53 protein-coding genes and 1 pseudogene (2 of these 54 running past the window's edge) are annotated in these 56253 nt (G+C 72.5%); 23 read left to right on the plus strand and 31 right to left on the minus strand.

Annotated features, from left to right (window positions below):
- On the minus strand, window positions 1-1212 hold the 5' portion of the coding sequence (locus tag LG395_RS30105) for an MFS transporter (protein ID WP_225811854.1). The gene continues 78 nt to the left of window position 1, outside the view; the window shows 1212 of its 1290 coding nt (coding positions 1-1212); the start codon lies at window positions 1210-1212; its stop codon lies off the left edge, out of view.
- Between the two features lie 62 nt (window positions 1213-1274).
- Between LG395_RS30105 and LG395_RS30110 the strand changes: the two genes are divergently transcribed.
- Window positions 1275-2228 (plus strand): LysR family transcriptional regulator, encoded by a 954-nt coding sequence (locus tag LG395_RS30110; RefSeq protein ID WP_225811855.1) that lies wholly within the window; start codon window positions 1275-1277, stop codon window positions 2226-2228.
- Window positions 2229-2241: 13 nt separating this feature from the next.
- Here LG395_RS30110 and LG395_RS30115 read toward each other — a convergent pair whose 3' ends face one another.
- Complete coding sequence (locus LG395_RS30115) at window positions 2242-3000, minus strand: dienelactone hydrolase family protein (RefSeq protein WP_171153379.1); 759 nt, start codon at window positions 2998-3000, stop codon at window positions 2242-2244.
- A gap of 135 nt (window positions 3001-3135) precedes the next feature.
- Between LG395_RS30115 and LG395_RS30120 the strand changes: the two genes are divergently transcribed.
- Together LG395_RS30120 and LG395_RS30125 are read left to right on the plus strand one after the other, a co-directional pair.
- Entirely contained in the window at window positions 3136-4299 is a 1164-nt protein-coding gene (locus LG395_RS30120; RefSeq protein ID WP_225811856.1) for an adenosine deaminase, read from the plus strand.
- Window positions 4300-4450: 151 nt separating this feature from the next.
- Window positions 4451-4834, plus strand: a complete 384-nt coding sequence (locus LG395_RS30125) for an ATP-binding protein (RefSeq protein WP_171153375.1) — start codon at window positions 4451-4453, stop codon at window positions 4832-4834.
- 94 nt (window positions 4835-4928) lie between these two features.
- Here LG395_RS30125 and LG395_RS30130 read toward each other — a convergent pair whose 3' ends face one another.
- The 5 genes from LG395_RS30130 to afsQ1 all read right to left on the minus strand — a co-directional run bounded on the left by LG395_RS30130 (window position 4929) and on the right by afsQ1 (window position 9452).
- Window positions 4929-5129, minus strand: a complete 201-nt coding sequence (locus LG395_RS30130) for a PspC domain-containing protein (protein ID WP_014674578.1) — start codon at window positions 5127-5129, stop codon at window positions 4929-4931.
- 109 nt (window positions 5130-5238) lie between these two features.
- Window positions 5239-5802, minus strand: a complete 564-nt coding sequence (locus tag LG395_RS30135) for a VanZ family protein (RefSeq protein WP_225811857.1) — start codon at window positions 5800-5802, stop codon at window positions 5239-5241.
- Between the two features lie 787 nt (window positions 5803-6589).
- Window positions 6590-7192, minus strand: a complete 603-nt coding sequence (locus LG395_RS30140) for a hypothetical protein (protein WP_171153371.1) — start codon at window positions 7190-7192, stop codon at window positions 6590-6592.
- The gene (locus tag LG395_RS30145; protein ID WP_225811858.1) at window positions 7189-8778 is read right to left on the minus strand and encodes an ATP-binding protein; all 1590 of its coding nucleotides are present in this window, start codon (window positions 8776-8778) and stop codon (window positions 7189-7191) included. The genes LG395_RS30140 and LG395_RS30145 overlap by 4 nt, the downstream gene beginning before the upstream one ends.
- Window positions 8775-9452: a two-component system response regulator AfsQ1 gene (afsQ1, locus tag LG395_RS30150; protein ID WP_106980762.1), complete on the minus strand. Its 678-nt coding sequence runs from the start codon at window positions 9450-9452 to the stop codon at window positions 8775-8777. Before afsQ1 ends, LG395_RS30145 begins: the two co-directional genes overlap by 4 nt.
- A 241-nt stretch (window positions 9453-9693) precedes the next feature.
- On the opposite strand from afsQ1, the gene LG395_RS30155 reads away from it, so the two are divergent.
- Window positions 9694-10464 carry a SigE family RNA polymerase sigma factor gene (locus LG395_RS30155; protein WP_171153367.1) on the plus strand — a complete coding sequence of 257 codons (771 nt, stop codon included), beginning with the start codon at window positions 9694-9696 and terminating at the stop codon, window positions 10462-10464.
- 151 nt (window positions 10465-10615) lie between these two features.
- Here the strand turns inward: LG395_RS30155 and LG395_RS30160 are convergent, their stop codons facing one another.
- Window positions 10616-11251 carry a uridine kinase family protein gene (locus LG395_RS30160; RefSeq protein ID WP_225811859.1) on the minus strand — a complete coding sequence of 212 codons (636 nt, stop codon included), beginning with the start codon at window positions 11249-11251 and terminating at the stop codon, window positions 10616-10618.
- Between the two features lie 127 nt (window positions 11252-11378).
- On the opposite strand from LG395_RS30160, the gene LG395_RS30165 reads away from it, so the two are divergent.
- Window positions 11379-11780, plus strand: a complete 402-nt coding sequence (locus tag LG395_RS30165; RefSeq protein ID WP_171153366.1) for a hypothetical protein — start codon at window positions 11379-11381, stop codon at window positions 11778-11780.
- A gap of 112 nt (window positions 11781-11892) precedes the next feature.
- Here LG395_RS30165 and LG395_RS30170 read toward each other — a convergent pair whose 3' ends face one another.
- Genes LG395_RS30170 through deoC form a run of 3 tightly spaced genes read right to left on the minus strand, consistent with a single transcriptional unit; the run spans window position 11893 to window position 15166 of the window.
- Entirely contained in the window at window positions 11893-12777 is an 885-nt protein-coding gene (locus tag LG395_RS30170; protein ID WP_171153364.1) for an aldehyde dehydrogenase family protein, read from the minus strand.
- A complete protein-coding gene (locus LG395_RS30175) occupies window positions 12770-14200 on the minus strand; it encodes an aldehyde dehydrogenase family protein (RefSeq protein WP_225811860.1) in 1431 nt (476 codons plus the stop codon). The genes LG395_RS30170 and LG395_RS30175 overlap by 8 nt, the downstream gene beginning before the upstream one ends.
- Window positions 14201-14206: 6 nt before the next feature.
- Window positions 14207-15166 (minus strand): deoxyribose-phosphate aldolase, encoded by a 960-nt coding sequence (gene deoC / locus LG395_RS30180; RefSeq protein ID WP_225811910.1) that lies wholly within the window; start codon window positions 15164-15166, stop codon window positions 14207-14209.
- 136 nt (window positions 15167-15302) lie between these two features.
- Between deoC and LG395_RS30185 the strand changes: the two genes are divergently transcribed.
- A complete protein-coding gene (locus LG395_RS30185) occupies window positions 15303-16004 on the plus strand; it encodes a PH domain-containing protein (RefSeq protein WP_225811861.1) in 702 nt (233 codons plus the stop codon).
- A gap of 350 nt (window positions 16005-16354) precedes the next feature.
- Here LG395_RS30185 and LG395_RS30190 read toward each other — a convergent pair whose 3' ends face one another.
- The 3 genes from LG395_RS30190 to LG395_RS30200 form a co-directional block, all read right to left on the minus strand.
- Complete coding sequence (locus LG395_RS30190) at window positions 16355-17986, minus strand: phospho-sugar mutase (RefSeq protein ID WP_225811862.1); 1632 nt, start codon at window positions 17984-17986, stop codon at window positions 16355-16357.
- 641 nt (window positions 17987-18627) lie between these two features.
- On the minus strand, window positions 18628-19452 hold the full coding sequence (locus LG395_RS30195; RefSeq protein ID WP_171153358.1) for a purine-nucleoside phosphorylase: 825 nt from the start codon (window positions 19450-19452) through the stop codon (window positions 18628-18630).
- A 134-nt stretch (window positions 19453-19586) separates the two neighbouring features.
- Window positions 19587-20024, minus strand: coding sequence for a gamma-glutamylcyclotransferase family protein (locus tag LG395_RS30200; protein ID WP_014674593.1), 438 nt, complete (start codon window positions 20022-20024; stop codon window positions 19587-19589).
- A gap of 96 nt (window positions 20025-20120) precedes the next feature.
- Between LG395_RS30200 and LG395_RS30205 the strand changes: the two genes are divergently transcribed.
- Together LG395_RS30205 and LG395_RS30210 are read left to right on the plus strand one after the other, a co-directional pair.
- Window positions 20121-21569 (plus strand): NAD(P)H-quinone dehydrogenase, encoded by a 1449-nt coding sequence (locus LG395_RS30205; protein ID WP_171153357.1) that lies wholly within the window; start codon window positions 20121-20123, stop codon window positions 21567-21569.
- Window positions 21570-21735: 166 nt separating this feature from the next.
- Window positions 21736-22668 carry a DeoR/GlpR family DNA-binding transcription regulator gene (locus tag LG395_RS30210; RefSeq protein ID WP_225811863.1) on the plus strand — a complete coding sequence of 311 codons (933 nt, stop codon included), beginning with the start codon at window positions 21736-21738 and terminating at the stop codon, window positions 22666-22668.
- A gap of 553 nt (window positions 22669-23221) precedes the next feature.
- Here LG395_RS30210 and LG395_RS30215 read toward each other — a convergent pair.
- Window positions 23222-24994: an acetyl/propionyl/methylcrotonyl-CoA carboxylase subunit alpha gene (locus LG395_RS30215; protein ID WP_171153356.1), complete on the minus strand. Its 1773-nt coding sequence runs from the start codon at window positions 24992-24994 to the stop codon at window positions 23222-23224.
- A gap of 379 nt (window positions 24995-25373) precedes the next feature.
- Between LG395_RS30215 and LG395_RS30220 the strand changes: the two genes are divergently transcribed.
- Window positions 25374-25943 (plus strand): hypothetical protein, encoded by a 570-nt coding sequence (locus tag LG395_RS30220; protein ID WP_372463481.1) that lies wholly within the window; start codon window positions 25374-25376, stop codon window positions 25941-25943.
- Here LG395_RS30220 and LG395_RS30225 read toward each other — a convergent pair.
- The 4 genes from LG395_RS30225 to LG395_RS30235 form a co-directional block, all read right to left on the minus strand.
- On the minus strand, window positions 25915-26532 hold the full coding sequence (locus LG395_RS30225; protein ID WP_171153355.1) for a Maf family protein: 618 nt from the start codon (window positions 26530-26532) through the stop codon (window positions 25915-25917). The genes LG395_RS30220 and LG395_RS30225 overlap by 29 nt on opposite strands.
- A gap of 32 nt (window positions 26533-26564) precedes the next feature.
- Window positions 26565-26693, minus strand: a complete 129-nt coding sequence (gene mmpB / locus LG395_RS41280; RefSeq protein ID WP_263983217.1) for a morphogenic membrane protein MmpB — start codon at window positions 26691-26693, stop codon at window positions 26565-26567.
- An 83-nt stretch (window positions 26694-26776) separates the two neighbouring features.
- Entirely contained in the window at window positions 26777-26986 is a 210-nt protein-coding gene (locus tag LG395_RS30230; protein WP_171153354.1) for an acyl-CoA carboxylase epsilon subunit, read from the minus strand.
- Window positions 26987-27038: 52 nt separating this feature from the next.
- The gene (locus LG395_RS30235; protein WP_171153352.1) at window positions 27039-28652 is read right to left on the minus strand and encodes an acyl-CoA carboxylase subunit beta; all 1614 of its coding nucleotides are present in this window, start codon (window positions 28650-28652) and stop codon (window positions 27039-27041) included.
- A gap of 110 nt (window positions 28653-28762) precedes the next feature.
- Here LG395_RS30235 and LG395_RS30240 point away from each other — a divergent pair, with 110 nt between their 5' ends.
- On the plus strand, window positions 28763-29623 hold the full coding sequence (locus LG395_RS30240; protein WP_225811865.1) for a biotin--[acetyl-CoA-carboxylase] ligase: 861 nt from the start codon (window positions 28763-28765) through the stop codon (window positions 29621-29623).
- A gap of 214 nt (window positions 29624-29837) precedes the next feature.
- The gene (locus LG395_RS30245) at window positions 29838-30962 is read left to right on the plus strand and encodes an adenylate/guanylate cyclase domain-containing protein (RefSeq protein ID WP_171153349.1); all 1125 of its coding nucleotides are present in this window, start codon (window positions 29838-29840) and stop codon (window positions 30960-30962) included.
- A 25-nt stretch (window positions 30963-30987) separates the two neighbouring features.
- Here LG395_RS30245 and LG395_RS41285 read toward each other — a convergent pair whose 3' ends face one another.
- Window positions 30988-31614: a hypothetical protein gene (locus LG395_RS41285; protein ID WP_263983218.1), complete on the minus strand. Its 627-nt coding sequence runs from the start codon at window positions 31612-31614 to the stop codon at window positions 30988-30990.
- A 152-nt stretch (window positions 31615-31766) separates the two neighbouring features.
- Between LG395_RS41285 and LG395_RS30255 the strand changes: the two genes are divergently transcribed.
- The 3 genes from LG395_RS30255 to hutH all read left to right on the plus strand — a co-directional run bounded on the left by LG395_RS30255 (window position 31767) and on the right by hutH (window position 35847).
- The gene (locus LG395_RS30255) at window positions 31767-32561 is read left to right on the plus strand and encodes an enoyl-CoA hydratase/isomerase family protein (protein ID WP_171153347.1); all 795 of its coding nucleotides are present in this window, start codon (window positions 31767-31769) and stop codon (window positions 32559-32561) included.
- Window positions 32562-33077: 516 nt separating this feature from the next.
- Window positions 33078-34220: a GGDEF domain-containing protein gene (locus LG395_RS30265; protein ID WP_171153345.1), complete on the plus strand. Its 1143-nt coding sequence runs from the start codon at window positions 33078-33080 to the stop codon at window positions 34218-34220.
- 88 nt (window positions 34221-34308) lie between these two features.
- Window positions 34309-35847 carry a histidine ammonia-lyase gene (hutH, locus tag LG395_RS30270; protein WP_225811911.1) on the plus strand — a complete coding sequence of 513 codons (1539 nt, stop codon included), beginning with the start codon at window positions 34309-34311 and terminating at the stop codon, window positions 35845-35847.
- Window positions 35848-35902: 55 nt separating this feature from the next.
- On the opposite strand, the gene LG395_RS30275 is transcribed toward hutH, so the two are convergent.
- The gene (locus tag LG395_RS30275) at window positions 35903-36700 is read right to left on the minus strand and encodes a hypothetical protein (protein WP_225811866.1); all 798 of its coding nucleotides are present in this window, start codon (window positions 36698-36700) and stop codon (window positions 35903-35905) included.
- 42 nt (window positions 36701-36742) lie between these two features.
- Window positions 36743-37069, minus strand: a complete 327-nt coding sequence (locus tag LG395_RS30280) for an LAETG motif-containing sortase-dependent surface protein (RefSeq protein ID WP_171153343.1) — start codon at window positions 37067-37069, stop codon at window positions 36743-36745.
- A gap of 109 nt (window positions 37070-37178) precedes the next feature.
- On the opposite strand from LG395_RS30280, the gene LG395_RS30285 reads away from it, so the two are divergent.
- From LG395_RS30285 to LG395_RS30305, 5 genes are all read left to right on the plus strand, one after another.
- Window positions 37179-37523, plus strand: coding sequence for a hypothetical protein (locus LG395_RS30285; RefSeq protein ID WP_225811867.1), 345 nt, complete (start codon window positions 37179-37181; stop codon window positions 37521-37523).
- A 236-nt stretch (window positions 37524-37759) separates the two neighbouring features.
- A complete protein-coding gene (locus LG395_RS30290; protein ID WP_225811868.1) occupies window positions 37760-39007 on the plus strand; it encodes a L,D-transpeptidase in 1248 nt (415 codons plus the stop codon).
- Between the two features lie 159 nt (window positions 39008-39166).
- Window positions 39167-40600: an ABC transporter permease gene (locus LG395_RS30295; RefSeq protein WP_225811869.1), complete on the plus strand. Its 1434-nt coding sequence runs from the start codon at window positions 39167-39169 to the stop codon at window positions 40598-40600.
- A 131-nt stretch (window positions 40601-40731) separates the two neighbouring features.
- Window positions 40732-41415 (plus strand): ABC transporter ATP-binding protein, encoded by a 684-nt coding sequence (locus LG395_RS30300; RefSeq protein WP_171153336.1) that lies wholly within the window; start codon window positions 40732-40734, stop codon window positions 41413-41415.
- Between the two features lie 242 nt (window positions 41416-41657).
- The gene (locus LG395_RS30305) at window positions 41658-44963 is read left to right on the plus strand and encodes a S8 family peptidase (RefSeq protein WP_225811912.1); all 3306 of its coding nucleotides are present in this window, start codon (window positions 41658-41660) and stop codon (window positions 44961-44963) included.
- Between the two features lie 69 nt (window positions 44964-45032).
- Here LG395_RS30305 and LG395_RS30310 read toward each other — a convergent pair whose 3' ends face one another.
- Window positions 45033-45941: a helix-turn-helix domain-containing protein gene (locus LG395_RS30310; protein WP_225811870.1), complete on the minus strand. Its 909-nt coding sequence runs from the start codon at window positions 45939-45941 to the stop codon at window positions 45033-45035.
- A gap of 171 nt (window positions 45942-46112) precedes the next feature.
- Here LG395_RS30310 and LG395_RS30315 point away from each other — a divergent pair, with 171 nt between their 5' ends.
- Window positions 46113-47153 carry an NAD(P)-dependent alcohol dehydrogenase gene (locus LG395_RS30315; RefSeq protein ID WP_225811871.1) on the plus strand — a complete coding sequence of 347 codons (1041 nt, stop codon included), beginning with the start codon at window positions 46113-46115 and terminating at the stop codon, window positions 47151-47153.
- 151 nt (window positions 47154-47304) lie between these two features.
- Here LG395_RS30315 and LG395_RS30320 read toward each other — a convergent pair whose 3' ends face one another.
- A complete protein-coding gene (locus tag LG395_RS30320) occupies window positions 47305-48036 on the minus strand; it encodes a type 1 glutamine amidotransferase family protein (protein ID WP_225811872.1) in 732 nt (243 codons plus the stop codon).
- 309 nt (window positions 48037-48345) lie between these two features.
- Window positions 48346-48768 carry a GNAT family N-acetyltransferase gene (locus LG395_RS30325; protein WP_372463486.1) on the minus strand — a complete coding sequence of 141 codons (423 nt, stop codon included), beginning with the start codon at window positions 48766-48768 and terminating at the stop codon, window positions 48346-48348.
- A gap of 20 nt (window positions 48769-48788) precedes the next feature.
- Between LG395_RS30325 and LG395_RS30330 the strand changes: the two genes are divergently transcribed.
- Window positions 48789-49484 (plus strand): hypothetical protein, encoded by a 696-nt coding sequence (locus tag LG395_RS30330; RefSeq protein WP_225811874.1) that lies wholly within the window; start codon window positions 48789-48791, stop codon window positions 49482-49484.
- A gap of 113 nt (window positions 49485-49597) precedes the next feature.
- On the opposite strand, the gene msrA is transcribed toward LG395_RS30330, so the two are convergent.
- The 3 genes and pseudogenes from msrA to LG395_RS30345 all read right to left on the minus strand — a co-directional run bounded on the left by msrA (window position 49598) and on the right by LG395_RS30345 (window position 52440).
- Window positions 49598-50311 (minus strand): peptide-methionine (S)-S-oxide reductase MsrA, encoded by a 714-nt coding sequence (gene msrA / locus LG395_RS30335; protein WP_225811875.1) that lies wholly within the window; start codon window positions 50309-50311, stop codon window positions 49598-49600.
- Between the two features lie 88 nt (window positions 50312-50399).
- Window positions 50400-51230 (minus strand): annotated as a pseudogene (locus LG395_RS30340) (hypothetical protein); the annotation flags it as partial.
- Window positions 51231-51321: 91 nt separating this feature from the next.
- Window positions 51322-52440: a hypothetical protein gene (locus tag LG395_RS30345; RefSeq protein ID WP_225811876.1), complete on the minus strand. Its 1119-nt coding sequence runs from the start codon at window positions 52438-52440 to the stop codon at window positions 51322-51324.
- A gap of 396 nt (window positions 52441-52836) precedes the next feature.
- On the opposite strand from LG395_RS30345, the gene LG395_RS30350 reads away from it, so the two are divergent.
- Window positions 52837-53994: a cystathionine gamma-synthase gene (locus LG395_RS30350; RefSeq protein WP_171153319.1), complete on the plus strand. Its 1158-nt coding sequence runs from the start codon at window positions 52837-52839 to the stop codon at window positions 53992-53994.
- Window positions 53995-54000: 6 nt separating this feature from the next.
- Here the strand turns inward: LG395_RS30350 and LG395_RS30355 are convergent, their stop codons facing one another.
- The 3 genes from LG395_RS30355 to LG395_RS30365 all read right to left on the minus strand — a co-directional run bounded on the left by LG395_RS30355 (window position 54001) and on the right by LG395_RS30365 (window position 55487).
- Window positions 54001-54249 carry a hypothetical protein gene (locus LG395_RS30355; protein ID WP_171153317.1) on the minus strand — a complete coding sequence of 83 codons (249 nt, stop codon included), beginning with the start codon at window positions 54247-54249 and terminating at the stop codon, window positions 54001-54003.
- Between the two features lie 94 nt (window positions 54250-54343).
- Complete coding sequence (locus LG395_RS30360) at window positions 54344-54847, minus strand: sigma factor-like helix-turn-helix DNA-binding protein (protein WP_225811877.1); 504 nt, start codon at window positions 54845-54847, stop codon at window positions 54344-54346.
- Between the two features lie 133 nt (window positions 54848-54980).
- Window positions 54981-55487: a MarR family winged helix-turn-helix transcriptional regulator gene (locus LG395_RS30365; RefSeq protein ID WP_171159750.1), complete on the minus strand. Its 507-nt coding sequence runs from the start codon at window positions 55485-55487 to the stop codon at window positions 54981-54983.
- Between the two features lie 162 nt (window positions 55488-55649).
- Between LG395_RS30365 and ilvA the strand changes: the two genes are divergently transcribed.
- A protein-coding gene (gene ilvA / locus LG395_RS30370; RefSeq protein WP_225811878.1) for a threonine ammonia-lyase crosses the window boundary here: on the plus strand, window positions 55650-56253 show its 5' end (the start). The gene runs 626 nt beyond the window's last position; only the first 604 of its 1230 coding nucleotides appear in the window; it begins with the start codon at window positions 55650-55652; its stop codon lies off the right edge, out of view.

Genomic DNA, 56253 nt, shown 5'->3' on the forward strand with positions numbered 1-56253 from the left:
GAGGACCGCGAGGAGGCCGACGCCGACCGTGCCCGCCCACCCGTCGGCGTGGAACGCCAGCGCGCCGACCGTGCTGCCGACGCTGGAGCCGATGTAGTACGCGGACTGGTACAGCGCCGACGCCTGGGCCCGGCCGTGCGTGGCCGTCTTGCTGACCGCCGAGGAGGCCACCGCGTGCCCGGCGAAGAAGCCCGCCGTGATCAGCACCAGGCCCGCCAGCACCAGCACCAGGGAGGCGGTCAGGGACAGCAGCAGCCCCGCCGCCGTCGTGCCGCCCGCGAGGTACAGCGCGCCGCGGCGGCCGAGACGGCCCACCAGACGGCCCGCGGCCGAAGCGGAGACCGTACCCACCAGGTAGACCAGGAAGATCGAGCCCACGATGCCCTGCGGCAGACCGAACGGTGCCGCCGTCAGCCGGTAGCCGATCACCGTGTACACACCGCCGAACACGGTCATGAACAGCGCGCCGATCGCGTACAGGCGGCGCAGCAGCGGGTCGGAGAGATGGTCGCGGACGGTGCCGAGCAGCACCCGCGGACGCAGCGAACCCGCCGTGAAGTGCCTCGGGGCCGGCAACAGCAGCCGGAAGGCCACCGCGCACGCCACCGCGAGCGCGCCGATCACCCCGACCGACACCCGCCAGCCCCACTCCTGCGCGACCCAGCCGGTGATCACCCGGCCGCTCATGCCGCCCACGCTGTTGCCCGCCACGAACAGCCCGATCGCCGTGACCAGTGCCTTGGGCCGCACTTCCTCCGCCAGGTACGCCTGTGCCGAGGCCGGCAGTCCGGCCAGCGCCGCGCCCTGCACCGCCCGCAGCACCACCAGCGCGCCGAGCGACGGCGCGAAGGGCACCAGCATGCCGACCGTGACGGCCACGGCCAGCGAGGCGGTCATCACCGTACGGCGTCCGAACCGCTCCGACAGCGCGCTCATCGGCAGGACGAACAGCGCCAGGCCCCCGGTCGCGGCGGCCACGGTCCAGCTCGCCTCGCTCGCCGCGACCCCGAACTCCCCGGAGATCAGCGGCAGCAGGGCCTGGGTGGAGTAGAGGAGGGCGAAGGTGGCGACCCCGGCGAGGAACAGGGCGAGGCTCATCCGGCGGTAGCCGGGGCCGCCCGGCGTCAGCCGGGAGTCGGGCTCGGACTCGGGGGCGCGGGGGGAGGCAGCGGCGTCCACGCCGGTGGACGCCCCGGTACTGGCGGGAGACATGCTTCGAACGTAGACCGGCCCCACTCATGCGTCCAATGCATGGAATCGCCATAATCGTTCCCATGGCGCATCAGCAGAGCTCACCGGCGCGACTGTCACCGTCCAGTGACGCAGAAGACATGGCGTTGTTGCTGGCGCCCCGCCTCGCGTACTTCGCCGGCGTGGCCCGCACCGAGCACGTCACCCGGGCCGCGCGGGAGCTGGACGTACCCCAGTCCACCCTGTCCCGGGCGATGGTCCGCCTGGAGCGGGACCTCGGCGTCGACCTGTTCGCCCGGCACGGCCGTACCGTCTCCCTGACCACCGCGGGGCGCGCCTTCCTCGCCTCCGTCGAACGAGCCCTCGCCGAGATCGAGCGCGCCGCCGAGGAGGTCCGCGCGGACGCCGATCCCGCCACCGGCAAGGTCGCCTTCGGCTTCCTGCACACCATGGGCGCCGAGACCGTACCCGGCCTGCTGCACGCCTTCCGCGCCGACCACCCGCGCGTGCGCTTCAGCCTCGTGCAGAACTACGGCGAGGCCATGCTGGAGGGGCTGCGCGCCGGTGAACTCGACCTCTGCCTCACCTCACCCGTCCCCGACGCGCCCGATCTGGTCGCCCGGCGCCTGGACGAGCAGAAACTGCGTCTGGTCGTCCCCGCGGACCACCGCCTGGCGGCCCGGCGCCGCATCCGCCTGGCGGAAGCGGCCGAGGAGACCTTCGTGACCCTGGAACCGGGCTACGGCCTGCGCCGCATCACGGACGACCTGTGCCGCGAGGCCGGTTTCAAGCCCCGCATCGCCTTCGAGGGCGAGGAGGCGGAGACGCTGCGCGGCCTGGTCGCGGCGGGCCTCGGGGTCGCCCTCCTGCCGCCCCCGACCGTCCCGCGCCCGGGCGTGGCGGAACTGACGGTCACGGCCCCGAGGGCGGTCCGCGAAATCGGCGTCGCCTGGCCGGCCGGTCGCCCCGACACCCCACCGGTGGCGGCCTTCAAGAAGTTCCTGCTCTCCCGGAGGGGCAACCTGCTGCCCGGCTGAGGGCCGCCCCGTCCTACCGTTTCCACGACTTGCCGAACCCCGCGGCCAGGGGCATCCGCAGGCCGATCGGCGGGGGCGCGGCCAACGCGTCCTCCACGGGGCGGGACACGGCGTGCCCGAACAACGCGCCCATCACGAAATCCACGGTCAGACACAGCACTTCGTCCCGGTACCCATGCAGCCCGTGTCCGTCGGAGTGCACCTCGAACCGGCACACCTCACGGTTCGCCTTCTTCGCCCGCGCCGCGAACCGGAACGACAGCTCCGGGTCGGTCCGGTCGTCGTTCGTGCCGTGGGCGATCAGCACCCGCCGGCCGACCAGCTGCTTCACCGGCTCGGGCGGCGCGGCGACGTCCTCCTCCGGCATCCAGGGGGCCAGCGCCACCACGGAGTTGACCGCCTCGTGCCCGCCGGCCCGCAGCGCCGCGCGTCCGCCCATGTCCACGCCCACCAGACACACGGGAACATCCCCGTACCGCCGTACGACCTCGTCGGCGGCCCACCCGGCATCGGCCGCCAGATGGGCCTCGCTGCCGTTCCAGCCGCGGTAGCGGTACTGCACCGGATGCACGGCCAGCCCCTCGTCCCGGCCCGCGCGGGCGAGCGCGCGGCCCAGGGAGCGGACGAGGGTCAACGCCCGGAGGGGGGAGGGCCGGCGGACGGAGACCTCCTCCCCGCCGGGGAGCAGCAGCACCGCTCCGCTCACCGACGTCGGCTCCGCGCCGACTGCCTTGCCCAGCCCGGCCGTTCGGACCGGCGTCGCTTGTCCCATGGCAGAACAGTGTCAGAACGGCGCGGTGTACTGAACCCGTACGCCCGGTCACCGTTGGGTATCGACGGAAAAGCGCCGGGAAACCGTTGCCGCGCGCACCGGGCGCTCTACGCGCGTAGGAGTTAGAGTGCGGAAATGACGAGCCAGACCGCACCCACCGGGAACGCCCCCACCGCGGACCAGATCCGCCGGGCGCCCAAGGTACTGCTGCACGATCATCTCGACGGCGGGCTCCGCCCGGGCACCGTCGTGGACCTCGCCCGGGAGACCGGGTACGCCGACCTGCCCGAGACCGACCCGGACAAGCTCGGCATCTGGTTCCAGGAGGCCGCCGACTCCGGTTCGCTGGAACGGTATCTGGAGACCTTCCGGCACACCGTCGGCGTGCTCCAGACCAAGGAGGCCCTGATCCGGGTCGCCCGCGAGTGCGCCGAGGACCTCGCCGAGGACGGGGTCGTCTACGCCGAGGTGCGCTACGCGCCCGAGCAGCACCTGGACCGCGGGCTGTCCCTGGAGGAGGTCGTCGAAGCCGTCAACGAGGGGTTCCGGCAGGGGGAGCGGCTCGCCCGCGAGAACGGCCACCGCATCCGGGTCGGCGCCCTGCTGACGGCCATGCGGCACGCCGCCCGCTCCCTGGAGATCGCCGAACTCGCCAACCGCTACCGGGACTCGGGCGTGGTCGGCTTCGACATCGCCGGCGCCGAGGCCGGCTACCCGCCCACCCGGCACCTGGACGCCTTCGAGTACCTCAAGCGCGAGAACAATCATTTCACCATCCACGCCGGCGAGGCCTTCGGGCTGCCGTCCATCTGGCAGGCGCTCCAGTGGTGCGGAGCCGACCGGCTCGGCCACGGGGTGCGGATCATCGACGACATCGAGGTCCGCGAGGACGGCTCGGTGAGGCTGGGCCGGCTCGCCTCCTACGTGCGCGACAAGCGGATCCCGCTGGAACTGTGCCCCAGCTCCAACCTCCAGACCGGGGCCGCCCCCTCCTACGCCGAGCACCCCATCGGGCTGCTGCGCCGGCTCCACTTCCGGGCCACCGTGAACACCGACAACCGGCTGATGTCGCACACCACGATGAGCCGGGAGTTCGAGCACCTCGTCGAGGCGTTCGGTTACACGCTCGACGACATCCAGTGGTTCTCTGTCAATGCGATGAAATCAGCGTTCATTCCTTTCGATGAACGACTCGCGATGATCAATGACGTCATCAAGCCCGGATACGCCGAGCTGAAATCCGAATGGCTGTTCCGGCAGACTGCCTCCACCAGCGGTTCTGGCGGTTCCGGGGCCTAGCGGACGGGTGTTTGCCGGACCGGAATGCGGGCGCGCTTTCACAGGGCGTCCGCATTTCGGTGTTTGCGGCGGACGGCCGGGGATGTTTACGGTCGTGGACCGCTCAGATCGTTCCTGATCTCCCGTCTCCGCATGCAAGGACGCATTCACCATGAAGCAGTCTGCTGCCAAGACCCTCGGTGTCGCCGCCCTCGGTGCCGCTTTCGCCGCCGCCGGTGCGGGCGTGGCCGACGCGGCCCCGGTCAGCCCCGACGCCGGCCAGGCACTGAACACCGTCACCAAGACGCTGCCGCCCGAGCAGGTCGTCGAGGCGCTGCCGGACAGCGGTGCCGTGAAGACGGTGAAGCCCGTGGCCAAGAGGGGTGTCGCCGCTGCTCTGCCGGTCGTCGGCAAGGGCGCGGCCACCGCGCAGCCTGTCGTCGGTAACGTCCTCGCCGAGAGGCCGGCCAAGCCGGTCCCCGGTCTGCTCGGCGGGCTCCCGGTGCAGGGTCTGCCCACGCACGGCGTGCCGATCAACGGCATCCCGGTCGGCTGAGCCCGGCTTCCGTCCGACGCGCGCGGGGCGCTCCGGTAGGTCCGGACGCGCCCCTGTGGCATGCCCGCGCCCGTGTCCGCGCGGGCGTGCCGGCTCACCAGGCGGTGCGGGCCTTGTCCTCGGACGGGAGCAGCAGCCACAGCGCTATGTAGAGCAGGAACTGCGGGCCCGGCAGCAGGCAGGACACCAGGAAGATCACCCGCATCGTCGTGGCCGAGGTGCCGAAGCGCCGGGCCAGTCCGGCGCAGACTCCGCCGATCACGCGGCCGTGGGTGGGGCGGGAAAGGGCGGTCATGTCGGCTCCTCCGTGGTCGTCGGCTCTCACGAGCCGGTGGCGGGTCCCCGGGTCCGGGGCCCCTCAACTGCCTTCAACGGTACGGAGACGAAGGGGACGAAGCATCACTCTAAGGGGCGATACCGACCCTGGGAATCGTCGGGGTACGGCCCTGAGACAGCTCCTCCTGGACGGAGACCACGGGCTCCGGCGCGCCGTGTTCCGCTGTGTCCAGGCGTCGCAGCCGGGCGCGGGCCGCCGGTACGACGGCCAGGTGGGCCAGGACGACTCCCGTCGTGTTCAGCAGCACCGAGTCGACGTCCACGACCCTGCCCGGCACACCGGTCTGCAACAGGGCGATGCCGAGGGACAGGAGGGCGCCGGCCGCCGCCGTGCGGATCAGGGACGCGACCGGGGAGACGGTGAGCCTGCCGTGCGCCATCGGGAGCAGGACGCCCAGCGGGGCGAGCAGCGCCAGTCCCTCGCCGAGGGGTCTGACCGCCTGGGGCCAGCCCAGCGCCAGGTCGGCCCGGATACCGGCCAGCGGGCGCAGGTTCGGGGGCATCACCCAGGGGACGTCCAGGGGGCGCAGCATCAGCCAGGCGACGAGGGCGAGATGTGCGACGAGGAGGACACCTCCCGTCACACGGATGCGGATCGCGGCGCTGCCGCCGATGGAGCCTTGACGCTGCACGACCCCGTAGACGCGGCGGCGGGCCCGATCGGTTCCGCCGTGGAAACGTTCCGGCTCGTGCGGCGCGCGGTGGCCGGGCGGCGGGACCGGCTCACTCGCCCGGTACCGCTACGTGCGGGGCGCTCCGCGGGCCGGCGCCGGCGGGAGCGCCCCGAAGGGGCGCGGGGAACTGCGCGAGCGCCCGCCACGGACCCGCAGCGGGGCGACGGCCGGAGCCTTATGGCGGCCTTGGCCGGGGCGACCGCAGACGACCGAGCCGTCGTCCTCCGTCGCTGTCGGTCCGCTCGCCCGCGCCGGCGGTGCGTATGGCACCCCGCTGCCGGGAGCGCCCCGAAGGGGCGCGGGGAACTGCGCGAGCGCCCGCCACGGACCCGCAGCGGGGCGACGGCCGAAGCCCTATGGCGGCCTTGGCCGGGGCAACCGCAGACGACCGAGCCGTCGCCCTCCGTCGCCGTCGGTCCGCTCGCCCGCGCCGGCGGTGCGTATGGCACCCCGCTGCCGGAAGCGCCCCGAAAAGGGGCGCGGGGAACTGCGCGAGCGCCCCACCACGGACCCGCAGCCGGGCGACAGCCGAAGTCCCACGGCGGCCCCCGCGACGCCACCCGGTCGGGCACAGCCGTCCCGCCGGCCCTGCCAAGGCACCCGCGACGCCACCCCGGTCGGGCGCAGCCGTCCCGCCGGCCCCGCCAAGCCATCCGCGACGCCACCCCCCGTCGGGCGCAGCCATCACGCCGGCCCCCGCCGAAAGTGAACGGCAACCACGCCCCCGCACAAGCCAAGCGCAGCGCTACGCGTTCGGGACCCCGCTCGACGGCGGCTGCGTGGTGCCCGGGTGGTCGCGGACCTCGTCCGTGCAGGCGTAGCGGCGAGGCAGGTCGGGGGCGGGGCCGGCCAGGATGACCGAGCCGTCGTCCTCCGTCGCCGCCGAGTCGGACAGGGTGCACACCAGCTGCGCCAGGGCGTAGGAGGTGAGCCGCGACGGCGCCGTGCCGAGCCGGAGCGTGTCCTCGGGGTCCTTCGGGCCGGGTCCGGTCACCCGGAGACCACCCGGCACGTACGTCGTGTATCCCGCGGAGCGCTCCGCGGCGGACGGTGACGTGGCCAGCTGGTCCAGCAGCCCCTGAGCCACGATCACCCGGCGCCGGGCGTCCGGGGTGCCCTCCGGGACCCGTACGGTCCGGTCGACGGCCACGAGGGACGCCCCGCACAGCAGGAACACCTGTACCGGCACCCCGCGCGCGGACTGCGCGGACGCGTCGGGCCCGGCCAGCGAGCACGGCACCCGGGACGGCGCCGGCCCGAAGTCGGTCGGCACCTCCGTGGCCCGGATGCCGCAGCCGGTGAGCAGCACGCCCAGGAGGGGCAGCGCCAGCAGGCGTCGTACGGTCATGACCCCTCCTTCCCCGCGCTGTCGTGGCCGGTCTCGCCGGTCTTGGTGTCCCCGCCGTCCTCCTCGGTCAGCGCGGAGGCGTCCCGCGGCAGGCGGAGGGTGAACACCGCGCCGCCGTCGGGCGAGTTGGCCGCGGTGATCTCGCCGCCGTGGATGTGGGCGTTCTCCAGGGCGATGGACAGGCCGAGCCCGCTGCCCTCGGAGCGCGGCCGGGAGGCGCTCGCCTTGTAGAAGCGGTCGAAGACGTGCGGGAGGACGTCCTCCGGGATGCCGGGCCCGTGGTCGCGTACCCGGATCTCGACGGAGTCGTCCTCCGCCCGGACCGACACCCGCACCGGCGACCCGCCGTGCTTGAGCGCGTTGCCGATCAGGTTGGCGAGGATGACGTCCAGGCGGCGCGGGTCCAGCCGGGCGTGGATGCCGCGCTCGGCGTCCAGCTCGACGGCGTCCAGCCAGGCACGGGCGTCGATGCACGCGGTGATCTGGTCGGCGACGTCGACGTCGTCCAGGACCAGCCGGGCGGTGCCGGCGTCGAAGCGGGTGACCTCCATCAGGTTCTCGACGAGGTCGTTCAGCCGCCGGGTCTCGCTGACCACCAGCCGGACGGCGGGCTCGATCATCGGGTCCATGCTGCCGGTCTCCGCCTCCAGCTCCTCCTCCAGCACCTCCGTGACGGCGGTGATGGCGGTGAGCGGCGTCCGCAGCTCATGGCTCATGTCGGCCACGAAGCGGCGGGAGGCCTCGTCCCGCGCGGCCATCTCCGCGACCCGCTGCTCCAGCGCCTCGGCCGCGTTGTTGAACGTCCGGGACAGGTCGGCGAGTTCGTCGGTGCCGGAGACCCGCAGCCGGGTGTCCAGCCGGCCCTCGCCGAGCCGTCGCGCGGCCACGCCCAGCCGGTGCACGGGCTTCAGCACGGTCGTGGCGGCGGCCTGCGCGAGCAGGGCGGCACCGATCAGCGCGAGCCCGGTGGCGATGCCCAGCGACCAGGCCAGCGAGTTGAGGTCCTTCGCCTCCGGCTCCAGGGACTTCGCCATGTAGCCGGTCGGGCCGCCGCCGATGACGCGCGTACCGGCCACCAGGTAGGGCGTGCCGTGGTCCACGACCCGCTGCCAGTACAGGTGGTACGGCTGCTTGTTGGAGTCCGTCACGGTCTGCCGCTTGGTCACGGCGTCCCGCAGCGAGCGGGGCACGTCCTCCAGCGAGAAGCCGTTGATGCCGCCCGAGTTGCCGTACACGGTCTTGCCGTCGGCGTCCTGGGCGACCAGGAGCACGCTGAAGTGCTGGCTGCTGGCGGCCATCTGGCCGGCCGCGCGCTGCACCTGGTCCTGGGTCGGGTGTTCCGGCAGCGCGCCCGCGCGGTTCTGCATCTCCTGCCGGAAGTCGCGCAGCACGGCGTCCTGGGCGCGGGTGAGCACGGCCTCCCGGTTGAGCCAGTAGGCGATCCCGGACGCCGACACGGCGGCCGTGAGGGCCACCAGCCCGAAGACGAGGACCAGGCGCAGCCTGAGGCTGGTGAACCTGAGCCGCGACAGACTTCCCCTGCGCCCCGCGGCCCAGCCGCGCAGCCCCCCTCGCGTACCGGTCACTGAGGGGCGTCCAGGCGGTAGCCGACACCACGGACGGTACGGATGAGCGTCGGCGACGACGGCACGTCCTCCACCTTCGCGCGCAGCCGCTGCACGCACGCGTCGACCAGGCGCGAGTCACCGAGGTAGTCGTGCTCCCACACCAGCCGCAGCAGCTGCTGCCGGGACAGCGCCTGACCGGGCCGCCGGCTCAGCTCCAGCAGCAGCCGCAGCTCGGTCGGGGTGAGCTGGAGGTCCTCGCCGTTCTTGGTGACGGTCATGGCCGACCGGTCGATGACCAGGTTGCCGAAGGTCGCCGAGTCGCTGGACTCGCGCTCCCCGCGCCGCAGCACGGCCCGGATCCGGGCGTCCAGCACCCGGCCCTGCACCGGCTTGACGACATAGTCGTCGGCGCCGGACTCCAGACCGACCACGACGTCGATGTCGTCGCTGCGCGCGGTCAGCAGGATGATCGGCAGCTGGTCCGTGCGCCGGATGCGCCGGCACACCTCGAACCCGTCGATGCCGGGCAGCATCACGTCCAGCACGATGAGGTCCGGCCGCTGCTCGCGCAGCAGCTTCAGACCGTCCTCGCCGCTGGCAGCGGTGGCCACCCGGTGTCCCTGGCGCGTCAGGGAGAGCTCCAGGGCCGTACGGATGGCGTCGTCGTCCTCGATCAGCAACAGGGAAGGCACGGGCTCATTCTGGCCCATGGAGGGGTCGACGTACGACCGTCCGGGGCCAGGTCATCCGTAGCGCCACCGCCTGTGCGCGGTGTGTGACGCGCCTGGGCGCGACCCCTGTGACAGGTCTGTGACAGTCGGCAGACACGGCCATGAAGTCACCCCGGCAGTCTTTTGGGCACGGGCAAGGCCGCCGGCCGGAACCGGCCCGGGCAAGACGGAGTCACCGGAAGTCCACGACGGGGAGCGCGAGATGAACACGCTGCACAGCATCAGCACCAGCGCAGTGGTCACGCGTCTGCACGACGTGCACCGGGGACCGGAGAAGTCCGGTGCCGAGGGGGGCGCCTCCCGCGCGAGCGCCTTCGAGCGCGGGGGAGCACGGGGGTGCGCTCGTGGCACCGGGCGTCAGCACACCGCGTACATGGCGGTGGTTGACACACGGGGGGAAGCTCACGGGGGAGCCGCGTACAGGGAGGAACCGGGGGAGCGCCGTTCGCTGACGGAGGCGGAGTTCACCGCCTACGTCCAGGAGCGCCGCGCCTCCCTGTACGCCACCGCCTACCACCTGACCGGTGACCGCTTCGAGGCCGAGGACCTGCTGCAGAGCGCGCTGTTCTCGACGTACCGGGCCTGGGACCGGATCAGCGACAAGGCCGCGGTCGGCGGATACCTGCGCCGCACCATGACCAATCTGCACATCAGCGCCTGGCGGCGCCGCAAGCTCAACGAGTACCCGACCGAGGAACTGCCGGAGACGCCCTCCGACACGGACGCGATGCGCGGCACCGAACTGCGCGCGGTTCTGTGGCAGGCGCTGGCCCGGCTGCCCGAACTCCAGCGCACCATGCTGGTCCTGCGCTACTACGAGGGCCGCACGGACCCGGAGATCGCGGAGATCCTCGGCATCAGTGTCGGCACGGTGAAGTCCAGCATCTGGCGCTCGCTGCGCCGGCTGCGCGAGGACGAGGTCCTCAGCTTCGGCCGTGACGAGGAGGACGCCTTCGGCGAACTGGTCGCCTGAGGTCCGGGGGGACGACGGGGGAAACGGGGGGGAAGGGCCGGGGACCACTGGGGGGTGGGCCCACGGGGGAAACGGGGGAGCAAGGGAACGGGGCTGGTGGGCCGGTGGCCTGCCGGCCCCGCTCTTGCGTGCGCAGGGGGTGGTACGGGGCTCAGGCCGCCGTCCGCTGCCGTACCTGCCGACCGGCTGCGGCTGCCGCGAGCCGGCCCAGCGCCTCGTCCCGGTCGCAGGGGTGCGCGCCGAGCGAGACCTGGCGGGCGACGATCGACCGCTCCGTGCGCATCAGCCGCCACCCGCGGCGCAGCAGGAACGGCACCGACTTGCGGCCCTCGCGCAGATCGCGCAGGAAGCGCCGCCGGAAGGTGGTGACCGGACCACGGGACAGGCACAGCGCGTCCGCGAGCAGGCCCAGTTCCCGGCAGCGCTCGACGATCTCCGCGGCGAAGACGCCCTCCGCTATGAACAGCGGGGTACGGCCGATGTGCAGCGTCTCCTCGCCCGTGCGGGCGCTCAACGAGAGGTCGTACACCGGCACGGGCGTCGATCCCGTGGCGCACAGCCGGGCGATGGCCTCGACCGCGACGTCCGCGTCCCATGACTCCGGGTGGTCCCAGTCGATGTCCGAACTCCCCTCCACCAGAGGCAGAGTCGGATCGTCACCCTCCTTGTAGAAGTCGTCCAGGCGCAGCACGGGGAGCCCGGAGCGGGCGGCGACGAGTGACTTGCCCGAGCCCGAGGGGCCGCACAGCAGCACGACACGGGCGGGAGACGGGGGATGAATGCTCACGGAACACCAGTTTGACGCATGGGGAGCGCCCTGCCGACCCCGCGGGTCGGCTTTTGAGCGTGAGTCTCACCTCAACTACCCTACGTGTCGACACCCTTACCCTGCGCACCAGAAGGTGGCACCAGTGATGGCCCGACACACTTCCCCCCGGCACTCCACCGCGCAGCGCGCCCTGATCGTCCTCGCGACCGCCGGAGCGGTCTTGGGCGCGGGGGCGGCGACGGCGTCCGCCGGCACGGTCCCCGGCGTGGGCCTCGGCCACCGCCCCCTGGACCTCGGCAACGTCGACCCCCAGGCGGGCGCCCGCTCCCTGACCGGCACGGTGGGGTACGTGACCGGCCCGGTCGCGGGTCTCAAGCCCAACCCGCTCGCGGGCACGGGCGTGGACCCGCTCGACAACGGTGTGGGCACCCAGGTGGCCGACTTCAAGCCGGTCGGCTCCCAGACGGTGACGCGCCCGCTGGCCCAGGCGCGGTCACTCGGCAGCGTCCCGGGGGTGGGCCAGGCCCTCGGCGCCCTGGGTCGCTGAGGGCGCCGAGGAGGCGCGGGGCGGGGCCGGGGCGCGGCTTAGCCGTGCGGGCGCGGCCGGCCGCAACGAGCCCGCGGCCGGCGAACGACGGCGGTTCCCCGCCGGAGGTCCGTCAGTAGGAGGACCCCGACGCCCCCAGCGCCCCGGTCGGGTGCCACACCGTCTTGGTCTCCAGGAACGCCGTCAACCGCTCGGTCCCCGGCGTCTCGAAGTAATCCACAGCCTGTGGACGGAGCACCCGCTTCAGGTTGTCGGCCGCCGCGATCTCCAGCTCCTTCGCCAGGTCCTCGTCCGCGCCCGCCAGGTCGATCGCGTTGACGTCCTGGTGCGCGGCCAGCGGCGCGGCGATCTCCGCCGTACGGCCGGACAGGACGTTGACGACACCGCCCGGCACGTCGGAGGTGGCCAGCACCTCACCCAGGGACAGGGCCGGCAGCGGAGCCTTCTCGGAGGCGATCACGACCGCCGTGTTGCCGGTGGCGATCACCGGGGCCACGACCGACACCAGGCCGAGGAAGGACGACTCCTGCGGGGCCAGGACGGCGACCACGCCGGTCGGCTCCGGGGAGGAGAGGTTGAAGTACGGGCCCGCGACCGGGTTGGCGCCGCCGGTCACCTGGGCGATCTTGTCGGTCCAGCCCGCGTACCAGACCCAGCGGTCGATCGTCGCGTCCACGACGGACGCCGCCTTCGACTTCGACAGGCCCTCGGCGTCCGCGACCTCCCGGACGAACTGCTCCCTGCGGCCCTCCAGCATCTCCGCGACGCGGTAGAGGACCTGGCCGCGGTTGTAGGCGGTCGCGCCGGACCAGCCGCCGAACGCCTTGCGCGCGGCGACCACCGCGTCGCGGGCGTCCTTGCGCGAGGACAGCGGAGCGTTGGCCAGCCAGTTGCCCTTCGAGTCCTGCACCTCGTACACCCGGCCGCTCTCGGAACGCGGGAACTTCCCGCCGACGTACAGCTTGTAGGTCTTGAACACACTGAGTCGGTCAGACATCGAGGTACGCCTCCAGGCCGTGGCGGCCGCCCTCGCGGCCGAAGCCCGACTCCTTGTAACCGCCGAACGGCGAGGTCGGGTCGAACTTGTTGAACGTGTTGGACCAGACGACACCGGCGCGCAGCTTGTTCGCGACGGCCAGGATGCGCGAGCCCTTCTCGGTCCAGATGCCGGCCGAGAGGCCGTACTGGGTGTTGTTGGCCTTGGCGACGGCCTCGTCGGGCGTACGGAAGGTGAGGACCGACAGCACCGGGCCGAAGATCTCGTCACGGGCGATGGTGTGCGCCTGGGTGACGTTCGTGAACAGCGTCGGGGCGAACCAGTATCCGGACGAGGGCAGTTCACAGGCCGGCGACCAGCGTTCCGCGCCCTCCGCCTCGCCCTGCTCGGCCAGCGCGGTGATCCGGGCCAGCTGCTCGGCGGAGTTGATCGCGCCGATGTCGGTGTTCTTGTCCAGCGGGTCGCCGAGGCGGAGCGTGGACAGGCGGCGCTTGAGGGAGTCCAGCAGCTCGTCCTGGATCGACTCCTGGACCAGCAGGCGGGAGCCCGCGCAGCAGACCTGGCCCTGGTTGAAGAAGATGCCGCTCACGATGCCCTCGACGGCCTGGTCGATCGGCGCGTCGTCGAAGACGATGTTCGCGCCCTTGCCGCCCAGTTCGAGGGTGAGCTTCTTGCGGGTGCCGGCGACCGTGCGGGCGATCTCCTTGCCGACGGCCGTGGAGCCGGTGAAGGCGACCTTGTTCACGTCGGGGTGCGCGACCAGCGCGGCGCCCGCGTCGCCGTAGCCCGGAAGGATGTTGACGACACCCTTGGGCAGGCCGGCCTGGCGGCAGACGTCCGCGAAGAACAGGGCGGACAGCGGCGTCGTCTCGGCGGGCTTCAGCACGACCGTGTTTCCGGTCGCGAGGGCCGGGGCGATCTTCCACGCCAGCATCAGCAGCGGGAAGTTCCACGGGATGACCTGGCCGGCCACGCCCAGCGGCTTCGGGTCCGGGCCGAACCCGGCGTGGCCGAGCTTGTCGGCCCAGCCCGCGTAGTAGAAGAAGTGCGCGGCGACCAGCGGGAGGTCCGCGTCGCGGGTCTCCCTGATCGGCTTGCCGTTGTCCAGCGTCTCCAGGACGGCCAGCTCACGGCTGCGCTCCTGGACGATCCGGGCGATGCGGAACAGGTACTTGGCGCGCTCGGAGCCGGGCAGCGCGGACCACTTCTCGAACGCCTTGCGGGCGGCCCTGACGGCACGGTCGACGTCCTCGGCGCCGGCCCGGGCGACCTCGGCCAGGACCTCCTCCGTCGACGGCGACACCGTCTTGAAGACCTTGCCGTCGGCCGCCTCGGTGAACTCGCCGTCGATGAACAGGCCGTACGAGGGCGCGATGTCGACGATCGCGCGGGACTCGGGGGCGGGTGCGTACTCGAATGCCATGGGGGATCAGTCCACCGTCACGTAGTCGGGACCGGAGTAGCGGCCGGTGGCCAGCTTCTGGCGCTGCATCAGCAGGTCGTTCAGGAGCGAGGAGGCGCCGAAGCGGAACCAGTGGTTGTCCAGCCAGTCCTCGCCCGCGGTCTCGTTGACCAGGACCAGGAACTTGATCGCGTCCTTGCTGGTGCGGATGCCGCCGGCCGGCTTCACACCGACCTGGACGCCGGTCTGGGCCCGGAAGTCGCGGACCGCCTCCAGCATGAGGAGGGTGTTCGCGGGCGTGGCGTTGACGGCGACCTTGCCCGTCGACGTCTTGATGAAGTCGGCGCCGGCCAGCATGCCGAGCCAGGAGGCGCGGCGGATGTTGTCGTACGTCGACAGCTCGCCGGTCTCGAAGATGACCTTCAGCCGGGCGTTCGTCCCGCAGGCCTCCTTCACGGCGACGATCTCGTCGAACACCTTCAGGTACCGGCCGGCGAGGAACGCGCCCCGGTCGATGACCATGTCGATCTCGTCGGCGCCGGCGGCGACGGCCTCACGGACGTCGGCCAGCTTCACGTCGAGCGCTGCACGGCCGGCCGGGAAGGCGGTGGCCACCGAGGCGACCTTGACGCCGGAGCCGGCGACGGCCTCCTTGGCGACGGCCACCATGTCGGGGTAGACGCAGACCGCGGCCGTCGTCGGGGTGGTGCGGTCCGTGGGGTCCGGATGGACCGCCTTGGCGCCGAGCGCCCGGACCTTGCCCGGGGTGTCCGCGCCTTCCAGCGTCGTCAGGTCGACCATCGAGATGGCGAGGTCGATGGCGTACGCCTTCGCGGTGGTCTTGATGGAACGGGTGCCGAGGGACGCGGCGCGCGCCTCCAGGCCGACCGCGTCGACGCCGGGCAGCCCGTGGAGGAAGCGGCGCAGCGTGCTGTCGGACGCGGTGACGTCACCGAGAGCGCGAGCTGTGGGTGCGGTAGTGGGCATGGTCACCAGACGAGCATATCTACGCGCGTAGCGGCTGTACACCCCCCGTGCCCGTCCCCGAGGCCGACATCACGGATGAGCGCCGGTTCACGGCCGCGTGGCCGCGCCGCGGACGGCGTCGTGCAGAATCGGGGCCATGACCACCCCGGACCACCCGTCACCCGCGTCACAGCCGCCGGCGCCCGCCGCCAAGGACCGCGTCTACCGCTCGCCCCTCGCGCTGGCGGGCGGCACGCTGCTGCTCCTGGTCGTCCTCTGGCTGGGCTTCGACGCCCTGTTCAAGGGCCACGGCCGGACCCCGTGGCTGGCGCTGGCCGGGATGATCCTGATCGTGCCGCTGGTCCTCGCCTTCACGCTCCGCCCGGCGGTGTTCGCGGGCGAGGACCGGCTGCGCGTGCGCAACCCGTTCCGGGTGATCACCCTGCCCTGGGGCGAGGTCGCCGGCCTGCGCTCCGGGTACTCCAACGAGGTCCTCGCCAAGTCCGGCGCCAAGTACCAGCTGTGGGCGGTCCCCGTCTCGCTGCGGGCCCGCAAGAAGGCGGTCCGCCGGCAGCAGCGGGCGGCGGCGGACGCGGCCCGCGGCACGGCCCGGGGCGGCCGGGACGGGACGCTCGCACCGAGCGGCCTCGGCTTCGGCGGGTTCAGCGTGCGCGGCCCGGACACGGGGCCGGCCCGGGCGGAGACCGACCAGATCATGGCCGACCTGGGCGAGATGCTGGAACGGCGCGGACAGGCCGAGTCGGCACAGGGCGAGATCACCGTGCGCTGGGCCTACGAGGTGGCCGCGCCCGCGGTCGCCGGAGCGGTACTGCTGGCGATCCTGCTGGCGGTGGGCTGACCGACGCCTCGGGGGCTGCCCGCACCGCTTCGGGGGGGGCTGGGGCCACGGCACCGAGGGAGCCCTCGGGGTTGCCCGCACTGCTTCGGGGGCTGGGGCCACGGCGCGGGCGGGCTGAAGCGAGGCCGTCGGTGCGCTGCCGGGCCGGGTGCCCGCGCGGGTGGCGGGGCGGTTCGCCGTTGCGGCCCAGGGCGAGTGCCGGCGTGTGCCGGCTGCGGGTGCCGGGTTTCCCGTGGGACGTGCCGGCGGGGGCCGTCCGCCGCGGTGGCGCCGGGCGCTGGTGCTCGCGGCGGGCCGGCCGGCGGCCCCGCTGTTCCCGTCGTGCGGACGGACAGCAGGGCCCCGGATCCTCAGATGCCGGCAGCCGCCGACAGGTCGCGCTTGACGGCCGCCAGCAGCTCCGCCCCGCGGGCTCGGGCGGCCGGCAGGTCCGCGTGCGCCGCGACCGGTACGACGACCTCCAGGTAGCACTTCAGCTTCGGCTCGGTGCCGCTGGGACGGACGATGACCCGGGCGCCGTCGAGCGTGTAGCGAAGGCCGTCCGTGGGCGGCAGCTTCTCCGTGCCCCGGCTCAGGTCCTCGGCGCGGACCACGGGCAGCCCCGCGAGATCGGTCGGCGGCTGCCCGCGCAGACGGCGCATCGCGTCCGCGATCAGCGACAGGTCCTGGACGCGCACCGACAGCTGGTCGGTGGCGTGCAGGCCGTGCTCCACGGCCAGGTCGTCGAGCAGGTCGAGGAGGGTGCGGCCCTCCTCCTTCAGCACGGACGCCAGCTCGGTGACCAGCAGCGCGGCGGTGATGCCGTCCTTGTCGCGCACGCCCTCCGGGTCCACGCAGTAGCCGAGGGCCTCCTCGTAGCCATAGCGCAGGCCGTCGACACGGGCGATCCACTTGAAGCCGGTCAGCGTCTCCTCGTACGGCAGCCCCGCCTTCTGCGCGATCCGGCCGAGCAGGGAGGAGGAGACGATCGACTCGGCGAAGGTGCCCCGGGCGCCACGGCGGACCAGATGGGCGGCGAGCAGGGCGCCGACCTCGTCACCGCGCAGCATCCGCCAGTCGCCGCCGTCCTTCACGGCCACCGCGCAGCGGTCCGCGTCGGGGTCGTTGGCGATCACCAGGTCCGGGTCGGTGGCGCGGGCCCGCGCGAACGCCAGGTCCATCGCGCCCGGCTCCTCCGGGTTCGGGAAGGCGACCGTCGGGAAGTCCGGGTCCGGGTCGGCCTGCTCGGCGACCAGCACCGGCTCGGGGAAGCCGGCGCGGGCGAACGCGGCCAGCAGGACGTCCCGGCCGACGCCGTGCATCGCCGTGTAGACCGTGCGGGCGGTACGGGGGGACGCGGGGTCCAGTACGGCGTCCGTCCGGGCGAGGTAGGCATCCAGGACCGACTCGTCCAGGGTCTCCCAGCCGCTCTCCGGACGCGGTACGTCGTGCAGGGAGGCGATCGCGTCGATCTCGGCGGCGATCTCCGCGTCGGCGGGCGGGACGATCTGGGAGCCGTCGCCCAGGTAGACCTTGTAGCCGTTGTCGCGGGGCGGGTTGTGGCTGGCGGTGACCTCGACGCCCGCGACCGCGCCGAGGTGCCTTATCGCGAAGGCCAGCACGGGGGTGGGCAGCGGGCGGGGGAGTACGGCCGCGCGCAGGCCGGCGCCGGTCATCACGGCGGCGGTGTCCCGGGCGAAGTCGGCGGACTTGTGGCGGGCGTCGTAGCCGATGACGACGAGTCCACCGGGGTGGCCGTTCTTCTTCAGGTACGCGGCGAGACCCGCGGCGGCGCGGATGACGACGCTGCGGTTCATGCGCATCGGGCCGGCGCCCAGCTCGCCGCGCAGGCCGGCGGTGCCGAACTGGAGTGTGCCGGAGAAGCGGGCCGACAGCTCCTCGACGGCACCGGCGTCGAGCAGCGCGGCCAGTTCGTCGCGGGTCTCCTGGTCCGGGTCCTCGGCGAGCCAGGCCTTGGCCCGGGCGATGAGATCGTCGTGCACCTTGGGATCAACCTCTCCTGTGTTTGCCTCGTCCAACCGGGGGCTCCGCCCCCGGCCCCCACCCTGCCGCATCGCTCGCCGCTCGGGGCCACGCACCGCGCACGGCCGCGTGCGGTACCGCGTCCGTTGCGAGCCGCCGGCCGCACGGCGGTCCGCCTTCCGGCGGCTCGCGGTCCCGCGCCTGCCCCGGCCGCCGCACTCCCGAGAGCCGCCCGCAGCACCACGGCCACCAGGGCCGGGCCCAGCGGCTCTGCACGGGGCCGAGCCCAGCGGCTCCATCCGGAGCCGGGCCCGGCGCTCCGCCCAGCCGAGCGCGGTGCTTCGCACCGAGCGAGTCGGCACGCCGTCCCCGTCCAGGCCAGGGCCGAGCCCAGTGTCCCGCCCGAAGCCGGCCGGGGCTGCGCGGGAAACCGAAGCCCTACGCCCGCCCAGGGCCGAGCCCGGTGACCCGTGCAGGGCCAGGCCCGGCGCCGAGCCCCGAGCCGGCCGGCACGCCGCCCCCGCCGAGAGCCGGGCCGGCCCGGAGCCAAGCCCGCCCCCGGCCCGGAGCCGGGCCCGTCGCCCCGCTCGAAGCCAGGCGCGGTGCTCCGTCCCGTTCCGGTCGGCACGGCGGCCCGGTCGGAGCCGAGCGCGGCGTCTCGTCAGATCCTGCCCAGTACCCGTGCCAGCAGTTCGCCCATGCGGGCCGCCGAGTCGCGGCCGGCCTGGAGGACCTCCTCGTGGTTGAGGGGTTCGCCGGTCATGCCCGCGGCCAGGTTGGTGACCAGGGAGATGCCGAGCACCTCGGCGCCGGCCTCGCGGGCGGCGATCGCCTCCAGCACCGTGGACATGCCGACCAGGTCCGCGCCGATGACGCGGGCCATGCGGATCTCGGCCGGGGTCTCGTAGTGCGGGCCGGGGAACTGGGCGTAGACGCCCTCCTCCAGCGTGGGGTCGATCTCCTTGCACAGGGCGCGCAGGCGCGGCGAGTACAGGTCCGTCAGGTCGACGAAGTTCGCGCCGACGATCGGGGACGTCGCCGTCAGGTTGATGTGGTCGCTGATCAGCACCGGCTGACCGGGCCGCATGCCCTCGCGAAGACCGCCGCAGCCGTTGGTCAGCACGATGGTCTTGCAGCCGGCCGCGACGGCGGTACGGACGCCGTGCGCCACCGCGGCCACACCGCGGCCCTCGTAGTAGTGCGTGCGGCCCAGGAAGACCAGGGCGCGCTTGTCACCGGAGGAGTACGAGCGGATCTTGCCGCCGTGGCCCTCGACGGCCGGCGGCGGGAAGCCGGGCAGCTCGGTGACCTGGAACTCGGCGTCGGGCGCCCCGAGGGCGTCGACGGCCGGAGCCCAGCCGGAGCCCATCACGAGGGCGACGTCGTGGGTCTCGGCGCCCGTGAGGGCGCGCAGGCGCGCGGCGGCGGCGTCGGCGGCCGCGTAGGGGTCGCCCTGGATGTCGTCCGGAAGAAGAGATGCGTTCACGCCGAAGAGGGTAGCCGGTCTTCGCCTACGCGCGTAGATGACAGAGCCCACGGGTTTGCCTTCGTTGTCTTGTCGTTTTCAACAAGCAGCCGGAAAAAATCGAGCAAGACGCGGCAAAGGGGATGCCCGGAGGATCAGCAGGGGCGCTTGCGGAGCTCCATCACGTAGTCGTGCGGAGCCCCCGCCGACTCCGCCGCGTCGGCGATCTCGCCCAGGTAGCGCGCCGACGGCAGGCCGCCCTCGTACGCGTTCAGGACGTACGCCCAGGCCGGCTCCTCACCGTCCAGCGTGTGCACGCGCACGCGTACCCGGCGGTAGATGTCGAGGCCCACGCCCTCCCACCGGTCGAGCGACTCCTCGTCCATGGGTGCGATGTCGTACAGGCCGACGAAGACCTCGGCCAACGGGTCCTCGACGATCGTCGCCAGCGCCCCCTCCCAGCCCAGCTGCTCGCCGCCGAAGGTCAGCCGCCAGCCGTTCAGCCAGCCGGTGGCGCGCAGCGGGGAGTGCGGGGCGCGGCGGGACATCAGGCGCGCGTCGAGGTTGCCGGCGTACGCGGCATAGAGCGACATGGGGAGAGGGTACGGCAGGCACACCGCGTCCCCCGGGCGCCCCGGGAGCCACCGGGTGGCGCCCCCGGGCAGTGGCACCTTGAAGCGTGCGGGACAATGGAGTACGTGACTCGGATCGTGATCATCGGTGGCGGACCCGGCGGATACGAAGCGGCGCTGGTGGCCGCTCAGCTCGGCGCGGAGGTGACCGTCGTCGACTGCGACGGTCTGGGCGGAGCGTCGGTGCTGACCGACTGCGTGCCGTCGAAGACCCTTATCGCTACGGCCGAGGTCATGACGACCTTCGACTCGTCGTACGAAGAGCTCGGCATCATCGTCGCCGACGACACCCCGCCGCTGGAGCAGGCGGCCCGGGTGGTCGGCGTGGACCTCGGGAAGGTCAACCGCCGGGTGAAGCGGCTGGCGCTCGCCCAGTCCCACGACATCACCGCCTCCGTCACCCGGGCCGGCGCCCGCGTCATGCGCGGGCGGGGCCGGCTGGACGGCATGCAGGCCCTCGACGGGTCCCGCAAGGTCGTCGTCACCGCCGCCGACGGCACCGAGGAGACGCTCACCGCCGACGCCGTCCTCATCGCCACCGGCGGTCATCCGCGCGAGCTGCCCGACGCCCGGCCCGACGGCGAGCGCATCCTCAACTGGACCCAGGTCTACGACCTCACCGAGCTGCCCGAAGAGCTGATCGTGGTCGGGTCGGGCGTGACCGGTGCCGAGTTCGCCGGCGCCTACCAGGCCCTCGGGTCGAAGGTCACGCTCGTGTCGTCCCGCGACCGCGTGCTGCCGGGCGAGGACCCGGACGCCGCCGCCGTCCTGGAGGACGTCTTCCGGCGCCGTGGCATGAACGTCATGGCCCGCTCCCGCGCGCAGTCCGCCAAGCGGGTCGGCGACCGGGTCGAGGTGACGCTGGCCGACGGGCGGGTCATCACCGGATCGCACTGCCTGATGGCGGTCGGCGCCATCCCGAACAGCGCGGGCCTCGGCCTGGAGGAGGCCGGGGTCAAGCTGCGCGACTCGGGTCACATCTGGACGGACAAGGTGTCCCGGACGACCGCGCCCGGCGTCTACGCGGCCGGTGACGTGACCGGCGTGTTCGCGCTCGCGTCCGTCGCCGCCATGCAGGGACGCATCGCCATGTACCACTTCCTCGGCGACGCGGTGGCCCCGCTGAACCTGAAGACCGTCTCGTCCAACGTCTTCACCGACCCCGAGATCGCCACCGTCGGTTACACCCAGGCGGACGTGGACGCGGGGAAGATCGACGCGAAGGTCGTCAAGCTGCCGCTGCTGCGCAACCCGCGCGCCAAGATGCAGGGCATCCGGGACGGCTTCGTGAAGATCTTCTGCCGGCCGGGCACGGGCATCGTGGTCGGCGGGGTGGTCGTGGCACCGCGCGCCTCGGAACTGATCCACCCCATCTCGATCGCCGTCGACAACAATCTGACGGTCGAACAGATCGCGAACGCGTTCACGGTGTACCCCTCCCTTTCGGGGTCGATCGCGGAGGTCGCGCGGCAGCTGCACACCCGCAAGGCGAGCGCGGAGGCCTGACGGCCTTCGCCGGCTTCCCCCTGGTCAGGGGGTGTTGTGGCGTGTGCGGTCGGCATAGTCGGGGCGGGCGGGTTCTATACCACTTCCCGCCCTGCCATGCGAACAACTTCTGTTATTCGGCGCAAACTGCTGAAAGCAGACGGTCGCTGGGGTTACTGTCAGTTTCGTGTTCGCTGCTGAACGTCGCCAATTGATCCTTGAAATGGTGCGAGCGAACGGTGCCGTGTCGCTCCGTGAGCTCGCCCGCGTCGTCCAGACCTCCGAAGTGACCGTACGGCGGGACGTGCGGGCACTGGAGGCAGAAGGACTCCTCGACCGCCGGCACGGCGGTGCGGTACTGCCGGGCGGGTTCACGCGAGAGTCCGGCTTTCCGCAGAAATCCCATCTCGCGACCGCCGAGAAGACGGCCATCGCCGACCTCGCCGCGGGCCTCGTCGAAGAGGGCGAGGCGATCGTGGTCGGGGCCGGTACGACCACGCAGGAGCTGGCCCGCCGGCTCGCGCGCGTGCCGGGCCTGACGGTCGTCACCAACTCCCTCCTCGTGGCACAGGCGCTGGCCCATGCCAACCGGGTGGAGGTCGTGATGACCGGCGGCACCCTGCGCGGCTCCAACTACGCCCTCGTCGGCTCCGGCGCGGAGCAGTCCCTCCAGGGCCTGCGCGTGTCGAAGGCCTTCCTCTCCGGAAGCGGACTGACGGCCGAGCGCGGCCTGTCCACCTCCAACATGCTCTCGGCATCCGTCGACCGGGCCCTCGTCCAGGCCGCGGCGGAGGTCGTGGTCCTCGCCGACCACACCAAGCTCGGCACGGACACCATGTTCCAGACCGTGCCCACGGACCTCATCACCCGGCTGGTCACCGACGAGCCCCCGGCCCACGACGACCGCGCCGCCACGGAGTTGCAGGCGCTCGCGGACCAGGGCGTGCAGATCGCGGTCGCCGGGGCGAGTGGGAACCCGGGGGGTGAACAGGTCCCGGCGACCCGCCGCGCCCCACTGCCGGGGCCGCGCAGGGGGCACGTGGCGCTCCGCTCGGGGGCGGGGCTGGGGGAGTCGGCCGCGGCCGAACGCGGACGCGTCGCCGACCTGCGAAGGCGCTGAGAACCCCCGGACGCCCGTTCCGGGGAGGAGGCGTCGGGCGGCTGAGGGTCCGCGACGGCCGCTCGACGGGACCGGTTCCGCGCCCGCTCAGGCCCGCTGTTCTGGGCCCGCTCAGGCCCGCTGTTCTGGGCCCGCTCAGGCCCGCTGTTCTGGGCCCGCTCAAACCCGCTGTCCTCGGCCTGTCCGGGCCCGGCAGGGGAGGCACGCCCGTGACGGCCGACAGGCCGTTCGGCGGCGGGACATCCAGACCACCAGGCGCCCCCTGCCCGCTGTCCTCCGCCCGAGGCCGGCCGGGCCGCGCACCGCCGCCGCCCACCCGCCGGTGGCGGTCACGCGCGCGTGGCGACGGCCGGGACCGGGACGAGCGAGACGACCACCCGTGACCACCGGCGTCGGGGCCGCCGTGTGGCCGTACAACGGGGTCACCAAGAGGCCGACCCCCGGCGCGGGGCCCTCGTCGAGGCCGGCGACGACCGTGAAGGCTAGGGCCGCCCGGAAAGCGGCCGGCCCCCGGTGTCCGCCGGGGGCCGGTTCGGTGTTTCGCGGTCGGACCTCAGTCCTTGATCTCGCAGATCGCCGCGCCCGACGTGATGGACGCGCCGACCTCGGCGGTCAGGCCCATGACGGTGCCCGCCTTGTGGGCGTTCAGGGGCTGTTCCATCTTCATGGCCTCAAGGACGACGACCAGGTCGCCCTCCTTGACCTCCTGGCCCTCCTCGACGGCGATCTTCACGATCGTGCCCTGCATCGGCGAGGCGAGGGTGTCACCGGAGGCGACCGGGCCGGACTTCTTCGCCGCGCGGCGCTTCGGCTTGGCGCCGGCCGCGAGGCCCGTGCGGGCCAGGCTCATGCCCAGCGACGACGGCAGCGAGACCTCCAGGCGCTTGCCGCCGACCTCGACGACGACCGTCTCGCGGCCCAGCTCCTCCTCCGCCTCGGCGTCGGCGGGCGCGGCGAACGGCTTGATCTCGTTGACGAACTCGGTCTCGATCCAGCGGGTGTGGACCGTGAAGGGGTCCTGGGAGCCGGTCAGCTCGGGGGCGAACGCCGGGTCCCGCACCACCACGCGGTGGAAGGGGATCGCCGTGGCCATGCCCTCGACCTGGAACTCGTCCAGGGCGCGGGCGGCCCGCTCCAGGGCCTCCTTGCGGGTACGGCCGGTCACGACCAGCTTGGCGAGCAGCGAGTCCCACGCCGGGCCGATGACCGAGCCGGACTCCACGCCCGCGTCCAGGCGGACGCCGGGGCCGGACGGCGGGTCGAACCGGGTGACCGTGCCGGGGGCCGGGAGGAAGTTGCGGCCCGGGTCCTCGCCGTTGATACGGAACTCGAACGAGTGACCGCGCAGTACCGGATCGCCGTAACCGAGCTCCTCGCCGTCGGCGATGCGGAACATCTCGCGGACCAGGTCGATGCCGGCGACCTCCTCGGTCACCGGGTGCTCCACCTGGAGGCGGGTGTTCACCTCCAGGAAGGAGATCGTGCCGTCCTGGCCGACCAGGAACTCACAGGTGCCGGCGCCCTCGTAGCCGGCCTCCTTCAGGATCGCCTTGGACGCGCGGTACAGCTCGGCGACCTGCTCCTCGGACAGGAACGGCGCCGGGGCCTCCTCGACCAGCTTCTGGTGGCGGCGCTGGAGGGAGCAGTCACGGGTGGAGACCACGACCACGTTGCCGTGCTTGTCGGCCAGGCACTGGGTCTCCACGTGGCGCGGACGGTCCAGGTAGCGCTCGACGAAGCACTCGCCGCGGCCGAAGGCGGCGACCGCCTCGCGCACCGCGGAGTCGTACAGCTCCGGGACCTCTTCGAGGGTGCGGGCCACCTTCAGGCCGCGGCCACCGCCACCGAAGGCGGCCTTGATGGCGATCGGCAGGCCGTGCTCCCGGGCGAAGGCCACGACCTCCTCGGCGCCGCTCACCGGATCGGGCGTGCCGGCGACCAGCGGCGCGCCGGCGCGCTGGGCGATGTGCCGGGCGGCGACCTTGTCGCCCAGGTCGCGGATCGCCTGCGGCGGCGGGCCGATCCAGATCAGGCCGGCGTCCAGCACGGCCTGCGCGAACTCGGCGTTCTCCGACAGGAAGCCGTACCCCGGGTGGACGGCGTCCGCGCCGGACTCGCGCGCCGCGTTCAAGATCTTCTCGATGACCAGGTAACTGGTGGCCGGGGTGTCACCGCCCAGAGCGAACGCCTCATCCGCGGCGCGGACATGCAGAGCGTCCCGGTCCGGGTCGGCGTAGACGGCCACGCTCGCGATCCCGGCGTCCCGGCAGGCCCGGGCCACGCGGACAGCGATTTCGCCACGGTTGGCGATGAGCACCTTGCGCACGATTGAGGCTCCCTCCTTGAAACAAGCCGAGTTTAGGGACTGCCGACACGGCACTTCGACCCGTCCCCTGTGGTGAGCTTGCCCACACGGAGCGTGATGCGAGGCCCGCTCGACCCGCGAAAGCCCATGTCGCACCTCGGTACGCAGGACTCCTGCGGAAAACCCTAGCCCTGTCATGTGGCCAAGGTCTCTGTGAAGGCGTGCTGCGGCCCACTCGGATTCTTTGTCGAGTCCCTACGAATGGCCCAATGATTCTTTGCTGCTGCCCGAACCCTTGTCCCTGGGTTTACCCGTTAGTAGCGTTCGCGCTGTCCCGAACGTACCTGGGGTAACAGGCTGCTGGTGTGAGAGTGGGTGGGGACCGGTGGTGCGCAGACCGGTGGCAGGGGTCGTGGCGGTCGTCCTCCTGGCGGAGGCCGTTCTCATCGCCGCGCTCAACTGGTTCCTCGGAGTGGTCGTCGACCGCCAGGACATGTCCCTGGCCGGTCTGGACCCGGACGTGATGTCGATGTCGTCGAAGATCGGCGGAGTGGTCTTCGGCCTCTACTTCGCGCTGTGCGCGCTGGTGGCCGCGCTGGTCGCGGTACGGGACCGCGCCCCGGCGGGTCTCGGCCGCGTCCTGCTGATCAGCGCGGCCGTGGTGCACGGCCTGCTCGGCGCGTTCGCCTGGGGCCTGGTGGGCTGGACGGCGTTCCTGTTCATGGTGGTCGTCCTGGCGCTGATCGTGCTGCTCCTGATGACGTACGACCGTGCGGGCGGCCCGGAGGACGCGGCACCCGGCGGCACGCCCGGTGAGGGCGCCGGACCGGCCGCGCGGGCGGAACCGGGCGCGGCCCCCGCCGGCGCGGGCGCGCCGTTGAGCCGTACGGACGAGCCGCAGGACGGGGACGACGGGCCGCAGGACACGGTCCCCGCCCGGTTCACCGCTCCGGTGCCCACAACTCCGTGATGCCCACGCCCAGTTCGGCGAGGAGCTTGCGGAGCAGGGGCAGGCTGATGCCGATCACGTTGCCGTGGTCGCCGTCGATGCCCTCGATGAACGGCGCCGAACGGCCGTCCAGGGTGAACGCGCCGGCGACGTGCAGCGGCTCCCCGGAGGCCACGTAGGCGGTGATCTCCTCGTCGCTGGGCTCACCGAAGCGGACGACGGTGGACGCGGTCGCCGACACGTACCGCTTGGCCTCCGTGTCCCACACGCAGTGGCCCGTCTGGAGGACCCCGGCCCGCCCGCGCATGTTCTTCCAGCGGGCGGTGGCCTCCTCGGCGTCGGCCGGCTTGCCGAGCGCGTGCCCGTCCAGCTCCAGCACCGAGTCGCAGCCGATCACCAGGGCGCCGTGTACCTCCGGTTTCGCCGCCACCACGCTCGCCTTGGCCTCGGCGAGGGCGAGGGCCAGTTCCGCCGGGGTGGGCGCGGTGACGGCGTCCTCGTCGACACCGCTCACGATCACCTCGGGGGCGAGGCCGGCCTGCCGGAGCAGGGCCAGCCGGGCGGGGGACTGGGAGGCGAGCACGAGTCGCCTGCGGGGTTTGGCAGTCATGCGGTCAGGTTAGTCAGCGGGCGCGCCGCGGCTCACCTCAGTCCACTGACGATCATGAACAGCACCATGGCGAGGGCCACCAGGAGCCCGAGCCGCCGAAGCATGTTCTGCGCGTCGCGCAGTTCCTTCGGCGGCTCGTTCTCCGGGTCTGACCACAGCATCCCTCCAGCGTGCGGCTTCGGCCGGGCAGCGCGCCTGAGTACTGCTACTCAGGTTGGCGCCCCGGTGCGGTGCCCGGAACCGCTCAGGCCGGCCAGTAGGTGCGGGACCAGGAGACCGGGCCCGGGCGGGGGACGCTGCGGGCCGCGATCCGGGACGGGTCGGACCACGCGTCCCTCGGGGACTCCGCGCCGGACGGCGTCGTCGCCGCCGCCGCGGCGCGGGCGCGGACCACCGCCAGTGCGGCGGCCAGCTCCTCCGGGGTCGGATTGCCTCGTACGACCTTGATGTTCATGACCGCTCCCGGGGTCGGCAGGCTTGGCGGGTGACCTAGGGCATCTCGGACCCTAGAGGGGGATGTTGCCGTGCTTCTTCGGAGGGAGGGATTCCCGCTTGGTGCGCAGCTGACGCAGCCCGCGGACGATGTGCGCGCGGGTGTCGGACGGCATGATCACCGCGTCGACGTAGCCGCGCTCGGCCGCGACGTAGGGGTTGAGGAGGGTGTCCTCGTACTCCTGGATCAGCCGGGCGCGCACCGCCTCGGCGTCCTCGCCGCTCGCCTCCGCCTCCGCGATCGTGCGGCGGTGCAGGATGTTGACCGCGCCCTGGGCGCCCATGACGGCGATCTGGGCCGTGGGCCAGGCCAGGTTGAGGTCGGCGCCCAGGTGCTTGGAGCCCATGACGTCGTACGCGCCGCCGAAGGCCTTGCGGGTGATGACGGTGATCAGCGGCACGGTGGCCTCGGCGTAGGCGTAGATCAGCTTGGCGCCGCGCCGGATGATGCCGTCGTGCTCCTGGTCGACGCCCGGCAGGAAGCCGGGCACGTCCACGAAGGTCAGCACCGGGATGTTGAAGGCGTCGCAGGTCCGCACGAAACGGGCGGCCTTCTCGCTCGCCGTGATGTCGAGGCAGCCGGCGAACTGCATCGGCTGGTTGGCGACGACGCCGACCGGGTGGCCCTCGACCCGCCCGAACCCGGTGAGGATGTTCGGCGCGAACAGGGCCTGGGTCTCGAAGAACTCGGCGTCGTCCAGGACGTGCTCGATCACCGTGTGCATGTCGTACGGCTGGTTGGCGCTGTCCGGTACGACGGTGTCCAGCTCGCGGTCCTCGTCGCTGACGGAGAGGTCCGCCTCCTCCGGGAAGGCCGGGGGCTCGGAGAGGTTGTTGGACGGCAGGTACGACAGCAACTGCTTGACGTACTCGATGGCGTCCTTCTCGTCCCCGGCCATGTGGTGGGCCACGCCGGAGGCGGTGTTGTGGGTGCGGGCGCCGCCCAGCTCCTCGAAGCCGACGTCCTCGCCGGTGACGGTCTTGATGACGTCGGGGCCGGTGATGAACATGTGCGAGGTCTGGTCGACCATGACCGTGAAGTCCGTGATGGCCGGGGAGTAGACCGCGCCGCCCGCGCAGGGCCCGACGACGAGCGAGATCTGCGGGATGACACCGCTGGCGTGGGTGTTGCGCCGGAAGATCTCGCCGTACGCCCCCAGGGAGGCGACCCCCTCCTGGATGCGGGCGCCGCCGGAGTCGTTGATCCCGATGACCGGGCAGCCGGTCTTCAGGGCGAAGTCCATGACCTTGACGATCTTCTGGCCGTAGACCTCGCCGAGGGCGCCGCCGAAGACGGTGAAGTCCTGCGAGAAGACCGCGACCGGGCGGCCGTCGACCGTGCCGTAGCCGGTGACGACGCCGTCCCCGTACGGGCGGTTCCGCTCCAGCCCGAAGTGGGTGGACCGGTGCCGGGCGAACTCGTCCAGCTCGACGAACGACCCTTCGTCGAGCAGTAGTTCGATCCGCTCACGTGCCGTCAGCTTGCCCTTGGCGTGCTGCTTCTCGACGGCGCGCTCGGAGCCGGCGTGCGTCGCCTCGTGGATGCGGCGCTGGAGATCCGCGAGCTTCCCCGCGGTCGTGTGGATGTCGATCTCTTGGACCTCGTGACGCTCTTCCGGCTCGGACATCGGGATGCGGCTCCCTGCCTGCTCAAAAGGGGGGACGGTTACTCATCCGTAGAGTAGTGGCGGGCCTGCGGATCAGCAGTGCGTCGTTTACCACACCTAGGGTGGCTTGCATGACGCCGCAGAATCCATCAGACGACAACCGCTGGTCCGACCTGGACCGTCCGCCCCTGAACGGCGCCGCCCTGCGCCGCGGACTGGTCAGGCAGGACGGCCTGTACTGCGACATCGAGGTGGTGCAGCGGACCGGTTCCACCAACTCCGACCTGGTCGCCCTGGCCGCCGCAGGCGACGCCGACGAGGGCGCGGTCCTGGTGGCCGAGGAGCAGACGACGGGCCGGGGCCGGCTGGACCGCCGCTGGACGGCTCCGCCGCGCTCGGGCCTGTTCTTCTCCGTCCTGCTCAAGCCCACCGAGGTACCGGTGGCCCGCTGGGGATGGCTGCCGCTGCTGACGGGCGTGGCGGTGGCGACCGGGCTGTCCCGGGCGGCGGGCGTCGACACGGCGCTCAAGTGGCCGAACGACCTGCTCGTGACCGTGGGCGGGGAGGAACGCAAGGCCGGGGGCATCCTCGCCGAGCGGGCCGGCGACGACGGCGTCGTCATCGGCGTCGGCATCAACGTCACCCTCAGGGCGGACGAGCTGCCGGTCCCGCAGGCGGGCTCCCTGGCCCTGGCCGGGGCGCTGGGCACGGACCGGGATCCGCTGCTGCGGGCGGTGCTGCGGTCGCTGGAGGACTGGTACGGGCGCTGGCGGGCCGCGGGGGGCGATCCCTCGGCGAGCCGGCTCCAGGAGACGTACACCGCGGGCTGCGCGACCCTCGGACGGGTGGTGCGGGCGGAGCTGCCGGGCGACCGCTCGGTGGTCGGGGAGGCCGTGGCGCTGGACGGCGACGGGCGGCTGATCATCGCCACGGAGAACGGGCTGCAGGAGCCGGTGGGAGCGGGCGACATCGTCCACCTGCGGCCGGCGTAGAGGTCCTCGGCAACGCGCGGGGGCCCGCGCGACCAGCCACGATGGAGCCGCAGCCGGACGCGGCGGCCACGCGCCGCCGGACCACGCCGGTTCGCTCGACCGGTGCCGGGAACGCGTGCCGTCGGCCCAGCCCGACGGAGTGAGCTGGCGCACACCTGCCGTAGAGTTGAGGCCGGTCGATACCTGACCGCGGCAGATCGGAAGGGCAGCAGGCGTGACCGTCGACGACACGGGCTCCGGCGCTGGCGGGGACGGCCGGGTGGACCCCCACGCCCCCGAGACCGGCGATGACCCGCTGGCCCTGCGTCTCGAACAGCTCATCCTGGGCGCCGAGCGCCGCTACACCCCGTTCCAGGCCGCCCGCAGCGCCGGCGTCTCCATGGAGCTGGCGTCCCGGTTCTGGCGGGCGATGGGCTTCGCGGACATCGGCCAGGCCAAGGCCCTCACCGAGGCCGACGTGCTGGCCCTGCGCCGCCTCGCGGGTCTGGTGGAGGCGGGGCTGCTGAGCGAGGCAATGGCGGTGCAGGTGGCCCGGTCCACCGGGCAGACCACCGCCCGGTTGGCGGAATGGCAGATCGACTCCTTCCTGGAGGGCCTGACCGAGCCCCCGGAACCGGGGATGACCCGCACCGAGGTGACGTACCCGATCGTCGAACTGCTCCTGCCCGAGCTGGAGGAGTTCCTCGTCTACGTCTGGCGGCGCCAGCTCGCCGCGTCGGCCGGCCGGGTCGTCCAGACCGCCGACGACGAGGAGATGGTCGACCGGCGGCTCGCCGTCGGCTTCGCCGACCTCGTCGGCTTCACCCGGCTCACCCGCCGCATGGAGGAGGAGGAGCTGGGCGAGCTGGTCGAGGCGTTCGAGACGACCGCCGCCGACCTGGTGGCGGCGCGCGGCGGCCGGCTCATCAAGACCCTCGGCGACGAGGTGCTGTACGCGGCGGACGACGCCGGTGTGGCCGCGGACATCGCGCTGCGGCTGGTGGAGACGCTGGCGAACGACGAGACGATGCCCGAGCTGCGGGTCGGCATGGCGTTCGGCACGGTGACCACCCGCATGGGCGACGTGTTCGGTACGACGGTGAACCTGGCCTCCCGGCTGACCTCGATAGCCCCGCGCGACGCCGTCCTCGTGGACAGCGCGTTCGCCGAGGAACTGATCCGCAGCGGGGAGGCGCCCGCCTCGGAGGCGGAGGCGGCGGAGGCCGCCGCGGCGGCCGAGAAGGAGGGCGAGGACCCGCCGGTGTACCGCTTCGCGCTCCAGCCGATGTGGCAGCGCCCGGTGCGCGGGCTCGGCGTGGTCGAGCCGTGGCTGCTCACCCGCCGCGACGGCCGGCCGTAGCCGTCGGCCGCTGCCCGGGCAGCCGCTAGCCGTGCCGGTCGCCGATGTCCACGCACAGTCCGATCACCGGCACGCACACCCCGCCCGGGCGGGGCTCCGGGTCCGCCGGGCCGTGGCCGGGGGTGGGGGTGGGGGTGGCGGTCGGTGTGGGGGTCGCCGGGGCCGGGCGCGGGGCGGACGTCGTCGGCGCGGGCGGCCGGGACGTGCCGCTCGGCGGGCCCGGGGTCCGGCTCGGCAGAGCGGTGGGTACGGCGCTGCCGCCGGGCGTGGTCGCGGCCGGGTCCGGGGCCGGCGCCGTACGGGCCGGGGAGGCGGTGGGCACCGGCACGAGGCTCCTGCCGCCCATGGCCGAGGTCGCCGACGGCAGGGCGGTCGGGGCGGCGGCGATGGTGGCCGCGGTGCCGGCGGAGCGGTCCGTGGGACTCCCGCCCGGGCCGGTCCTGGGCTCGGCCTCCGCGGTGCCCGGCGCGCCGACTCCCGCGTCCGGAGCGGCCCGTACCAGGCTGAGCACGCCCGCGGCCAGGGCGAGGCCGCCGGCGGCCAGCAGCACCTTGCGCGGGCGGGGCTTGCGGTGCCGGCCGCGCCGTACTCCCGGCGTACCCTCCGGCGCGCGTTCCCGCTCGGCGCCGGAGTGTGCAGGTATCGGTGTCATGGGTCCCGCACGCTATGCGCTCGTGTGGGCGGTGTGCGGCGAGAAGGCCGGGATGTCACTCGAACGGGTGTAGCCCCCTGGACTTCACGGGAAGGGACCCGGCTGCGATGATCAGGGCGACGGCTGTTAACCCGCGTTAACCGGAGGGTGTCATGGGCGAGGAGCGGTTCGGGGAGTTCGTGCTGGTGCGGCGGCACGGGCACGTCGCGGAGCTGGTGCTGGACCGGCCCAAGGCGATGAACGCGGTCTCCACGGAGATGGCCCGCTCCCTCACGGGCGCCTGCGCCGCGCTCTCGGCCGACCGGGACGCCCGGGTGGTCGTCCTCACCTCGTCGCACGAACGGGCGTTCTGCGTGGGGGCGGACCTGAAGGAGCGGAACTCCTTCACGGACGCCGACCTGGTGCGGCAGCGGCCGGTGGCCCGCGGAGCGTACACCGGGGTGCTGGAGCTGCCGGTGCCGACGATCGCGGCGGTGCACGGCTTCGCGCTGGGCGGCGGGTTCGAGCTGGCGCTGTCCTGCGACCTGATCGTGGCGGACCGCACCGCCGTGGTGGGGCTGCCGGAGGTGTCCGTGGGCGTGATCCCGGGCGGCGGCGGCACCCAGCTGCTGCCCCGGCGGGTCGGCGCGGCCCGCGCGGCGGAGCTGATCTTCTCGGCGCGGCGGGTGGAGGCGGCGGAGGCGGCCGAGCTGGGCCTGGTGGACCGGCTGGTGGAGCCCGGCCGGGACCGCGAGGAGGCGCTGGCACTGGCCGAGCGGATCGCCGGCAACTCGCCGGTCGGGCTGCGCGCGGCCAAGCGGGCGCTGCGCCTGGGGCACGGGCTGGACCTGCGGGCCGGGCTGGAGGTGGAGGACGCGGCCTGGCGCTCGGTGGCCTTCTCGGGCGACCGGGCGGAGGGAGTGGCGGCCTTCAACGAAAAGCGCAAGCCGCAGTGGCCGGGAGAGTGACAGCGCCCCGAGGGCACGCGGAGACCTCCGGCACCCGGTAACGGTCCGGGGCCCGCGCCCGGAGGGGCGCGGGGAACGGCGCGAGCGGCCACGGCGCGCCGGTGCCTGGCGATGGTGTGGGGGCCGGTGCCCGGAGGGGCGCGGGGAACGGCGCGAGCGGCCACGGCGCGCCGGTGCCTGGCGATGGTGCGGGGGCCGGTGCCCGGAGGGGCGCGGGGACGGCGCGAGCGGCCACGGCGCGCCGGTGCCTGGCGATGGTGCGGGGGCCGGTGCCCGGAGGGGCGCGGGGAACGGCGCGAGCGGCCACGGCGCACCGGCACCCCGGCAACGGTCCGGGACCCCGCCCCAGTAGCCGCGCGCGGCCAGCGGCAACACACCGGCGCCCGGCAACTCTCCGCACCCCGAGCCGCCAGCCGCCCGCCCTCACCCGCACCGCGCGGAGCGCGAGCGCACGGCCCGCCACCTGATCGCCGCACCCACAGCCCCAAACCCCCCATTCCTCCCTAACCTGGAGTAATGGGTGAGGACAAGCGGCTGGCCGCAGTCGTGGCGCTGGCGCAGGGCATGGCGGCGGCGCACACCCCGCGGGAGTGCTGGCGGGCCGCCGCCCGCGGCGCCTGCCACGCGCTGGACGGCAGCTTCGCCGCGCTGTCGGTGTGGGAACGCGAACTGGGCCGGCTCCGGGTCCTGGTGAACGTGGGCGACCGGGCGCCGGACGAAGAGGAGTTCCCGGAGGCCGAGACCTACCCGGTGCACCAGTTCCCCGAGATCACCGAGTTCCTGCACGAGCGGTGGGCCGGCGGCGGGGGCCCCAACGCCTGGGTGGAGACGGCCGAGGGCACGGCGAAAGGCACCCCCGGCTACTTCCACCAGCGCGTCGCCGCCCTGCGCCGCCGGGGCCGCGGCTGCTGCGTGGTCGCCCCGGTCGTCCTGCACGGCCGGGCCTGGGGCGAGCTGTACGTGGCGCGGCCGGTCGGCGAGCCCCTCTTCGCGCGCGGCGACGCCGACTTCGCGACCGTCCTCGCCGCCGTCGTCGCCGCGGGCATCGCGCAGACCGAGCGGCTGGAGGAGGCCCGCCGGCTCGCTTTCACCGACGCGCTCACCGGCCTGGCCAACCGCCGTGCCGTCGACGTACGCCTGGAGGAGGCCGTGGAGCGGCACCGCGCGCAGGGCGTGGTCGTCAGCCTGGTGGTCTGCGACCTCAACGGGCTCAAGCGGGTCAACGACACCCTCGGGCACGCCGTCGGCGACCGCCTCCTCGAACGCTTCGGCTCGGTGCTGTCGCTGTGCGGCGCGATGGTGCCGGGCGCGCTGGCCGCGCGGCTCGGCGGGGACGAGTTCTGTCTGCTCGCGGTCGGGCCGCCCGCCGACGAGGTGGTGAAGGCGGCCGACGAGCTGTGCAGGCGGGCCGGCGAGCTTCAGCCGGGGGAGGGCGTCGCCTGCGGGGTCGCCTCGACCGAGGACGCGATCGGCGAGGTGCGGGACGCGCGCCGGCTGTTCCGGCTCGCGGACGCGGCCCAGTACCGGGCGAAGGCGCTGCGCCTGGACCGGCCGGTGGTGGCCGGCCGGGAGGGGCCGGACGATCCGGTGGTGCGACTGGCCGACGCGCCACCGCCCGCACGGGCCGAACGGCGCCGCTTCCGCGGACGCCGGCCGTGAGGCGAAGCCCACACCGCGCGGTAAGGGGTGCTCCCGGTCCCCACTAGTGACACCGGGGCATTCAATGCGTACGCTCCTGAATATGGATATGCACACTGTGGTGGTGGGGACGTCCGGCGTCACCGCGTCCGACGTTCTCGCCGTGGCGCGCGGCGGTGCCCGCATCGAGCTGTCGGCGGAGGCGGTGGCGGCCCTCGCGGCGGCCCGGGAGATCGTGGACGCGCTCGCGGCCAAGCCCGACCCGGTCTACGGCGTCTCCACCGGCTTCGGCGCCCTCGCGACCCGGCACATCAGCCAGGAACTGCGCGCCCAGCTACAGCGCAACATCGTCCGCTCGCACGCCGCCGGCATGGGCCCCCGGGTGGAGCGCGAGGTCGTACGGGCCCTGATGTTCCTGCGCCTGAAGACCGTCTGCTCCGGGCACACCGGTGTGCGGCCCGAGGTCGCGCAGACCATGGCCGACGTGCTGAACGCCGGGATCACCCCGGTCGTGCACGAGTACGGCTCCCTCGGCTGCTCCGGCGACCTGGCGCCGCTGTCCCACTGTGCCCTCACCCTCATGGGAGAGGGGGAGGCGGAGGGCCCCGACGGCACCGTCCGGCCCGCCGGCGAGCTGCTCGCCGAGCACGGGATCGCCCCCGTCGAGCTGCGCGAGAAGGAGGGCCTCGCCCTCCTCAACGGCACCGACGGCATGCTCGGCATGCTGATCATGGCCCTCGCCGACCTCGACACCCTCTACAAGTCCGCCGACGTCACCGCCGCCCTCACCCTGGAGGCGCTGCTCGGGACGGACAAGGTGCTCGCGCCCGAACTGCACGCCATCCGGCCCCATCCGGGCCAGGGCGCCTCCGCCGCCAACATGCTCGCGGTGCTCAAGGGCTCCCAGCTCACCGGGCACCACCAGGACGACGCGCCCCGCGTCCAGGACGCCTACTCGGTGCGCTGTGCCCCGCAGGTCGCGGGCGCCGGCCGCGACACCCTCGCGCACGCCCGCCTGGTCGCCGAGCGGGAACTGGCCTCCGCCGTCGACAACCCCGTCGTCCTGCCCGACGGCCGCGTGGAGTCCAACGGCAACTTCCACGGCGCTCCGGTCGCCTACGTCCTGGACTTCCTCGCCATCGCCGCCGCCGACCTCGGCTCCATCGCCGAGCGCCGCACCGACCGGCTGCTGGACAAGAACCGCAGCCACGGCCTGCCGCCGTTCCTCGCCGACGACGCCGGCGTGGACTCCGGTCTGATGATTGCTCAGTACACGCAGGCCGCGCTGGTCAGCGAGCTGAAGCGGCTCGCCGTCCCCGCCTCCGCGGACTCCATCCCGTCCTCCGCCATGCAGGAGGACCACGTCTCCATGGGCTGGTCGGCCGCGCGCAAGCTGCGCACCGCCGTGGACAACCTCACCCGGGTCATCGCCATCGAGCTGTACGCGGCCACCCGCGCCATCGAGCTGCGCGAGGGCCTCACCCCGGCGCCCGCCTCCCAGGAGGTCATCGAGGCCGCACGCGCCGCGGGTGTGCGGGGTCCGGGCCCGGACCGGTTCCTGGCGCCCGACCTGGCCGCCGCCGACGCGTTCGTGCGCGGCGGCGATCTGGTGACGGCCGTGGAGAAGGTCACCGGCCCGCTGCAGTGAACGCGAAGGGGCCCCGGCACACCGGCCGGGGCCCCTCCACACTACGGACGGAACGTCACTTCAGCTTGGCTGACTGCGCTTTCACCACCGGAGCGGAGACCGTGTAGGCCTTCTTGCTCATCATCGCCCCGATGTTGATCGTCGTGTAGGTGGCGAGGGTGTTCCCGTGCCGCACGACCTCGGCGTGCAGCGGCATGGCGCCGTCCTCGCCCGCGTCGTCGGTCGCGGTGAAGGCCACCGACGCGTCACCCGTGCCCGAGGACTTCTCCTCGGCGACCTTGGTGAACTTGCCCTTCTCACCGTCCTGCACGCCGGAGAAACCGGCCGCGCAGGACTTGACCGCGTCGGAGACCGACTTCAGGGCCCGCTCGGCGCCGTCGCCGTCGTACGAGGCCAGGGTGACCACGGTGACGTCGAGGTCCATGGACTTGTTGATCGCGTCCTCGAACTTGCCGTCGGCCAGGTCGTCCAGGGACGTCGCGTCGTCCGTGGGGTCCTTCTTCTTGTCCTCCGTGGCCATCCGGCTGGTGTCCGCCGCCGGCTCACCGGGCGCGATGCCGGTGAACACCTGGAGCACCGGCCGGCACTTGGCGTCGTCGGACGTGACCTTGGCGCGGTCGGGGACGCCGCCCTCGACGGGGCCCACCTGGAACCCGGGCACCTCGCCCTTGGCGATGATCAGCTTCTTCAGTTCGGCGGCGCTCAGCGCCTTCGCGGCCGGCTTCGCCGCGTCCGGGCCCTTGGCGTCCCCGGAGTCCTTCGCCCCTCCGTCGCCACAGCCCGTGACGAGGGCGAGCGACAGCGCGCTCACAGCCGCGGTGGCGCACAGCCGCACGCCCGATGATCTCTTCATGAGCGAACTATGAGCGGGCTGTCAAACTTTCGTCAAGGACGATTAAAAGCCCAGGCGTTCCCGGCGCACCGAGTACGCGACGAATCCGGCACCCACGGCCAGGAAGAGGCTGCCGCCGACGACGTACGGAGTGGTGTCGAAGCTTCCCGTGTCGGCCAGCCCGGCCGCCTCCTCCGCCTCCCGGCCGGTGTCCTCGGTGGTGGCCACCGTGACTGCTCTCGCCTGCGTGACCTGCGTCGGCGCGGACGTCCGCGCCGTCTGTCGGGCCGGGGCGTCCTGCGAGGCGTTCGCGGACGGGACGAACCACAGGGCGCACAGCAGGGTGCCCGCGGCGGTGGCGGTCAGCAGCGGACGGCGAGCGGATGACACGGAATATCGATCCCCTTGTGACGCTGGCGAATTGGCCGTGTGGGGCGATGTTAGTGAAAGGCGCGGGTCACAGGAAAGTCACGGGAGGTTTCGGCCGTACGCTCCCGCCATGAGCACAGAAGAGACATCACGTTTTGTGCGGCTTCGTGTGGAGCTGGTGCTGGAAGTCCAGGACGACGACGAGGTGGCCAAGGCCGCGCTGCGCCGGATCGCCGGGGACCCGGAGCTCCCGGAGGGGGAGCGGGCCCAGGCCGAGGCCGCTGTGACGGAAGACACCGCGGAGGCCCTGGCGTATCTCGTGGACCCGTTCGACCTGGTGAGCGAGGTGCCCGGAGTGGAACTGCAGCAGGCGTCCTGGTCCAGCGAGCGGGTCGACTACGACCCCGATTCGCCCGACTGGGACCTGGACGAGGATGATGGGGCGGACGACGGGGAAGAGGACGGCATCGGCTGAGCGTCGCGGGGCACCCATGACCCCGGACGGCAACCGCCGTCCGGGGTTTCGTCGTCCCAGGAGACGCACGGACCGAACCCCGCACCACCCGCCGTCGCGGACGAGCGCGTTCCGCGGACGTGGGATGCCCCACAGCCCGACGGGCTGGGGAACGGGAGGAACCGGCCGTAGCGTTGAAGGTTCCTGGCGGGGACTTACGGGGTTATCGCGACTCGGCAACGATGGAGAAGCTTGTGATGACGAACAGTACGCGGCGTAGGCGCCTGACGGCCGCGTCCGCTCTGCTCGGTGGTGTGCTGGTGCTGACGGGGTGTTCCGGCGGAGACGCCGACGCCACTTCCGGCGGCAACGACACCTCGCAGGCCAAGGCCGACGATGCGGCGGCCAAGAAGTCGTCGGAGGCGCAGATCACGATCACGCCCAAGGACGGCTCCGACAACGCCTCGATCAACAACTCCGCGGTCGTCTCCGTGCGCAAGGGCACGCTCACGTCCGTCACGATGACCAGCCAGGACGGCAAGACCGTCGCCGGGCAGCTGTCCGCCGACAAGAAGAGCTGGAAGCCCAGCGTCCGGCTGGAGCGCTCCACCACCTACAGGCTCGCCGCGGAGGCCGAGGACTCCGGCGGCCGCATAGCCCACGAGAACGCGTCCTTCACCACGGTCTCCCCGGCCAACAGCTTCATCGGCACCTTCACCCCGGACAACGGCGCGACGGTCGGCGTCGGCATGCCGGTGTCGATCAACTTCGACAAGGCGATCACGAACAAGGCGGCCGTGCAGAAGGGCATCACGGTCAGCTCCAGCAGCGGCCAGGAGGTCGCCTGCCACTGGTTCAACGCCAACCGGATGGACTGCCGCCCGGAGGAGTACTGGAAGGAAGGCTCCACCGTCACCCTGAAGCTGGCGCTCGACGGCGTCCAGGGCGCCAGCGGCGTCTACGGCGTCCAGCAGAAGACGGTCACCTTCCACATCGGCCGCAACCAGGTCTCCTACGTCGACGCGCAGACCAAGCAGATGAAGGTCACGCAGGACGGCAAGGTCGTCAAGACCATACCGATCTCCGCCGGCTCGCCGGAGAACAAGACGTACGAGGGCCGGATGGTGATCTCCGAGAAGTTCAAGGAGACCCGGATGAACGGCGCGACGGTCGGCTTCACGGACGACGACGGCAAGGGCGAGTACGACATCAAGGACGTGCCGCACGCCATGCGCCTGACCAACTCCGGCACCTTCATCCACGGCAACTACTGGGGCGCGCCCTCGGTGTTCGGCAACGTCAACACCAGCCACGGCTGTGTGGGCCTGCAGGACAAGAAGGGCGCCAACGACCCCAGCACGCCGGCGTCCTGGTTCTACGACCACTCGCTGATCGGTGACGTCGTGGTCGTGCAGCACACCGGCGACAAGACCGTCTCGCCGGACAACGGCCTCAACGGCTGGAACATGGACTGGGCGCAGTGGAAGGCCGGCTCGGCCGTCTGACGTCCCCTCACCCGCCGAAACCGGTGCCGCCCCCAGGGGCGGCACCGGTTTTTTCACGGGCCGTCACCCGGGAGTCCCCGGGGGGCCGGGGGAAGCCTTCTCATGCTCCTCTTATGGCGGCCTTATGGTGCCATCACGGTCCGTCCCTAGCTTGCGGCCATGTTCTTCACCTACCTGAGGCGCGAACTGCGCCGCCGCATAAAGGCGGCCCTCGTCGTCGCCTCCGGCCTCGCGCTGGGCATCGCGCTGGTCATCGTGGTCAACTCCGTGTCCAACGGCATGGGGAAGGCCCAGGACAAGGTGCTCCAGTCGCTGTACGGGCTGGGGACCGACATGACGGTGACCAAGGCGGCGTCGGCGTCCACCGGTGACGCCCAGCGCCCGCGCTTCCGGTTCGACGCGCAGAACGACGGGGACGACTCCACCCAGAGCAGCGACCGCGTCATGGTGCAGGGCTTCCAGACCCTGTCGGCCTCCACGGTGACCGAGGTGGGCTCGCAGTCCGGGGTCTCGGACGCGGTCGGCGGACTGAGCCTGCAGGTCCTCAAGGTCAGCGGGCAGTTCACGCGGGGTCAGTTCCAGCAGGGCGGCGGCGGCTTCCAGCGGGGCGGGAACGGTCGGCCCCAGGGCGAGGTGAGGGGCGGCGGCGCCGACTTCGACGTCAACAGCTACTCGGTGTACGGCACCGACGTCACCAAACCCGGCCTCGGCCCGCTGACCTCCTCGAAGATCACCAGCGGCCGTACCTTCAGGACGACCGAGACCGACGCCGAGGTCGTCGTGGCGGACTCCGCCTACGCCAAGGAGAAAAAGTACAAGGTCGGCTCCACCGTCACCATCAAGGGCGTCAGGTTCACGGTGATCGGCATCGCCACCGCCGACAGCGGTGACTCGGCCGCCAACCTCTACGTCCCGCTGAAGCAGGCCCAGACCCTCGGCGGCGCGAAGGACAAGGTGACCACGATCTACGTCAAGGCGGCCGACTCGAAGAGGATCGACAGCGTCAAGTCGACGATCCGCAAGAACGTCCCGGGTACGACGGTCACCACCTCCGCCGACCTCGCGGACACCGTCTCCGGCTCCCTGTCCACGGCCTCCTCCCTCGCCGCGAACGTCGGCAGGTGGCTGTCGCTGGCGGTGCTGGTGGCCGCGTTCCTGGTGGCCGGCCTGCTCACCTCCTCGGCGGTCTCCCGCCGGGTCCGCGAGTTCGGCACGCTGAAGGCGCTGGGCTGGCGGTCGGGCCGGGTGACCCGGCAGGTGGTCGGCGAGGCCATGGTCAACGGCCTGGTCGGCGGCGCCCTCGGCATCGCCCTCGGCCTGGCGGGCGCGTACGCCGTGACCGCCATCAGCCCCGGCCTCCAGGCCCAGGTCGGCGGCACGGGGGGCGGCCCCGGCGGTGGTGGCGGCTTCCCGGGCGGCCCCGGCCGGCGGACGGCGAAGACCCTGGAGGTGGCCCTCACGGCCCCGGTGAGCCTGACGACGATCGTCCTGGCGGTGGGCCTCGCGGTGGCGGGCGGCCTGATCGCGGGCGCGTTCGGCGGCTGGCGGGCCTCCCGGCTGCGCCCGGCGGACGCGCTGAGACGGGTGGAGTAGGCCGGCTTCCCGGCCGGGTCGGCCGGCCCGGCCCGTCCGGCCGGGGAGCGCGGGCGACCGCGCGCCCGCCCCCCGCGGACCGACGGCCAGAACCAGCGCGCATCCACCCCGAAACAGATCCCGGAGCCCTCATGTACGAACTGAGCAACGTCACCAAGCGCTACACCCGGGGCAAGGACACCGTCCACGCCCTCGACGGAATCGACCTCACCATCCCCGACGGGGACAGGCTCGTCATCCAGGGCCCCACCGGCGGCGGCAAGTCCACGCTCCTGCAGATGCTCGGCGGTCTCGACCGCCCCACCGCCGGCGAAGTCGTCCTGGACGGCACCGACCTGGCCCGGTTGAGCGAGGCCCGGCTGACCCGGGTCCGCAGCGAGAGCATCGGCTTCGTCTTCCAGTCCTTCAACCTCATCCCGACCCTCACCGCCCAGGAGAACGTGGAGACCGCCCTCGTCCCTCTCGGCATCAAGGTGAAGGAACGCCGCGAACTCGCCGCCGAGGCACTGGAGTCCGTCGGCCTGGGCGAGCGCCTCGGACATCTCCCCGGCGAGATGTCCGGAGGGCAGCAGCAGCGCGTCGCCATCGCCCGGGCCGTCGTGAAGAAACCCAAGGTGCTGCTCGCCGACGAACCGACCGGCAACCTGGACGAAGGCACCCGGGACGAGATCATGGACGTCCTCGAACGCCTGTGGAAGGAACACGGGTTGACCTTCGTCATGGTCACCCACGACTCCACGCTGGCGAAGAAGGCCCCGCGCCTGGCCACCCTGCGCCAGGGCAGGATCACCGTGAAGGAGAACGCGGCCACCTGACGGCGCATAACACAGCCGGAACGCGTCGCACTTCGCAGTTGTGTAACGGTGTCCCGGACGCCGCGTAACAGTTTCCTGGCGCGCTTTCTCACCGTCCTCTCATCTATTGAGCCCACTGATCACCCCCCGGCATACTGCGTGGTCCGGGGGGTTGACGTGCATGCGTACGAGTCCACCCCCGACCGGGTGAACGGGGAATCCGCCCGGTACTCCATCTCCAGGGGGAGAACTTGCGCAGACAAGTGAAAAGAGCGGCTGCGGCCACCGTGGCAACGGCCGCAGCGGTCGCCCTCGCAGCGGGTATGACCAGCCCGGCGTCGGCGAAGCCCGACCGCGCCTCGGTGGCCACCACCGCCGCCTCGAAGGCCGCCGTCAAACACCACGTCACCCTGATCACCGGTGACCGCGTCGCCCTCGACGCCAAGGGCCGTGTCGTCGGCCTGGAGCGGGCCAAGGGACGCGAGCACATACCCTTCCAGGTCCGCAAGGCCGCCGGACACACGCTGGTCGTCCCCGCCGACGCGGCCCACCTGGTCGCCTCCGGCACGCTGGACCAGCGCCTGTTCGACGTCACCGAGCTGAACAAGGCCGCCACCCGCAAGGCCCAGAAGAACGGCCTGAAGGTCATCGTCGGCTACCGCGGCACCGCGACCGCCGCCAAGGCCGACGTCCGCGACGCGGGCACCCTGCGCCGCAGCCTGAAGGCGCTCAACGCGGACGCCGTGCAGACCCCGGTCAAGGACACCGCCGACCTGTGGGCCGCCGTCACCAACGGCGACAAGTCCGCCTCCGGCATCGCCCACGTCTGGCTCGACGGCGTCCGCAAGGCCGCCCTCGACAAGTCCGTGCCGCAGATCGGCGCCCCCACCGCGTGGGCCGCCGGCTACACCGGCAAGGGCGTGAAGGTCGCCGTCCTGGACACCGGTGTGGACACCAGCCACCCGGACCTCAAGGACCAGGTGATCGAGTCCAAGAACTTCACCACCGCCGCCGACGCCAAGGACCACTTCGGCCACGGCACGCACGTCGCGTCCATCGTGGCCGGCACCGGCGCCAAGTCGGGCGGCAAGTACAAGGGTGTGGCCCCGGACGCCAAGCTCCTCAACGGCAAGGTCCTGGACGACAACGGCTTCGGTGACGACTCCGGCATCCTCGCCGGCATGGAGTGGGCGGCCTCCCAGGGCGCCGACGTCATCAACCTGAGCCTCGGCGGCTACGACACCCCCGAGATCGACCCGCTCGAGGCCGAGGTCAACAAGCTCTCCGCCGAGAAGGGCGTCCTGTTCGCGATCGCCGCGGGCAACGAGGGCCCCCAGTCGATCGGTTCGCCGGGCAGCGCGGACGCCGCGCTCACCGTCGGCGCCGTCGACGACAAGGACAAGCTCGCCGACTTCTCCTCCACCGGCCCGCGCGCCGGCGACGGCGCCATCAAGCCGGACGTCACCGCTCCGGGCGTGGACATCACCGCCGCCGCGGCCAAGGGCAGCGTCATCGACCAGGAGGTCGGCGAGAAGCCCGAGGGCTACCTGACCATCTCCGGCACCTCGATGGCCACCCCGCACGTCGCGGGTGCCGCCGCCATCCTGAAGCAGGAGCACCCGGACTGGGGCTACGCCGAGCTGAAGGGCGCCCTCACCGGCTCCACCAAGGGCGGCAAGTACACCCCGTTCCAGCAGGGCACGGGCCGCATCCAGGTCGACAAGGCCATCAAGCAGTCGATCGTCGCCGACCCGGTGTCGCTGAGCTTCGGTGTGCAGCAGTGGCCGCACACCGACGACAAGCCGGTCACCAAGAAGCTGACGTACCGCAACCTCGGTGACAAGGACGTCACGCTCACCCTGGCCAGCACCGCCACCAACCCCAAGGGCGCGGCGGCCCCGTCCGGCTTCTTCAAGCTCGGCGCGACGACCGTGACCGTCCCCGCGCACGGCACCGCCTCGGTCGACTTCACCGTCGACACCAGGCTGGGCGGCACCGTCGACGGCGCCTACTCGGCGTACGTCACGGCGACGGGCGACGGCCAGACCGTCCGCACGGCCGCCGCGGTGCAGCGCGAGGTCGAGTCCTACGACCTGACCCTGAAGTTCATCGGCCGCGACGGCAAGCCGGCCCCGTACTACAACGCCGACGTCACCGGCGTGGGCGGCCTGGCCAACGGCGTCTGGCTGAACCCGTACGACAAGTCCGGCACGGTGAAGGTGCGCGCGCCCAAGGGCACGTACATCCTCAACACCTCCGTCTACGCCGACCCCCAGGACGCCTCCAAGGGCGCCGACTGGATCGCGCAGCCGAAGCTGACCGTCGACAAGAAGCAGACGATCACCATCGACGCGCGCAAGGCGAAGCCGGTGGACATCACCGTCGCGGCCTCGGGCGTGAAGTCCCAGTTCGCCTCGCCGGAGTACGACGTCACCGTCGGCAACGGCCAGTACGGCTTCGGCTGGTTCCTCGACTCGTACAAGAACTTCCGCACCGCCCACCTGGGCCCGCAGCTGCCCGCCGGGACGCTGTGGCAGCAGTGGGACGGCCACTGGACCAAGGGCGCGACCGAGCAGTACGACGTCACCTCCGGCGGTGCCGTCAAGCAGCTCGCCACGGGCTACACCAAGCACTACAAGGCGGGCGACCTCGCCACGGTGAAGGTCCGGCTGGGCGCGGCGGCGAGCGGCAAGAAGGGCACGATCGACGCGGTGGGCTGGCTGCCCGGCAGCTCCGGCGCCTCCTCCATCGGCATCCCGCAGAAGCTGCCCGGCACCCGCACCCTGCACCTGTCCGCCACCGGCGGCGTGCAGTGGGAGCTGGACTTCCAGCAGAACGGCGGCGTCGACCAGGACGGCTTCCCCCTGACCGAGGCCGGCTACGGGCTCGGCCAGTTCACCTTCAAGGGCGGCAAGACCTACACCAAGACGGTCAACACCGCCGTCTTCGGCCCGCACGTCGGCAAGGAATTCGGGCTGTTCCGCGACGGCAACGAGATCTTCGGCGTGCTGCCGCTGTTCGCCGACTCCGCCAAGCACGCCGGGTCCTCGCAGTTCACCTCGGTGAACACCACGCTGTACCGCAACGGCACCAAGGTCGGCTCGAACACCGACCCGCTTTTCGGCGACGCCACCTTCAAGGTGCCGTCCGGTGACGCGGCGTACAAGCTGACCACCTCGGTCAAGCGGTCCGCGAAGGTGTCGGAGGCCTCGACGCGCATCGACGCGACCTGGACCTTCCGCTCCAAGAAGCCGGCGGACTTCGTCCAGCTGCCCGCCTCCGCGCTGCACTTCGGCGCCACGACCGGACTGGACAGCCGCGTCACGGCCGGCAAGACGGTCACCTTCCCGGTCACCGTGGAGGGCTCCGCCGCCGGCAGGAACCTGAAGTCCCTCGCCGTCTACGTCTCCTACGACGGCAAGAACTTCAAGAAGGTCACCGTCAAGAACGGCAAGATCACCGTCAAGAACCCGGCGAAGAACAAGGCGATCTCGTTCCGCGCCAACATCGCCGACAAGAAGGGCAACACGTCGGCGATCACGATCTACAACGCGTACTTCGGCAAGTAGGCCGGCGCGCGGTAGACCGTAACGCTCCTTGCCGAGGGGTGCACCGGAGGACAGTCTCCGGTGCACCCCTCAGCGCGTCGCCGCGCGGGTCGCGTCGGCGCCCCAGCTGGCCAGGAGACGCAGGGAGTCCGCGGAGGCGGAGTCCGGGTCGGCGTGGTAGGTGACCAGGACCTGCTCCGAGCCGTCCGTCAGCCGGAAGCTCTCGAAGTTCAGGGCCAGGTCGCCCACCAGGGGGTGGTGCAGGTGCTTGACGCCGTGGCTCTTCTCCTTGACGTCGTGCGTGGCCCACAGCCGGCGGAACTCCTCGCTCTTGACGGACAGCTCACCCACGAGGACCGACAGACGCGCGTCGTCCGGATCGCACCCCGCGTCCATGCGCAGGGCGCACACGATGTCGATCGCCTTCTGCTCCCAGTCGACGAACAGCTCGCGGTAGGCGGGACGCAGGAAGACCAGCCGCGCCCAGTTGCGCTCGGCGGGCGGCAACTCGCCCCAGTCACCGAAGACGGCCGCCGCCATCCGGTTCCAGGCGAGGATCTGCGAGCACCGGCCCACGATGTACGCCGGTACCCCGTCCATGCTGTCCAGCAGATGCCGCAGCACCGCCCGCACCTGCTGCTGCCGTGCCGCCGGCTTCTTCTTGTGCGCCTTCGGCTTGGCCAGGTGCGTCAGGTGCGCGTGCTCGGCGTCCGTCAGCCGCAGCGCCCGGGCGATCGAGTCCAGCACCTCGGCCGAGACGTTACGGCCGTTGCCCTGCTCGAGGCGGGTGTAGTACGCCACCGACACCCCGGCCAGCTGCGCCAACTCCTCACGGCGCAGCCCCGGCACCCGGCGGTGCCGTCCGAATCCGGCCAGCCCCACGTCCTCGGGCTTCAGCCGGGCCCGCCGGCTGCGCAGGAACTCGCTCAGCTCCGCCCGTCGGTCCAGGGTCTGCCCGGTGGCCACGCTCGCGTCCGGCTGCTCGTCCCTGCTGTCCATGCGTCCAGTATTCCTGGTCGTATGCACGGCAGCCTGACCCCGCCAGTGGTAGGCACGGCGGTCGTACGCAAAAGCGTGGTCTGGGTGGGCGGCGCCTCGCCCGGCAGGCTGGAGGCCGCGCCCGGCGGGAAGGCAGCCGGGCGCGGAACCCCCCGCTAGGAGATCCTCCGCATGACCACTGTTGCCGCATACGCCGCGCCCGCCGCGAAGGCCCCGCTGGAGCGGACGACCATCGAGCGACGCGCGGTCGGCGAGCACGACGTCCTGATCGACATCAAGTTCGCCGGTATCTGCCACTCCGACATCCACCAGGCCCGCGAGGGCTGGGGCGAGGCGATCTTCCCCATGGTCCCCGGCCACGAGATCGCGGGCGTCGTCGCCGAGGTCGGCCCCGGCGTGACGAAGTTCCAGGTCGGCGACCGGGTCGGGGTCGGCTGCATGGTCGACTCCTGCCGCGAGTGCGAGAACTGCCTGCGAGGCGAGGAGCAGTACTGCCTCAACGGCATTGTCGGCACCTACAACGCCGTCGGCAAGGACGGCGAGCCCACCTACGGCGGCTACTCCGAGAAGATCGTCGTCGACGAGAACTACGTCCTGCGCATCCCCGACGGGCTGTCCCTGGACGTCGCCGCGCCGCTGCTCTGCGCGGGCATCACCACCTACTCGCCGCTGAGCCACTGGAACGCCGGCCCCGGCAAGAAGGTCGCCATCGTCGGCCTCGGCGGTCTCGGCCACATGGCCGTCAAGATCGCCCACGCCATGGGCGCCGAGGTCACCGTCCTGTCCCAGTCCCTGCGCAAGAAGGACGACGGGCTCAAGCTGGGCGCCGACCACTACCACGCCACCAGCGACCCGAAGACCTTCGAGGAACTGGCCGGCACCTTCGACCTGATCGTGTCGACCGTGTCCGCGCCGATGGACTTCGGCGCGCTGCTGTCGCTGCTGAAGACGGACGGCGCGCTGGTGAACGTGGGCGCCCCCGAGGAGCCCATCGCGCTCAACCTCTTCTCGGTGATCGGCGGCCGCAAGACGCTCGCCGGCTCCATGATCGGCGGTATCCGCGAGACCCAGGAGATGCTGGACTTCTGCGCCGAGCACGGCATCGGCGCCGAGATCGAGCTGATCAGCGCGGCCGAGGTCAACGAGGCGTACGAGCGGGTGCTGGCGAGCGACGTCCGCTACCGCTTCGTGATCGACACGGCCACGATCTGACCTGCGGTCCTGCCCGGCCGTAGTTCTGGGAGGCCGTAGCCCTGCCGGGCTACGGCCTTCGGCGGATCCTGTGCGGGGGTGCGGGCCTTCTGCCGGGTGCGGGCCGTCGTGGCGGCCGTTCGCGCGGTTCCCCGCGCCCCTCCGCGGGCGTCTATCCGAGACCGAATCCCTCCCCGGCGCCGTACGCCCGCACCAGGACGGCTCCGTCGTCCGCCGGCCGTACGACATGGGCCCGGCCGGACCCGGCCACCCGGGCCTCGCCGTCCTCCACCCCCACCATGAGCAGGGTGTTCTCGTCCACGGCGACCCCGTACGGCGCGTCCCCCCGCGCGACCGCCGTCACCAGCCGCGCCAGCGTGCCCCACTGGGCCGCGTGCACGTCCACCGCGAACGGCACCAGGCCGAGCCCCGGCCGGACCTCGATCTCCGCCAGGTCCTCCCCGGTCTCCTCCGCGCACACCGGGACCCCGTTCAGCAGCCAGCCGCCGACCACGGCCCGCCGCGCGGCCACCGCGGCACCGGCGGAGAAACCGGCGTACGGCATCCCGCGCGCCGCCAGCAGCGCCGGCAGCCGCTCCAGACAGTCCGCGAGCGCGTCCAGGTAGGCGGGCGTCAGCCCACCGCACACCAGCAGCCCGTCGATCCCGTCCAGCACGGCCTCCGGCTCGAACCGGCCACCTAGGGGCACGAGCAGCGGCACCGGCGTGCACGGCGGCCCGGCCTTCTCGAGCGCCGCCGCGTACCGCTCGAACTGCGCGGCCCCGTCCCCCTCGTCGAGGACCAGGCACCCGACCCGCCGCTCACCGCCCAGCTCCCGCAGGAACGGCTCGTACACCTCGGCGTTGTCCCAGCCCCCACCGATGAGAAATACCCGACTGCCCATGCCCTCCCCTTCGCTCCGTGCCGAACCGCCTCGACACGAGGGACGAATCTACGGGGAGGGACGGGAAGCCGTCGCCGGAACGGGCTCAGCCCCGCGCCGGCCCCGTCAGGTTCGCGCGACCCCGACCGGGCAGGACACCCCGGTGCCCACGGGTCTGGGTTGCCATGTGACCCAGCTTCATGGGCTCGGCTCGGAGGTTCCGGGGCGCGCGGTTCTCGCGGCTCATGAGCGTAGGCAGGCCTCATGGCTGCTTGACTCCCACCGAGCCATGAGCGTGGGGGATCGGCCGGTCGACCGGTATGAACAGGGTCAGGCGCCCAGGTCGTGATACATGACGTGCAGTCCGACCGGACCCAGCGTCGGATGCCGGAACGCACCTGGGACGGTGCCGATGACGGTGAACCCGAGGCGCTCGTACGTTCTGACGGCGGGCGTGTTCGAGGCCGCGACGGCGTTGCACTGGACGCCGGCAAAGCCACAGGTCGAGGCCCAGTTGAGCAGATACTCGCCCAGTGCTTGACCGACACCCTGGCCGCGCGCCTCGGAGGCCACCATGAAGTTGCCGCTGGCGATGTGGGAACCGGGACCGGGCCGATTGGGGTACATGTTCGAGGTGCCAAGCACGCGCCGGTCCTCTACGGCCACCACGACGTGTCCCGGGGACGGGACCACCCACATGTCGTGTGCCTGCGCATCAGTCTGGAGGGGGTCGTAACAGAAAGAGTCAGCCAGGGATCCACTTCAATGACGCCGTGACTACGACACCGATGGACGGCGCTGGGACTATCGCCGGACGGACCGCACTCAGCGAGGTCGTTGAGTATCTGCGCCGGCAGAGGCCGGTCTTTCACTCCGAAGCCGACCTTCAGCACAGTTTTGCTCGGGCGCTCTGGGAGCTGGCACCGGAGGTGCACTCCAGGCTGGAGGTGCCGCAACGAGCGCCGGGCAAGACCGAGTACCTGGACCTCCTGTGCCTTGGGCCCTCGACCCGCACCGCGATCGAGTTCAAGTACTTCACCCGAAGTTGGACAGGCACGGCCGGCACTCCAGCCGAGGACTACTCATTGAGGGCGCATGCCGCCACCGACCTCGCTCGCCTGTACTTCGTTCGGGACATAGCCAGGCTGGAGCGCTTCTGCCGCCGGTCCGGCCAGAACGGTCTTGCCCTCATGCTGACCAACGAGGCGTCCCTGTGGACTCCGCCCAGCCCCGGCCGCCGACGTACTCGGGATCACGACTTCAGGATCCACCAGGGACGTGAGCTCGCCGGGACGCTGTTGTGGGCTGAGGGCGCTTATCAGCCGAACACGTGCGCGTTGCGGGGTGCGTACTCACTCGATTGGGAGCCGTACAGCGACCTGAGCGGGCCAGGCGGTGAGTTCCGCTATCTCGCCGTGTTCGTCAGCCCAGCGCCGGATGGCGCTGACGACGAGTCCGCAAGCGCGTAGCTCAGTGCACAGCGGCGCCGGATTACCCGGGCGGTGCCGGAAACCGGCCGTGCCGCCGTACTGAGTGGCGGGTCGACACCACGGCCGGTCGGGCCGGGCTCAGGCTCGGCCGGCTACTTCTCCGTGACTTCAGGCGCGGGAGCGATCCCCGTCGGGCACGAGGCGCCCCAATTCGTGTCGAACGGGTCACTCAGCTTGACCCCCGTTCCGCCCAGGCCGCAGTAGCCCGCCGGGTTCTTGTCGAGATATTGCTGGTGGTACCCCTCGGCCGGGTAGAAGGCGCGGCCCTGTGCCGGGAGGATCTCCGTGGTGATCGTGCCGTAGCCGGAGGAGGTCAGGACCTTCTGGTAGGCCTCGCGGGAGGCCTGTGCCGTGGCCGCCTGCTCCGGGGTGTGGGTGTAGATCGCCGAGCGGTACTGGGTGCCCACGTCATTGCCCTGACGGAAGCCCTGCGTCGGGTCGTGGGACTCCCAGAAGGTCTTGAGCAGGCGCTCGTACGAGATCTGCCGGGGGTCGTAGACCACGCGGACGGCCTCCGTGTGGCCGGTCAGGCCCGAGCAGACCTCCTCGTACGTCGGGTACTCGGTGTAGCCGCCCTGGTAGCCGACCAGAGTGGTGTGCACACCCGCCGGGAGCTGCCAGAACTTGCGCTCCGCGCCCCAGAAGCAGCCCAGGGCGAAGTCGGCGACCTCCAGGCCCTGCGGGTACGGGCCGAGGAGCGGGGTGCCGAGGACGGTGTGCCGGTCGGGGACCGTGTAGGGGAGTGCTAGGCGGCCCTTGAGCGCCTGCTCGGGGGTGGGCAGCCGGGGGGTGCGGCCGAAGAGCATGGGGTCTCCCTGTCGGTCGGGGACGGGGTGCCGGCGGCCTCGCCGGCCGGCACCGTTCACAACGTCCCGAGGATCTTCCGCATTCCGGTCAGGCGGGCGCCGCCGCGGTCTCCCGTACCGCCCGCACCACGGTGTCGCGGACCCGGCAGTAGTGCCCGGCCATGTCGCCCCGGTAGCGCCACGGCAGCGCGTTCACATGGCCGTCCACCAGCTTGAACTGCTCCAGCGCCGCCTCGTTGCGGTCCTGGAGGTGCAGGTAGAACGCCAGTAGGTGCCGCAGCTCCGGCAGCCGCGGGTGGGAGGGGTCCGCCGCCGCGGCGTCCTGGAGCGCCGCCTCGACCCGGGCCAGCATCTCCGGCGTGTTGTCGGCCGCGGTGTCCTCCGAGTCGTCGTGCTCGAAGTGCGCGATGAGCGGCAGCGCCGTCAGCAGGCTGCCCAAGGGCGCGCCGGCGGCGGCTCGTTCGGCGAAGTCGAAGGCCAGCCGCTCGGAGCCGCGCCACTTCGCGCACCAGTACTGGAGCGCCGAGAAGTGGGCCTCGTAGTGGTGCGGGGCGCGGGCGGAGATCTCCGCCCACAGCTTGTCCATCTCGGCGTTCGGATAGCCGAGGCCCAGCGCCACCCATATCTCCGCGATGTACGGCGTCGGGTCGTCCGGGTTCAGTGCCGCCGCCCGGGTGATCTCCGCACGTGCGGAGACCAGCGTGCGGTGGAAGCCCTCGGCCTGCTCCCGGGTCGTGTACCGGGCCGTCTTCGCACCGCGCAGCTTCCACGCGAGGATCACCGTGCTGCGCGCCCGGACGACGGCGGCGTCGGGGTCGTCGCGCCGCTCGGCCTCCCAGTCCAGCAGCCACCCGTCCTCCTCGGCCGCGTGGTCCGCCAGCAGGTACACGAGTGCCGACCGGCGCTCCCAGTCCGGGCCGTATGCCCTACCGCAGGTCAGAAGGGCAATGCGGATATGGGGGAGGGGAGGGGTGGCCCTCCCGGGAGGGGGCCCGGGGGGCCGGGTGGCGTCAGCCCGGGAGGCCGGCCGGGCTGCCGCCGTTGGCCTCGTAACCGGCCACCGCCAGCGCGCGGTGCAGGGCGAACTCGGCGGCCGGATCGGCGGACAGGATCCACGGCAGCGCGCCGACGTGACCGTCGATGTGTATCAGCTGCTGCATGGCCTCCGCCCAGCGTTCGGCGCGGACCAGGAAGAACAGCAGCAGGTGCCGGACGTGCGGCAGCGTGGGGTCCTCGGGGTCGGCCGCGTGCACCGCGTGCAGCGCGCCGTGGATCGCCTTGGTGACGACCTCGCTCTGGTAGAAGCTCGCGACCAGGTTCACCTCCGGCAGGTGCTCGAACACCGCGAACAGCGGCAGCGCGGCGAGCAGCGAACCCTCCGGCGCGCGGGCCGCGGCGGCCTCCGCGAAGGAGTACGCCTGCTCGCGCGAGCCGTGCCACTTCTCGCACCAGTAGTGCAACGCGGCCAGATACGCGCCCATGTGGTGCGGGGCGCGGTCGAGGATCTTCAGCCACAGCTGGTCGAACTCGGCGTGCTGATAGGACAGTCCGCGCGCGATGGAAAGCTCCGTCACGTAGGGCACCGGGTCACCGGGCGCCAGCAGGGCCGCCTGCGCACAGGCGTCCCGGGCCTCCTCCATGATGATCCGGAACTCGTCCGTGCCCGGCGTCGACGTCCGCCAGGCCTGCTGCACCAGGAACTCCGCGTGGACGGCGGCGCCGCCCGCGTCCTTGGGCTGCTCGGCCCGCCAGACCCGGAGCCACTGGCCGCCCGGCGTCTCGTGGACCCCGCCGGGCCGCTGCTGCAGCTCCAGCGCGGCGGCACCGGCGAAGGCCTGCACCCGCTGCCAGCGCCGCTCGCCCTCGGACTCGGTGCCGGCCAGCAGCTGGGCGGCGGCCCGGTAGTCCTGCGTGCGCTGCACCAGCTCCAGGACCTGGAGCAGGTCCTCGTCCGGGCCGGGCAGGCGTACGTCCAGCTCCTCCTGGCGCAGGAAGCCGTAGTCCGCGGGGTCGGCGGCGTCCGGGTGTCCCGGGGGGACCTGTTCGATCACCCCGCGCCTGCGCCGTACGACAGGGAGCAGCACGAAGCCCAGCAGGAGCAGCGCCATCAGCAGCCAGAGAATCGACATGCCTCAAGCGAACCAGACGCCGCCGACAATTGGCGAACCCCGCCGCCGGGCTGTGGACAACTCCGGGCGAGGACATGACAGCGGGGCGCCTGGGAGGCGCTCACGAGACGCCGTGAGCCGCATGAGACGCACGAGGCCCTTGATCCATGAGACACATGAGGCGCACGAGGCCCTGATCCATGAGACACATGAGGCGCACGAGGCCCTGATCCATAAGCGCATGAGGCGCACGAGACCCTTGAGGTGCATGAGGCCCATGAGGCTGACGAGGCCGTCGGCTCGCCGCGTGCCGCCGGGAACCGCCGGGCCGCCCGTGTATGACGGCCGGATGGCGCGGCACGGCGAGAGCTCATGGCGGCCGTCACCATCCCGCCGGGCGCATTACGCTCGGTGCACATGAGCGACAGGCACATCAGTCAGCACTTCGAGACCCTCGCGATCCACGCGGGCAACACCGCGGATCCCCTCACCGGCGCGGTCGTCCCGCCGATCTACCAGGTCTCGACCTACAAGCAGGACGGCGTCGGCGGGCTGCGCGGCGGCTACGAGTACAGCCGCAGCGCCAACCCGACCCGGACCGCCCTGGAGGAGAACCTCGCCGCGCTGGAGGGCGGCCGCCGCGGCCTCGCCTTCGCGTCCGGCCTGGCGGCCGAGGACACCCTGCTGCGTACGCTGCTCACCCCCGGCGACCACGTGGTGATCCCGAACGACGCCTACGGCGGCACCTTCCGGCTCTTCGCCAAGGTCGCCACCCGCTGGGGGGTGGAGTGGTCGGTCGCCGACACCAGCGACCCGGCCGCCGTGCGGGCCGCGATCACCCCGAAGACCAAGGCCGTCTGGGTGGAGACCCCCTCCAACCCGCTGCTCGGCATCACCGACATCGCCGCCGTCGCCCAGGTCGCCCACGACGCGGGCGCGAAGCTCGTCGTCGACAACACCTTCGCCACGCCCTACCTCCAGCAGCCGCTGGCGCTCGGCGCGGATGTCGTCGTGCACTCCCTGACCAAGTACATGGGCGGCCACTCCGACGTGGTCGGCGGCGCGCTGATCGTCTCCGACCCGGGGCTCGGCGAGGAACTGGCCTACCACCAGAACGCGATGGGCGCCGTCGCCGGCCCCTTCGACTCCTGGCTGGTGCTGCGCGGCACCAAGACCCTCGCGGTGCGCATGGACCGGCACAGCGAGAACGCCACGAAGATCGCCGACATGCTGTCCCGGCACGCGCGCGTGACGAGCGTGCTCTACCCGGGGCTGCCCGAGCACCCCGGCCACGAGGTCGCCGCCAAGCAGATGAAGGCGTTCGGCGGCATGGTGTCGTTCCGGGTCGAGGGCGGCGAGCAGGCCGCGGTCGACGTATGCAACCGCGCCCAGGTGTTCACCCTCGGCGAGTCCCTCGGCGGTGTCGAGTCCCTCATCGAGCACCCCGGCCGGATGACGCACGCCTCCGCCGCCGGTTCCGCGCTGGAGGTCCCGGCCGACCTGGTGCGCCTGTCGGTCGGCATCGAGAACGTCGACGACCTGCTGGAGGACCTGCGGCAGGCCCTCGGCAAGTAGCGGCGGTCACCAGCCGGTCAGCGGTGGGGTCGTCTGCGAGGGCGGCTCCACCCAGGGGCGGGCGTCGGCCGCCCACACCGCGAACGCGACGGCCGCGACGCAGGCCAGCAGCCACAGGACCCGGCGGACGAGCCGCCGCTGCCGCAGCAGACGTTCCCCACGGCGCACCGCGTCCGCGTGCAGCTCCGGCGGCACCGGAGCCCCGCCCCGCTCCATGATCCGCCGCACGGCGGCTTCCCGTTCGCCCCGTCTCACCGCGGCCTCCCGCCGCCGGACCGGCGTGCGCGCGGGCACGGGCCTTGGCGGCGGCCGTGCGGGGGGACGCGGCGTACGAGGTCGCCGGCGCGGCTCACGACGGTGCCGCCCCGGTGTCCGCCGCGCGGGGCGCGACCGGGCGGGCGGGGTGCAGTACGTCGGCCGTCGCGCGGTCGCAGATGGTGTGGACGCGTTCCGCGGGCAGGCCGAGCAGGGCCGCCGTCTGCTCCTCGGCCACGCCCTCGTAGAACCGCAGGACCAGGACCAGCCGCTCGCGCGGCGCGAGCGCGGCCAGCGGGCTGCGCGGATCGGGCCGGGCGCGGCCGAAGGCCCCGTACCGGTGCCAGGTGGTGCGCGCGAAGCGGGTGGCGAGGTACTGGCGGGCGCAGTCGTACGGGTCCTCGCCGCGCAGCCGGTCCCAGCGGGCGTAGGTGTGGGCGAGCGCGAGCGTCAGCAGACGCCGCGCGCGCGGGTTGGCGTCCGGCGCCTCGGCGGTGAGCAGCATGGCGGCGTGCAGCAGGCGCCCGGCCGCACCCGCGACGAACGCCTCGAACTCCCGGGCCCGGCGGGCATCACGGGCCACTTGCCGATCCCCCACCGCGCCTCCCCCCGAGTTCTCCCTCCGGCCCGCCGGAGCCGGTCCGGACGAATCCCTCTGCGGACCCGGTCTCATATCAGGCCAGTGACGGGCCGGGGTCAAGACCTCGGAACCCGCGCCGTGCGGCGCGCGGTCAGGAGGCCGGGGGCTGCTCCGCCGCCGGTACGCCCTGCACGGTCATCCGCGCGGAGAGCGCGTGGTTGAAGCGGGTGAGCAGCGTGCAGAACTGTTCGCGCTCCTCCGGCGCCCAGTCGTGTGTCAGCTCCGCCATGAGCTGACGCCGGGACGAGCGCACCTCCTCCAGCCGCGCGGCGCCGCGCGGCGACAGCTGGAGCACCACCGCGCGCCCGTCCTCCGGGTGCGAGGTGCGCTTGACGAGCCCGGTGTCGACGAGGGGCGCCACCTGCCGGGTGACCGTGGAGGAGTCGATGCCCATGCTGGCGGCGAGCGCCTTGACGCCCATCGGGCCCTCGTTGTCGAGCCGGTTGAGCAGCAGGTACGCGGCACGGTCCATGGAGTTGCGCACCTGGCCGACGCCGCCGAGCCGCGTCTGTTCGGCACGGCGGGCGAACACCGCCACCTCGTGCTGGAGGGTGTCGAGGAGACCGGTGTCACCGACGGTCGTCATGTCCATCGACATTTCAGGTGTTGTGGGCATGGCCGGAGGCTCGCTTCATGAAGGACTGCTGGGTTGGGGGACAGGGTACGCGGCCCGGCGCCGAGCCGTACCGGCGCTGCACGAACCGGTCTCGCTGCTTGGTCACACCAGTCGTGCGCGAACGTGAACTGCGATGCTGGAGTCATGAGCTACCGCACGGCCGACTCCTTGCGCTCCGTGACCCTCGACGATGTGCGCGGCGCCCAGAAGATGCTCTCGGGAGTGGCCCGTGTGACCGCGATGGAGGGCAGCCGGCACCTGTCCCAGCTGGTCGGCGCCCCCGTGCACCTGAAGTGCGAGAACCTGCAGCGGACCGGCTCGTTCAAGCTGCGCGGCGCCTACGTGCGGATCGCCGGGCTGCTGCCGGAGGAGCGGGCGGCCGGTGTGGTGGCCGCGAGCGCCGGCAACCACGCCCAGGGCGTCGCGCTCGCCTCCTCCCTGCTGGGCGTGCACGCGACGGTGTTCATGCCGAAGGGCGCGCCGCTGCCGAAGATCAGCGCGACCCGGGACTACGGCGCCGAGGTGCGCCTGCACGGCCAGGTGGTCGACGAGACGCTGGCCGCCGCCCAGGAGTACGCCGACCGCACCGGCGCCGTGTTCATCCACCCCTTCGACCACCCGGACGTGATCGCCGGCCAGGGCACGGTCGGCCTGGAGATCCTGGAGCAGTGCCCGAAGGTGCGCACGATCGTCGTCGGCATGGGCGGCGGCGGGCTCGCGGCGGGGATCGCGGTGGGGGTGAAGGCGC

This window comes from Streptomyces spinosus (assembly GCF_020400655.1).
Classification (GTDB): domain Bacteria; phylum Actinomycetota; class Actinomycetes; order Streptomycetales; family Streptomycetaceae; genus Streptomyces; species Streptomyces argyrophylli.

Coding starts and splice junctions, on each gene's coding strand:
- LG395_RS30110 (WP_225811855.1), top strand. CDS start 1,275: ATGGCGCATCAGCAGAGCTCACCGGCGCGACTGTCACCGTCCAGTGAC.
- LG395_RS30115 (WP_171153379.1), bottom strand. CDS start 3,000: ATGGGACAAGCGACGCCGGTCCGAACGGCCGGGCTGGGCAAGGCAGTC.
- LG395_RS30120 (WP_225811856.1), top strand. CDS start 3,136: ATGACGAGCCAGACCGCACCCACCGGGAACGCCCCCACCGCGGACCAG.
- LG395_RS30125 (WP_171153375.1), top strand. CDS start 4,451: ATGAAGCAGTCTGCTGCCAAGACCCTCGGTGTCGCCGCCCTCGGTGCC.
- LG395_RS30130 (WP_014674578.1), bottom strand. CDS start 5,129: ATGACCGCCCTTTCCCGCCCCACCCACGGCCGCGTGATCGGCGGAGTC.
- LG395_RS30140 (WP_171153371.1), bottom strand. CDS start 7,192: ATGACCGTACGACGCCTGCTGGCGCTGCCCCTCCTGGGCGTGCTGCTC.
- LG395_RS30155 (WP_171153367.1), top strand. CDS start 9,694: ATGAACACGCTGCACAGCATCAGCACCAGCGCAGTGGTCACGCGTCTG.
- LG395_RS30165 (WP_171153366.1), top strand. CDS start 11,379: ATGGCCCGACACACTTCCCCCCGGCACTCCACCGCGCAGCGCGCCCTG.
- LG395_RS30170 (WP_171153364.1), bottom strand. CDS start 12,777: ATGTCTGACCGACTCAGTGTGTTCAAGACCTACAAGCTGTACGTCGGC.
- LG395_RS30175 (WP_225811860.1), bottom strand. CDS start 14,200: ATGGCATTCGAGTACGCACCCGCCCCCGAGTCCCGCGCGATCGTCGAC.
- deoC (WP_225811910.1), bottom strand. CDS start 15,166: ATGCCCACTACCGCACCCACAGCTCGCGCTCTCGGTGACGTCACCGCG.
- LG395_RS30185 (WP_225811861.1), top strand. CDS start 15,303: ATGACCACCCCGGACCACCCGTCACCCGCGTCACAGCCGCCGGCGCCC.
- LG395_RS30200 (WP_014674593.1), bottom strand. CDS start 20,024: ATGTCGCTCTATGCCGCGTACGCCGGCAACCTCGACGCGCGCCTGATG.
- LG395_RS30205 (WP_171153357.1), top strand. CDS start 20,121: ATGGAGTACGTGACTCGGATCGTGATCATCGGTGGCGGACCCGGCGGA.
- LG395_RS30225 (WP_171153355.1), bottom strand. CDS start 26,532: ATGACTGCCAAACCCCGCAGGCGACTCGTGCTCGCCTCCCAGTCCCCC.
- mmpB (WP_263983217.1), bottom strand. CDS start 26,693: ATGCTGTGGTCAGACCCGGAGAACGAGCCGCCGAAGGAACTGCGCGAC.
- LG395_RS30230 (WP_171153354.1), bottom strand. CDS start 26,986: ATGAACATCAAGGTCGTACGAGGCAATCCGACCCCGGAGGAGCTGGCC.
- LG395_RS30235 (WP_171153352.1), bottom strand. CDS start 28,652: ATGTCCGAGCCGGAAGAGCGTCACGAGGTCCAAGAGATCGACATCCAC.
- LG395_RS30240 (WP_225811865.1), top strand. CDS start 28,763: ATGACGCCGCAGAATCCATCAGACGACAACCGCTGGTCCGACCTGGAC.
- LG395_RS41285 (WP_263983218.1), bottom strand. CDS start 31,614: ATGACACCGATACCTGCACACTCCGGCGCCGAGCGGGAACGCGCGCCG.
- LG395_RS30255 (WP_171153347.1), top strand. CDS start 31,767: ATGGGCGAGGAGCGGTTCGGGGAGTTCGTGCTGGTGCGGCGGCACGGG.
- LG395_RS30265 (WP_171153345.1), top strand. CDS start 33,078: ATGGGTGAGGACAAGCGGCTGGCCGCAGTCGTGGCGCTGGCGCAGGGC.
- hutH (WP_225811911.1), top strand. CDS start 34,309: ATGCACACTGTGGTGGTGGGGACGTCCGGCGTCACCGCGTCCGACGTT.
- LG395_RS30275 (WP_225811866.1), bottom strand. CDS start 36,700: ATGAAGAGATCATCGGGCGTGCGGCTGTGCGCCACCGCGGCTGTGAGC.
- LG395_RS30285 (WP_225811867.1), top strand. CDS start 37,179: ATGAGCACAGAAGAGACATCACGTTTTGTGCGGCTTCGTGTGGAGCTG.
- LG395_RS30290 (WP_225811868.1), top strand. CDS start 37,760: ATGACGAACAGTACGCGGCGTAGGCGCCTGACGGCCGCGTCCGCTCTG.
- LG395_RS30295 (WP_225811869.1), top strand. CDS start 39,167: ATGTTCTTCACCTACCTGAGGCGCGAACTGCGCCGCCGCATAAAGGCG.
- LG395_RS30300 (WP_171153336.1), top strand. CDS start 40,732: ATGTACGAACTGAGCAACGTCACCAAGCGCTACACCCGGGGCAAGGAC.
- LG395_RS30310 (WP_225811870.1), bottom strand. CDS start 45,941: ATGGACAGCAGGGACGAGCAGCCGGACGCGAGCGTGGCCACCGGGCAG.
- LG395_RS30315 (WP_225811871.1), top strand. CDS start 46,113: ATGACCACTGTTGCCGCATACGCCGCGCCCGCCGCGAAGGCCCCGCTG.
- LG395_RS30320 (WP_225811872.1), bottom strand. CDS start 48,036: ATGGGCAGTCGGGTATTTCTCATCGGTGGGGGCTGGGACAACGCCGAG.
- msrA (WP_225811875.1), bottom strand. CDS start 50,311: ATGCTCTTCGGCCGCACCCCCCGGCTGCCCACCCCCGAGCAGGCGCTC.
- LG395_RS30345 (WP_225811876.1), bottom strand. CDS start 52,440: ATGTCGATTCTCTGGCTGCTGATGGCGCTGCTCCTGCTGGGCTTCGTG.
- LG395_RS30350 (WP_171153319.1), top strand. CDS start 52,837: ATGAGCGACAGGCACATCAGTCAGCACTTCGAGACCCTCGCGATCCAC.
- LG395_RS30365 (WP_171159750.1), bottom strand. CDS start 55,487: ATGTCGATGGACATGACGACCGTCGGTGACACCGGTCTCCTCGACACC.